This is a genomic window from Sphingobium fuliginis (assembly GCF_004152845.1).
Lineage (GTDB): Bacteria > Pseudomonadota > Alphaproteobacteria > Sphingomonadales > Sphingomonadaceae > Sphingobium > Sphingobium fuliginis.
On sequence record NZ_SEON01000004.1, the window covers coordinates 171,181 to 226,694 of the forward strand.

54 protein-coding genes (2 of these 54 only partly in view) are annotated in these 55,514 nt (G+C 64.0%); 17 read left to right on the plus strand and 37 right to left on the minus strand.

All coding sequences use genetic code 11. The features are described from left to right. The 6 genes from EWH10_RS11815 to EWH10_RS11840 all read right to left on the minus strand — a co-directional run. On the minus strand, positions 1–37 hold the 5' end (the start) of the coding sequence (locus EWH10_RS11815; RefSeq protein WP_025550532.1) for a TonB-dependent receptor. It extends 2,312 nt beyond the left edge of the window; the window shows 37 of its 2,349 coding nt (coding positions 1–37); it begins with the start codon at positions 35–37; its stop codon lies beyond the left edge, outside the window. A gap of 318 nt (positions 38–355) precedes the next feature. Continuing rightward, a complete protein-coding gene (locus EWH10_RS11820) occupies positions 356–1,600 on the minus strand; it encodes a hypothetical protein (RefSeq protein WP_025550530.1) in 1,245 nt (414 codons plus the stop codon). Positions 1,601–1,640: 40 nt separating this feature from the next. Continuing rightward, on the minus strand, positions 1,641–2,849 hold the full coding sequence (locus EWH10_RS11825) for a sulfotransferase family protein (protein WP_025550528.1): 1,209 nt from the start codon (positions 2,847–2,849) through the stop codon (positions 1,641–1,643). A 78-nt stretch (positions 2,850–2,927) separates the two neighbouring features. Then, complete coding sequence (locus EWH10_RS11830; protein WP_226870402.1) at positions 2,928–3,878, minus strand: MarR family winged helix-turn-helix transcriptional regulator; 951 nt, start codon at positions 3,876–3,878, stop codon at positions 2,928–2,930. Positions 3,879–3,934: 56 nt separating this feature from the next. After that, positions 3,935–5,062 carry an acyl-CoA dehydrogenase family protein gene (locus EWH10_RS11835; RefSeq protein WP_025550525.1) on the minus strand — a complete coding sequence of 376 codons (1,128 nt, stop codon included), beginning with the start codon at positions 5,060–5,062 and terminating at the stop codon, positions 3,935–3,937. Positions 5,063–5,078: 16 nt separating this feature from the next. Then, the gene (locus EWH10_RS11840) at positions 5,079–6,281 is read right to left on the minus strand and encodes an acyl-CoA dehydrogenase family protein (RefSeq protein ID WP_025550524.1); all 1,203 of its coding nucleotides are present in this window, start codon (positions 6,279–6,281) and stop codon (positions 5,079–5,081) included. 149 nt (positions 6,282–6,430) lie between these two features. Here EWH10_RS11840 and EWH10_RS11845 point away from each other — a divergent pair, with 149 nt between their 5' ends. Further along, complete coding sequence (locus EWH10_RS11845; RefSeq protein ID WP_025550522.1) at positions 6,431–7,204, plus strand: SDR family NAD(P)-dependent oxidoreductase; 774 nt, start codon at positions 6,431–6,433, stop codon at positions 7,202–7,204. Between the two features lie 336 nt (positions 7,205–7,540). Here the strand turns inward: EWH10_RS11845 and EWH10_RS11850 are convergent, their stop codons facing one another. Continuing rightward, entirely contained in the window at positions 7,541–9,214 is a 1,674-nt protein-coding gene (locus EWH10_RS11850) for a GMC family oxidoreductase (protein ID WP_025551345.1), read from the minus strand. A 185-nt stretch (positions 9,215–9,399) separates the two neighbouring features. On the opposite strand from EWH10_RS11850, the gene EWH10_RS11855 reads away from it, so the two are divergent. The 4 genes from EWH10_RS11855 (at position 9,400) to EWH10_RS11870 (ending at position 14,738) form a co-directional block, all read left to right on the plus strand. After that, a complete protein-coding gene (locus tag EWH10_RS11855) occupies positions 9,400–10,188 on the plus strand; it encodes an SDR family NAD(P)-dependent oxidoreductase (protein ID WP_044660673.1) in 789 nt (262 codons plus the stop codon). 42 nt (positions 10,189–10,230) lie between these two features. Further along, positions 10,231–11,706 carry an aldehyde dehydrogenase gene (locus tag EWH10_RS11860; protein WP_025551343.1) on the plus strand — a complete coding sequence of 492 codons (1,476 nt, stop codon included), beginning with the start codon at positions 10,231–10,233 and terminating at the stop codon, positions 11,704–11,706. A gap of 4 nt (positions 11,707–11,710) precedes the next feature. Beyond that, complete coding sequence (locus EWH10_RS11865; protein ID WP_025551341.1) at positions 11,711–13,054, plus strand: MFS transporter; 1,344 nt, start codon at positions 11,711–11,713, stop codon at positions 13,052–13,054. Between the two features lie 109 nt (positions 13,055–13,163). Beyond that, on the plus strand, positions 13,164–14,738 hold the full coding sequence (locus tag EWH10_RS11870; protein ID WP_025551339.1) for an AMP-binding protein: 1,575 nt from the start codon (positions 13,164–13,166) through the stop codon (positions 14,736–14,738). A 55-nt stretch (positions 14,739–14,793) separates the two neighbouring features. On the opposite strand, the gene EWH10_RS11875 is transcribed toward EWH10_RS11870, so the two are convergent. After that, positions 14,794–15,642 (minus strand): metal-dependent hydrolase, encoded by an 849-nt coding sequence (locus EWH10_RS11875; RefSeq protein ID WP_025551337.1) that lies wholly within the window; start codon positions 15,640–15,642, stop codon positions 14,794–14,796. Positions 15,643–15,813: 171 nt separating this feature from the next. Between EWH10_RS11875 and EWH10_RS11880 the strand changes: the two genes are divergently transcribed. Together EWH10_RS11880 and EWH10_RS11885 are read left to right on the plus strand one after the other, a co-directional pair. Then, entirely contained in the window at positions 15,814–16,917 is a 1,104-nt protein-coding gene (locus tag EWH10_RS11880) for an epoxide hydrolase family protein (protein WP_025551335.1), read from the plus strand. Beyond that, positions 16,914–17,660, plus strand: coding sequence for an enoyl-CoA hydratase-related protein (locus EWH10_RS11885; protein WP_025551333.1), 747 nt, complete (start codon positions 16,914–16,916; stop codon positions 17,658–17,660). The genes EWH10_RS11880 and EWH10_RS11885 overlap by 4 nt, the downstream gene beginning before the upstream one ends. Positions 17,661–17,713: 53 nt before the next feature. Here the strand turns inward: EWH10_RS11885 and EWH10_RS11890 are convergent, their stop codons facing one another. Beyond that, complete coding sequence (locus EWH10_RS11890) at positions 17,714–18,820, minus strand: amidohydrolase family protein (protein WP_025551331.1); 1,107 nt, start codon at positions 18,818–18,820, stop codon at positions 17,714–17,716. A 287-nt stretch (positions 18,821–19,107) separates the two neighbouring features. On the opposite strand from EWH10_RS11890, the gene EWH10_RS11895 reads away from it, so the two are divergent. Next, positions 19,108–20,091 (plus strand): TauD/TfdA dioxygenase family protein, encoded by a 984-nt coding sequence (locus EWH10_RS11895; RefSeq protein ID WP_025551329.1) that lies wholly within the window; start codon positions 19,108–19,110, stop codon positions 20,089–20,091. A gap of 54 nt (positions 20,092–20,145) precedes the next feature. Here EWH10_RS11895 and EWH10_RS11900 read toward each other — a convergent pair whose 3' ends face one another. Further along, positions 20,146–20,955, minus strand: a complete 810-nt coding sequence (locus EWH10_RS11900) for an enoyl-CoA hydratase/isomerase family protein (RefSeq protein WP_025551327.1) — start codon at positions 20,953–20,955, stop codon at positions 20,146–20,148. Between the two features lie 135 nt (positions 20,956–21,090). Here EWH10_RS11900 and EWH10_RS11905 point away from each other — a divergent pair, with 135 nt between their 5' ends. Beyond that, positions 21,091–22,344 (plus strand): MFS transporter, encoded by a 1,254-nt coding sequence (locus EWH10_RS11905; protein WP_037483849.1) that lies wholly within the window; start codon positions 21,091–21,093, stop codon positions 22,342–22,344. 150 nt (positions 22,345–22,494) lie between these two features. Here EWH10_RS11905 and EWH10_RS11910 read toward each other — a convergent pair whose 3' ends face one another. From EWH10_RS11910 to EWH10_RS11920, 3 genes are all read right to left on the minus strand, one after another. Then, the gene (locus tag EWH10_RS11910) at positions 22,495–23,373 is read right to left on the minus strand and encodes an acyl-CoA thioesterase (RefSeq protein WP_229742580.1); all 879 of its coding nucleotides are present in this window, start codon (positions 23,371–23,373) and stop codon (positions 22,495–22,497) included. 21 nt (positions 23,374–23,394) lie between these two features. Continuing rightward, positions 23,395–24,360 (minus strand): SDR family NAD(P)-dependent oxidoreductase, encoded by a 966-nt coding sequence (locus EWH10_RS11915; protein WP_025552033.1) that lies wholly within the window; start codon positions 24,358–24,360, stop codon positions 23,395–23,397. A 97-nt stretch (positions 24,361–24,457) separates the two neighbouring features. Then, complete coding sequence (locus EWH10_RS11920; protein WP_025552035.1) at positions 24,458–25,099, minus strand: TetR/AcrR family transcriptional regulator; 642 nt, start codon at positions 25,097–25,099, stop codon at positions 24,458–24,460. A gap of 98 nt (positions 25,100–25,197) precedes the next feature. On the opposite strand from EWH10_RS11920, the gene EWH10_RS11925 reads away from it, so the two are divergent. Further along, entirely contained in the window at positions 25,198–26,940 is a 1,743-nt protein-coding gene (locus EWH10_RS11925; RefSeq protein ID WP_044660676.1) for an N-acyl-D-amino-acid deacylase family protein, read from the plus strand. Positions 26,941–26,996: 56 nt separating this feature from the next. Here EWH10_RS11925 and EWH10_RS11930 read toward each other — a convergent pair whose 3' ends face one another. Beyond that, positions 26,997–27,638, minus strand: coding sequence for a TetR/AcrR family transcriptional regulator (locus EWH10_RS11930; RefSeq protein WP_025552037.1), 642 nt, complete (start codon positions 27,636–27,638; stop codon positions 26,997–26,999). Between the two features lie 84 nt (positions 27,639–27,722). Between EWH10_RS11930 and EWH10_RS11935 the strand changes: the two genes are divergently transcribed. Together EWH10_RS11935 and EWH10_RS11940 are read left to right on the plus strand one after the other, a co-directional pair. Beyond that, a complete protein-coding gene (locus EWH10_RS11935; RefSeq protein WP_025552039.1) occupies positions 27,723–28,874 on the plus strand; it encodes a Gfo/Idh/MocA family protein in 1,152 nt (383 codons plus the stop codon). A gap of 135 nt (positions 28,875–29,009) precedes the next feature. Then, on the plus strand, positions 29,010–29,945 hold the full coding sequence (locus EWH10_RS11940) for an alpha/beta fold hydrolase domain-containing protein (RefSeq protein ID WP_229742578.1): 936 nt from the start codon (positions 29,010–29,012) through the stop codon (positions 29,943–29,945). Positions 29,946–29,998: 53 nt separating this feature from the next. Here EWH10_RS11940 and EWH10_RS11945 read toward each other — a convergent pair whose 3' ends face one another. Genes EWH10_RS11945 through EWH10_RS11965 form a run of 5 tightly spaced genes read right to left on the minus strand, consistent with a single transcriptional unit; the run spans position 29,999 to position 34,648 of the window. Continuing rightward, a complete protein-coding gene (locus tag EWH10_RS11945) occupies positions 29,999–31,309 on the minus strand; it encodes a DUF1214 domain-containing protein (RefSeq protein ID WP_229742576.1) in 1,311 nt (436 codons plus the stop codon). A 58-nt stretch (positions 31,310–31,367) separates the two neighbouring features. Then, entirely contained in the window at positions 31,368–32,135 is a 768-nt protein-coding gene (locus tag EWH10_RS11950) for an SDR family NAD(P)-dependent oxidoreductase (protein WP_044660677.1), read from the minus strand. Between the two features lie 28 nt (positions 32,136–32,163). Next, positions 32,164–32,718 (minus strand): nuclear transport factor 2 family protein, encoded by a 555-nt coding sequence (locus EWH10_RS11955; RefSeq protein ID WP_025548373.1) that lies wholly within the window; start codon positions 32,716–32,718, stop codon positions 32,164–32,166. Further along, a complete protein-coding gene (locus EWH10_RS11960; RefSeq protein ID WP_025548375.1) occupies positions 32,715–33,845 on the minus strand; it encodes an NADH:flavin oxidoreductase in 1,131 nt (376 codons plus the stop codon). The genes EWH10_RS11955 and EWH10_RS11960 overlap by 4 nt, the downstream gene beginning before the upstream one ends. After that, positions 33,845–34,648: an enoyl-CoA hydratase/isomerase family protein gene (locus EWH10_RS11965; RefSeq protein WP_025548377.1), complete on the minus strand. Its 804-nt coding sequence runs from the start codon at positions 34,646–34,648 to the stop codon at positions 33,845–33,847. Before EWH10_RS11965 ends, EWH10_RS11960 begins: the two co-directional genes overlap by 1 nt. Before the next feature lie 183 nt (positions 34,649–34,831). Between EWH10_RS11965 and EWH10_RS11970 the strand changes: the two genes are divergently transcribed. After that, on the plus strand, positions 34,832–36,061 hold the full coding sequence (locus tag EWH10_RS11970; protein ID WP_025548378.1) for a CaiB/BaiF CoA transferase family protein: 1,230 nt from the start codon (positions 34,832–34,834) through the stop codon (positions 36,059–36,061). A gap of 65 nt (positions 36,062–36,126) precedes the next feature. Here EWH10_RS11970 and EWH10_RS11975 read toward each other — a convergent pair whose 3' ends face one another. Together EWH10_RS11975 and EWH10_RS11980 are read right to left on the minus strand one after the other, a co-directional pair. Beyond that, entirely contained in the window at positions 36,127–37,293 is a 1,167-nt protein-coding gene (locus tag EWH10_RS11975) for a sulfotransferase family protein (protein WP_044662880.1), read from the minus strand. Then, complete coding sequence (locus EWH10_RS11980; protein WP_025548381.1) at positions 37,293–38,306, minus strand: alcohol dehydrogenase catalytic domain-containing protein; 1,014 nt, start codon at positions 38,304–38,306, stop codon at positions 37,293–37,295. Before EWH10_RS11980 ends, EWH10_RS11975 begins: the two co-directional genes overlap by 1 nt. 214 nt (positions 38,307–38,520) lie before the next feature. Between EWH10_RS11980 and EWH10_RS11985 the strand changes: the two genes are divergently transcribed. Further along, the gene (locus EWH10_RS11985; protein ID WP_044662881.1) at positions 38,521–38,841 is read left to right on the plus strand and encodes a 2Fe-2S iron-sulfur cluster-binding protein; all 321 of its coding nucleotides are present in this window, start codon (positions 38,521–38,523) and stop codon (positions 38,839–38,841) included. A gap of 28 nt (positions 38,842–38,869) precedes the next feature. Here EWH10_RS11985 and EWH10_RS11990 read toward each other — a convergent pair whose 3' ends face one another. The 8 genes from EWH10_RS11990 to EWH10_RS12025 form a co-directional block, all read right to left on the minus strand. Continuing rightward, positions 38,870–39,667, minus strand: a complete 798-nt coding sequence (locus EWH10_RS11990; protein ID WP_025548384.1) for a sugar phosphate isomerase/epimerase family protein — start codon at positions 39,665–39,667, stop codon at positions 38,870–38,872. 11 nt (positions 39,668–39,678) lie between these two features. Then, positions 39,679–40,770 (minus strand): CaiB/BaiF CoA transferase family protein, encoded by a 1,092-nt coding sequence (locus EWH10_RS11995; RefSeq protein ID WP_025548385.1) that lies wholly within the window; start codon positions 40,768–40,770, stop codon positions 39,679–39,681. Between the two features lie 3 nt (positions 40,771–40,773). After that, on the minus strand, positions 40,774–42,255 hold the full coding sequence (locus EWH10_RS12000; RefSeq protein ID WP_044660678.1) for an AMP-binding protein: 1,482 nt from the start codon (positions 42,253–42,255) through the stop codon (positions 40,774–40,776). Further along, on the minus strand, positions 42,252–43,352 hold the full coding sequence (locus EWH10_RS12005) for a hypothetical protein (RefSeq protein WP_226870233.1): 1,101 nt from the start codon (positions 43,350–43,352) through the stop codon (positions 42,252–42,254). Before EWH10_RS12005 ends, EWH10_RS12000 begins: the two co-directional genes overlap by 4 nt. Beyond that, positions 43,270–43,827, minus strand: coding sequence for a UGSC family (seleno)protein (locus EWH10_RS12010; RefSeq protein ID WP_025548390.1), 558 nt, complete (start codon positions 43,825–43,827; stop codon positions 43,270–43,272). Before EWH10_RS12010 ends, EWH10_RS12005 begins: the two co-directional genes overlap by 83 nt. A 56-nt stretch (positions 43,828–43,883) precedes the next feature. Further along, positions 43,884–44,783 carry an SMP-30/gluconolactonase/LRE family protein gene (locus tag EWH10_RS12015; RefSeq protein WP_037482046.1) on the minus strand — a complete coding sequence of 300 codons (900 nt, stop codon included), beginning with the start codon at positions 44,781–44,783 and terminating at the stop codon, positions 43,884–43,886. A 111-nt stretch (positions 44,784–44,894) separates the two neighbouring features. Then, the gene (locus tag EWH10_RS12020) at positions 44,895–45,821 is read right to left on the minus strand and encodes an SDR family NAD(P)-dependent oxidoreductase (protein WP_025548394.1); all 927 of its coding nucleotides are present in this window, start codon (positions 45,819–45,821) and stop codon (positions 44,895–44,897) included. 194 nt (positions 45,822–46,015) lie between these two features. Then, entirely contained in the window at positions 46,016–46,726 is a 711-nt protein-coding gene (locus EWH10_RS12025; protein WP_082718674.1) for a GntR family transcriptional regulator, read from the minus strand. A gap of 184 nt (positions 46,727–46,910) precedes the next feature. Between EWH10_RS12025 and EWH10_RS12030 the strand changes: the two genes are divergently transcribed. After that, a complete protein-coding gene (locus tag EWH10_RS12030; protein ID WP_065846175.1) occupies positions 46,911–47,186 on the plus strand; it encodes a hypothetical protein in 276 nt (91 codons plus the stop codon). 157 nt (positions 47,187–47,343) lie between these two features. Here EWH10_RS12030 and EWH10_RS12035 read toward each other — a convergent pair whose 3' ends face one another. The 4 genes from EWH10_RS12035 to EWH10_RS12050 all read right to left on the minus strand — a co-directional run bounded on the left by EWH10_RS12035 (position 47,344) and on the right by EWH10_RS12050 (position 50,447). Continuing rightward, positions 47,344–48,126, minus strand: a complete 783-nt coding sequence (locus EWH10_RS12035; RefSeq protein WP_025548396.1) for an SDR family NAD(P)-dependent oxidoreductase — start codon at positions 48,124–48,126, stop codon at positions 47,344–47,346. A 16-nt stretch (positions 48,127–48,142) separates the two neighbouring features. Beyond that, a complete protein-coding gene (locus EWH10_RS12040) occupies positions 48,143–48,994 on the minus strand; it encodes an SDR family NAD(P)-dependent oxidoreductase (RefSeq protein ID WP_165363359.1) in 852 nt (283 codons plus the stop codon). A gap of 11 nt (positions 48,995–49,005) precedes the next feature. After that, complete coding sequence (locus EWH10_RS12045) at positions 49,006–49,833, minus strand: SDR family NAD(P)-dependent oxidoreductase (RefSeq protein ID WP_025548400.1); 828 nt, start codon at positions 49,831–49,833, stop codon at positions 49,006–49,008. Positions 49,834–49,961: 128 nt separating this feature from the next. Beyond that, complete coding sequence (locus tag EWH10_RS12050) at positions 49,962–50,447, minus strand: VOC family protein (protein ID WP_025548402.1); 486 nt, start codon at positions 50,445–50,447, stop codon at positions 49,962–49,964. Between the two features lie 214 nt (positions 50,448–50,661). On the opposite strand from EWH10_RS12050, the gene EWH10_RS12055 reads away from it, so the two are divergent. After that, positions 50,662–51,420, plus strand: coding sequence for a ZIP family metal transporter (locus EWH10_RS12055; protein WP_025548404.1), 759 nt, complete (start codon positions 50,662–50,664; stop codon positions 51,418–51,420). A 204-nt stretch (positions 51,421–51,624) separates the two neighbouring features. Here the strand turns inward: EWH10_RS12055 and EWH10_RS12060 are convergent, their stop codons facing one another. Together EWH10_RS12060 and EWH10_RS12065 are read right to left on the minus strand one after the other, a co-directional pair. Continuing rightward, entirely contained in the window at positions 51,625–51,921 is a 297-nt protein-coding gene (locus tag EWH10_RS12060; RefSeq protein ID WP_226870466.1) for a hypothetical protein, read from the minus strand. A 57-nt stretch (positions 51,922–51,978) separates the two neighbouring features. Next, entirely contained in the window at positions 51,979–52,863 is an 885-nt protein-coding gene (locus tag EWH10_RS12065; RefSeq protein ID WP_052816673.1) for a DUF1206 domain-containing protein, read from the minus strand. A 149-nt stretch (positions 52,864–53,012) separates the two neighbouring features. Here EWH10_RS12065 and EWH10_RS12070 point away from each other — a divergent pair, with 149 nt between their 5' ends. Next, positions 53,013–53,336, plus strand: a complete 324-nt coding sequence (locus tag EWH10_RS12070; protein ID WP_025548408.1) for a hypothetical protein — start codon at positions 53,013–53,015, stop codon at positions 53,334–53,336. Positions 53,337–53,653: 317 nt separating this feature from the next. On the opposite strand, the gene EWH10_RS12075 is transcribed toward EWH10_RS12070, so the two are convergent. Then, positions 53,654–54,226 (minus strand): lytic transglycosylase domain-containing protein, encoded by a 573-nt coding sequence (locus EWH10_RS12075; RefSeq protein WP_025548409.1) that lies wholly within the window; start codon positions 54,224–54,226, stop codon positions 53,654–53,656. After that, positions 54,223–55,514, minus strand: the 3' portion of a protein-coding gene (locus EWH10_RS12080; RefSeq protein ID WP_083198951.1) for an AAA family ATPase. Its footprint extends 43 nt past the window's final position; the window shows 1,292 of its 1,335 coding nt (coding positions 44–1,335); its start codon lies off the right edge, out of view — the gene reads right to left on this strand; the stop codon is at positions 54,223–54,225. The genes EWH10_RS12075 and EWH10_RS12080 overlap by 4 nt, the downstream gene beginning before the upstream one ends.

Below are 55,514 nucleotides of genomic sequence, written 5' to 3' on the forward strand. Positions count from 1 at the left end.
CCGCACAGGTCGCGGCAAGATAGCGTCGATAGGTCATTGCATCCTCTCAAGGACTGGATGGAACCGGCCAATAGGCTCTGCTCTGAAGCCGGCGAACGGATGAAAGCCAGCTAGCCTCATTTCCGGCCATGCCAAACCCTTGATTAGCGGATGTTATGCATCATCAGATACACGATCTTCTGATCGCCGGAGGAAGAGGATGAAGATTTGAGCGGATGGTTGATTCCAGGCCACAGTTCGACCGCCGGCTTTTCGCTTTCCATTCCTGGCGGTTACATGGGCATCAACATTCCGACCACAGCAAATCTCCAGATCTTCGTCGGATGCTTTTGTCCGGCCGCCCGGATATTTTCACTCAAACGCTGATCCTGCGCGACCAGGCGGCGCGCCGTGCGCGGAGTTGATCCTCGCGCTGCTGCCGGTTCGTCCGCACGATGCCGGCGGGCAAATGCGCGTCCAGCCGGTCGAAGGGCAGGATGTCGAGCCAGTGAATCGGCCCAGCGCCCTGCTGCGTTTCCGGAAGACCCTGCCAGCGGATCATCGGCAACAGGTCGCGCAATCCGTCCGTCTGCACCCAATTGGCGACGCCCGGATCGCGCGCCGAAACGACCGCGGTGATCAGCCCGTCGGCATCGCGCGCCGATTGTGCCGCGGAGAGGCCGCTCTGCAAAAGATGCGCGTCGATGGACCGGTACCACCACATCGCCAGTTGCAGGCTGCTATAGGCCGCGCCGGCGGGGTCGAAGCGGATGATCGCCGCCTGATCCTCCTCCAGACGAAGTCTTCCGATGCTGCTTGCCTGGGTGACGAGGCCGCCGACGCTGGCCGTGCGCATGGGTTGCGGCATGCTGTTGGCCCGACGTGCCGCTGACAGGCGGAAGAACCAGAAATAGAGCGGCACCTCTTCCCGCGCCCGCCGCAGCGCTTCGTCCAGCCGCCGCTCGAAGGAGAAATGCTGGGCGCCGGCCGCATCGATCCGTTCGATCTCCAGAGCCAGTGGCGTCTCTCTTTCCCAATCCATCATCGAATCGCGCACGAACAGGAATTTGACGCGTGGATTGGTCGTCATGTGGTTGCGCCGCCCATTGGCGGGCTGATCGTCTATGGTGATCGTGAAGCGACCGTCCTGCGTCACATCGATGCCGGGCAGTTCGACTGTCTGGACGGTCATCGATGTGCCCCAATTCTCGACGAGCGTGAAGGACACATGCGCCGGGCAAGCGTCGATCACCCGGCCAGCGATCCGATAACGGCCGCCATGTGCGATGCCCGCGAGGCGATAACAATTGTCGGGATTGTCGCCGCCCATCCGCGCATCGGGCACGACCGCGCCCTTCCAGCCATGGCCCGGCATGAAATTACGCACGAAGCGAGGCCGGATCGGATCGCGGGCCGCCGCCTTGAACAGGTAATTGCCCATCCACGCATCCATCGCCGCGTCGAAAAGCGGCTCGACCTCCGGCGGCACGTCGCTGCCATGACCCACGCGCCAGAGCTGCGCGCAATGGTCGCGCGCCGCCCTGGTTGCCGCATCGTCCCACATGGCGCGAACTTCCGCTTCGGCGGCGAACTGATCCGCATTGGCGATTGGATTAGTCATCAGCCCTCTCTCATGTCGGCATTCGGCATCAGGCCGAACGTCAGGCGAAGCGCCCCAGCCTGAACCGGCGCGAATAGCCCTCGAACGCCGTCTCGATCATCTCGCGGGTGAGGCCGAAAGGCTCCAGCGCATAATCGTAGCGGCCATAGCGGTTGGAGGCATTGCCGGGATCGGCCAGCCAGGCCCGCATCCGCGCTTCGAATTCCCGTGTGCAATCCAGTTGCCAATGGCCATAGGCGCGGCGGATGACGTCCACCGGATCGCGCGTCAGGTCGTGGAAATCGACATGGAAGATGCGCGGATCGTCCACCAGCGGATTTTCCATCGTTTCGGACAACGATGCGGCGATGCTTTCGACAAAGGCGGGGCCAAGAGCCTGGAAATCCATCTGCCAGTTGGTGATGCCGCCATAGAGCACGGCCGTGATCGCCATGATCGACGGATGAACCTGAACCGGGTCCCGGTGCGGCCAGATGCACAGCGCATCGGGATAGGCTTCGAACAGCGCGTCCAGAGCGAACTGGTGATAGATGCCCTTGACCACCCAATGACTGGTGGGCTGCCGCCATTGCAACTGCTGGAGGAACTGGCGATGGAAGCGGTAGGCATCGGCAATATTGCTGGCGTCGAGGATCATCGCCAGCGCAGGCAGCTTGTACAGCAGCGAAGGATAGGCGTTCTGGAAGTCGAGGGTGAAGATTTCCTCGCATTCGATCGGGCAATGTCCGCGCTTGTCCCAATAGGGGTGCAGGGTCAGCAGACCGGGCGAGCGCATCAGCATCTCGTCCAGTTCCCTGGCGGCCAGTTCGATCCGTTCCGGCGTCGCCGGCACCTCGCCCGGCGGCGGACTGGGCGAATGGCTATGCCACCAGAGCGGTGCGCGGGCGCCAATATCCTCGGCCAGCAGCGAATGGATGAGCGTGGTGCCGGTACGGCCGAAGCCGATGACGAAAATGGGTCGCTCGATCTTCTCCTCGGCAATGGCGGGAATGCGCTTGCGATCGGCGGCAAGGCGCAGGCGCGTCGATAACAGCTTGCGCAGTTGCAGTTCGACGTCGGCCTTCTGCTCCGCGCGCAGAGGGGGCTGGTCGTTCAGCCAGGCTATGAACCGCTTGACCCGTCCGACCAGCGCGGGATCGGGCGTATCGAAATGGCCGGCGATCATCTGCGAGCTACGAATGAGAGCCGAAGCGTCTATGCCGGTCGAAAGGGCAGCGACATTTCCAACCTTTTCCGACCTGCTCCGCATCATCCGCTCCTATTTAGTTTACCAAGATATGGAAACTGGATCGGATTGGTGCTGAAAAGTCAATGAACCGGCAGAACATCACATATCTGGAGGAGGAAATTCGGAACGATCGTTCTTATCGGCAGCGGCCACGACCGCTTCCGCGACCGTCAGGGATTCTATCATGGCCTGATATTGCCGATCGCTGAGCATCGTTGGCCAAAGGATGTGCGGAGCGGTGCGATCGACCGCCACCAGCCTGGTGAGCGCGGCTCGACCTGCATGGGTCAATTCGATGAACAGGCCGCGCCGATCGTCGGGATTGGGAACGCGGCGAATGAAGCCGAGCGCCTCCAGCCGGTCGACCCGCTTGGCGACGCCCGCCAGCGACATGAGGAAATAATGTTTGAGCGCGGTCGGCGCGATGCGATGGGGCGGCCCCACGCGGTACAACGCATCGAGCAGGAGCACGTCGCCCGAGGTCAGCCCCTCCCTTGCGGCGGACTGCGTCATATGCCGCTCCATGCTGCGGGCGAGGCGCAGCAGGCGCGTGGTGACGGAATAGGCGCGGACCAGCACGGGATCATAGTCGGTCGCCCAGGCTGCCAGCGCGGCCTGAAGCGGATCGGGATTGTGCCGGCCATTATCGTTCGGACCCATATCGTTCAGGTACGGAGCATCGCTGACCTGCGCCTGCGGGTCGGGCAGGATGCGAAAGGCCGAGCCGGGCGCCAGCCGCCGGTCGGTCGACCAGAGCAGCACGCCCGCCTCGATCAGTTGATCGACCAGCCGGGATGCCGAGGATTTGCTGGCATAGTCCCACAGCCGGGCAAGGCCCGCCATGGATGGAATGGTGCGATGCACCGCATAATGCGCCTCCAGCGCGGCGCGGCATGCCTCAAGGTCCCGCCGCCCTTCCCCAGTCCTGGCCCTTCCCGTCATCGCGCCACAAAGCCATAGGCCGATACGATCCGCAAGGGGCGGGCGCGATCCGCCTGCCCGGCCAAGGACCGAAATTCCCGCCCAGGCGAATTTTCCTGCTTCGGTCAAACCCGTTCCTGCCTGCGCGGGAACAGCTTGTGCCTCGGCCCTGATCGGGACAGGCTTTAGCCGAAGATGCTGTTCCCGAACCGCTCGCCATGCTGGATCAGGTCGCCATATTGCTTTTCGATGCACATCAGGCGCCGGAAATAATGGCCGATCGCATATTCATCGGTCAGGCCATAGCCGCCATGCACCTGAATGCCGTTGCGCGAGACGGTCTGCCCGGCCTCCCCGACGACGAGCCGCGCAGCGGAGAGCGCGGCGGACCGCCTCGCCTCATCCTGATCGGCATTGGCCAAGGCATGATAGAGCATGGATCGCGCCTGATGGGCCGCGACGAAATTATCGGCCATGATATGCTGGATCGCCTGGAAGGAACCGATCGCGGCACCGAATTGCTTCCGCTCCTGAACATAGGCGCCGCAGATTTTGTTCGCTGCCTCCATCGCGCCCACCGCCTGGGCCATCAGCGCGATCGAAGCGCGGTCGATCGCCTCGCGCAGTACCGCCGAGCCGCGATTGCCGCCGATCAGCAGAGCCGCGGACGGCAGCTTTACATCGGCAAGGACGATGTCGGACGCGCGGGTGCCGTCGATCAACGCATAGGACCGGGCGGAAAGGCCGGATGCATCGGCGGGCACGAGGAACAGGCCGATGCCCTCCTCTCCCTCGATGCGAGCCGAGACGATCAACTGCCCCGCGCCCGGTGCATCGAGCGCCATGATTTTAGCACCCGACAGAATATAACCGTCGCCCGAAGGACGAGCCTGTGTGCCCGTCACTTCGACATCGAGCGGATGAGCGCCATTTTCCTGATGCGCGAGCGCGACGCGCAGCGTGCCGCCCGCGATCTCCCCCAGCAATTCCAATGCGCGCGCTTCGTCCGCCGCCTGCTTGAACACATGATCGGCCAGGACGACCGTGCTGACATAGGGTTCGGTCGCCAGCGCCTTGCCAAGCGCGATGTTGAGCAGCGCAATATCCTCCATCGTGCCGTCCAGACCGCCCGCTGCCTCCGGCACCGGCAGGGCGAGCCAGCCCAGTTCCGCGAACTGCGCCCAGCGCGCCTCGTCAAAGCCCAGCGCGCTCGATCGCTGATGCCGCCAATATTCGACGTCGGCATTTTCGGACAGCAGCCGATCGGCGCTGTCCAGAAGCATCGCCTGAATGTCCGACTTCGCGAAATCCATTGTCCCTGTCTTCCCCTCAAAGGCCGAAGGCGAGCCTGGCCAGAATATTCTTTTGGATCTGCTTCGAGCCGCCATAGATGGTCGCCGCCCGGTTGATCAGCGCCACGGTGGTCCGGCCGGGCGCATAGTCGGGCCACACGTCGGTGGGCGCCGGCGGCGGGACGGGCGCGGCGTCGAAGAAGCGCAGCGACTTGGCGCCCATGGCGTCGACCTGCAACATGGTGATTTCCTGCTGGAGTTCCGAGCCCCTGATCTTCAGCACGGAGGCGGCGGCAGCCTCCGGCTCGTCCAACTCCTCATGCGCCAGCACGCGCAGCACGGACCATTCCAGCGCGAGCAGATCCGCCTCCGCCTTCGCGAAACGGGCCCGGAAGGCGGGATCGTCCGCGACGCGGCGGCCGCCCACGCTTTCGCCAAGCGCGATGTCCTTCGCGCGGGCAAGCTCACGCTTGCTCCAGTAAATGAAACTGGACGTGGTACGCTCATGCTCCAGCAGGAACTTGGCATAGGTCCAGCCCATGCCCGGTTCCCCGATCAACTGGTCGGCGGGCACTTCGACATTGTCCAGGAACACCTCGCACAGATGCGCCTCGCCATTGATCTGCGGAATCTGGCGCACGGTGATGCCCGGCGTGTCCATCTTGATGATCAGGAAACTGATGCCGCGCTGCGGCTTTACAGTCTTGTCGGTGCGGACCAGGAAAAAGCCCCAGTCCGCATGCGCGGCGCCGCTGGTCCAGATCTTCTGCCCGTTGACGATATATTTGTCGCCGACCAGTTCGGCGCTGGTGCGCAGCGAGGCGAGATCGGAGCCCGACCCCGGTTCGGAAAAGCCCTGCGCCCACATCGTCGCGCCTTCGCGGATCATGGGCAGGAACCTGTCCTTCAGATAATCGGAACCATAGGTGTAGAGCACCGGCCCCAGCATATGCGTGCCGCCCCAGTCGAATTCGGGCGCGTCGGCCTTGTACAATTCCTCATTGAAGATGAAGAGCTGCATCGGAGTCCAGCCGCAGCCGCCAAACTCCACCGGCCAGTGCGGCACGGATCGGCCATGGGCGTTGAGGATGCGCATCCATTCCAGCAAGTCGGGCACGGCGGCGTTGTTGGCGACCTTCCGACGCTGGCGCTCCTTCATGTCGGCGGGCAAGACGCTGTCGATAAAGGCGCGCACTTCCGTCCGGAAGGTTTGAAGATCGGGATCGAGGCGCAATTCCATCGGATCGGCTCCGGCTGACTATAGGGTGATACCCGATTTCCATGGCCTGCACTCCCCAGGGGTGCAAGCAGGGCGGGGAGCAGCATCATCCATGCGATGGTGCGGCGGCACGATTTGACAGTAGATAGTCGTCATGATGAAAATCATACATGCAAAATGCAGATAAAGAAGATGCGGATGCGGAACGCGGCAGTCTGATATGGATTTCGGGCGCGACCGAGGGCATCGGCCTGGGCCTGGCGCGCAACGTTCCCTATGGCGATGCGCGCATCATCAATTTGTCGCGGCGGCCGCATCCCCATCATGAGAGCATCTTCCTCGACCTGGCCGATCCCGAGAGTTGGGACAATGTCGGCGCGCATTTTGCCGATAGCCTCGCCAATTTTCGGGGTGCCCGCGCGATATTCATCCAGAACGCGCATATGAAGGGGATGACGGGCTTTGTCGGAGAGGTGCCGCCGGACGATTATGCCCGCGACATCACCGCGAATGTCGCCGCGCCGCTTCGGTTGGGAGAGATGTTCCTGCGCGCGGTCGGAGAGAGCGGTTTTGCCGGAGAGGCGGGGCTGGTCATGATGTCCTCTTCCTCCGCCCGCTCTCCCACCATCGGACAAAGCGTCTATTGCGCCGGCAAGGCCGCCCTGGAAATGTGGGTGCGGGTGGCGCGCCGGGAACTGGCGATGCGGGATAGACGCAACGTCTGGGTCACGGCGGTGCGGCCCGGCTTCGTCGACACCCCCCTCACCCGGCATGTCGCGGCGATGGCCGACGACCATTATCCGATCGCTTCGCAGATGCGCAGGCAGATGGAACAGGGCATCGGCGTCATGGACATAGACAGCGCGGCGCGCCAGATCTGGGCCGCATTGCCGACGGACCAGTCGCTGCTGCTGTTCGGTGAGCAGGTGCGGCGGGAAGCCTAGAGTTTGTCCTGCCCAGGCGGGGTGGATAATTCCAGACTCGCCGGACTGAGTGATTTGGGTGGAATCAGGACATTCCCCCTCCCGCAGGCGGGAGGGGGCTAGGGGGTGGGCTGGCGCGGCATCTGCGCTGTTTTGCAACGGCTAAGTCAGAAGCTCGCTGCGCTCGCACCCACCCCTAACCCCTCCCGTTTACGGGAGGGGAATGTCTTGGATTGGCCATTTCCCGCCATTCCGAATTGTCCACGCGGCCTAGTTTGAACCGCGTTCCTGTGCAGGAGCAAGTCGCGCTTCAATCCAAAGCATCGCTGACTGAGACAGGCGGCGGCGCCACTCCCATCAGCTTTCTGCAAGGATCAGGTCGGAACCCTTCTCCGCGATCATCATCGTCGCTGCGTTGGTGTTGCCCGACACGACGGCGGGCATGACCGAGGCGTCGACGACCCGCAGGCCTTTCACGCCATTGACCTTCAGCGTGCCGGATACGACCGCATCCGGGCCGACGCCCATGGCGCAGGTGGAGGTGTGATGATAACCGGTCGACCCGCTAGCCCGCGCAAAGGCCAGCAATTCCTCATCGCTTTGCAGCGCTGCCCCCGGCGTCAGTTCATGGTCGAAATAGGGCGCGAGCGCGGGGCTTTCCATCACGCGGCGCGCCCAACGCAGCCCGCCGACCTGAGCGCGGCAGTCCGCCTCCGCCGACAGGAAGTTGGGCTTGATCGAGGGCGCATCATGGAAGTCGCCGCTCTTCACATGGATGGAGCCCTTCGACTGCGGCCGCATCACATAACCGCCCACCGTCATCCCCGGCAGCTTTTCCATCGTCATGGCGCCGTTTTTGGCCAGCGCCTCGAAATCCACCGTGGCGGGGCTGGCGAAGAATTGCAGGTCGGGCAGATCGAGCGCCGGATCGGACTTGAGGAAGGCCGTCAGGTTCGACCCACCCAGCGCCAGCAGTCCGGTACGGCTCGCGGCGAAACGGATCATCTGCCCCACCAGCGGCAGGCCGCGCGACATGGCGTTGAAGCTGGAAGCGCCCGGCTTGAGGCGAGCGCGGACCATCGATGCATAATGGTCCTGCAAATTCTCACCGACGTTCGGGCTGTCCACCAGCGTCGTGATGCCCAGCGCCCGCAGACGTTCGCCCTGGCCGATGCCGGACAGTTCCAGCAATTGGGGCGAATTGATCGTTCCGCCCGAAAGGATGACCTCGCGGCGCGCGCGCACCTGCCGCAGCCGGCCGCCCTTCCAATATTCGACGCCGACGGCCTTCCTGCCTTCGAACAGGATGCGCGTGACGTGGGCATGGATGATGACCTGCAGATTGGGCCGCTTCATCGCCGGGTGCAGATAGGCGACCGCCGCCGATACGCGCAGGCCCTTATGGGCGTTGAGCCGGACCCGCGCGACGCCCTCCCGCGTGGTGCCGTTCAGGTCTTTGGCCACCGGGGCGCCCGCTTCCTCGAACGCCTTCGTCATGATGTCCAGCATCGGGTGCCGCATCGGCACGTCGCTGATCTTGAGCGGGCCTTCCTGCTGGTCGCGGCTGGCGCCTTCGCCCTGCTGGTTCTCGATCCGGCGGAAATAGGTTTCCGCTTCGTCCCAGCCCCAGCCGGTCAGGCCCCTTTGCCGCCAGCCGTCATAATCTTCCGGCAAGCCGCGCACCCAGAGGATGCCGTTGATGGAGGAGGAACCGCCCAGAACCTTGCCGCGCGGGAAGAAATGCTGCCGGCCGTCCGAACCCGGATCGGGATCGGTCATGTAATTCCAGTTTATGCGCGGGTCCTTCAGCATCCTGGTGAAACCGGCGGGCACATGAATGTTCATCGTGCTCATCGCCTGCGCGGGATTGAAGAGATTCTGCAACGGCCGGTCGTCGCCGCCCGCCTCCAGCAGCGCGACCTTGTGGCGGCCGTTGGCGCTCAGCCGGTTGGCGAGCACGCAGCCGGCCGATCCCGCGCCGACGATGACATAATCGGCTTCCGCCTCCACGCTGCTCTGCGCCTCGACCATGCTGCCTTTCTCCTTATCCTCAGCACCGTGCATAGCGGGGAGGGATGAAGGGTGCGCAAGCCTTATGTCGGACTTTACCGACGAACATCGCCCTTATGATGGCTTGGCGGATGCCATCGAAATCCGGGGGTCGCCAGCGCTATGACTGCATCGGGACGTAGTCTTGGCCAAGGATGAGGATAAGAATGACGGGGCTTTTCTCGCTCGCGGGACGCACGGCGATGGTCACGGGAGCCTCCCGCGGCCTGGGCAGGGCGATCGCGCTGGGGCTGGCGGACGCGGGAGCATCGCTGATCCTCGCGGCGCGGGACGGCGCGAAGCTGGAGGAAACCGCCGAAGAAATACGGGCGGCTGGCGGGCGGGCGCAAACGATCGCGTTCGACCTGGCCGATCTGGACGCGGTGCAGGCGACGACCGACAGGCTGAACGCCGAAGGCGCGGCCATCGACATATTGGTCAATAACGGCGCCATCGGCGGATGGGGACCGCTCCACGAGTCCACCCTCGCCCATTGGGAGAATATGTTCGATGTGAACGTATCGTCCATGTATCTGCTGTGCCGCGACCTGTCGAAAGGCATGGCGGCGCGCAAATGGGGGCGGATCATCAACTTCGCCTCCTACGTCTCCGACACCGGGCGGCCGAACCTGTCCGCCTATGTCGCCAGCAAACATGCGGTGCTGGGCCTGACGCGATCCATCGCGGCCGACCTGGCGCCCCATGGCGTCACCTGCAACGCCATCGCGCCCGGGTTCTTCGACACGGACATGGCAGCGCCCACCGTCGGCCATCCGGAGCGGGCGAAAATCTTCCGCAGCGCCATAGCGCTCGACCGCTTTGGCGATCCGAAGGAGATGGTCGGCCCCGTCCAGTTCCTGGCGTCCGACGCATCGGCCTATATCACGGGCCACATGCTGCCGGTCGATGGCGGCGTCGCCAATATCCTGTCGCTGCCTGTCGTGGTCGAGACCTAAGCAGCCGCCCTTTCTTTGCCGAATCCAGAAGGAAAATCGCGCATGACCGATACGCTTCTCCACCTCGCGAACCCCGAAAAGCTGTTCATCGGCGGCGACTGGTCCCCTTCTTCGGGATCGGACGGTATCGAGATCATCTCGCCCGCCACCGAGGAGAAAGTGGGCCGCGTCGCCAAGGCGACCACCGCCGACATGGACCGCGCCATCGCGGCGGCGCGCAATGCCTTCGACAACGGCCCCTGGCCCCGCATGACCGGGCCGGAGCGCGCCGTCTATCTGCGCCGCATCGCTGAGGAAATGGCCAGGCGCAACGACGATTTCGCCCGCGCCTGGTCGCTGCAGGTGGGCATGCCCTATTCGCAATCGTCGATGACGGCCCCCTTCATGGGCGGCTATTACACCTATGCCGCGGACCTTGCCGAAAAGGGGTTTGAGGAGGTGCGCCCCGCCCTGGCCGGCGGGCATGCCATCGTCGTGCGCGAGCCGGTGGGCGTCGTCGCCGCCGTGGTGCCGTGGAACGCGCCGCTGGCCACGCTCTCCTTGAAGGTCGCCTTCGCGCTGGCGGCAGGCTGCACGATCATCGCCAAGCCTTCGCCCGAAACGCCTCTGGAAGCGCTGATCCTGGCCGAATGCATCGCGGCGGCGGGCGTGCCCGACGGCGTCTTTTCCGTCCTGACGGCGGATCGCGAAGTGTCCGATTATCTGATCCGCCATGAAGGGGTGGACAAGGTCAGCTTCACCGGTTCGACCGCCGCCGGCCTGCACATCGCCTCGGTCGTCAGCGCCCGGTCGGGACGCATCACGACGGAACTGGGCGGCAAGTCCGCCGCCATCATCCTGGACGATGCCGACATCGGCAAGGTCGTGGAAGGGATCATGCCGAACCTGGTCGGGCTGTGCGGCCAGCAATGCGCCGCCTTCAGCCGCATATTAGTGCCCGCCTCATTGAAGGGCGCGGTGGAGGAAGCGCTCGCCGCCGCCATGCAATATGTGCAGGTGGGCGATCCTTTCACTGAAACGACGCAGATGGGCCCGCTCGTCACCCAGCGCCAGCATGGCCGCGTCTTCGACTATATCCAGCAGGGGAAGGCGCAGGGCGCCCGCATCGTCACTGGCGGCAACCGCCCGGCTCATCTCGACAAGGGCTGGTTCGTGGAGCCGACCCTGTTCACCGACGCCAGCAACAACATGACCATCGCCCGCGAGGAGATTTTCGGACCCGTCGGCACGATCATCGCCTATGGCAGCGAGGAAGAGGCGATCGCCATCGCCAACGACAATATCTACGGCCTGTCGGGCGGGGTGTTCACGCAGGATGTCGAGCGCGCCTACAAGGTCGCCCGCCGCATCCGTACCGGCAATTTCGGCCATAATGGCCGCGTCATCGACTACACCATTCCCTATGGCGGCTTCAAACAGTCCGGCGTGGGCCGCGAGGGCGGTGAGGAAGGGTTGCACGGCTTCACCGAGATCAAGGCCGTCTTCATGCAGGATCTGCCTGCCCATCTGAAGGGCTGACCCCTTGCACGCGCGCGTGGATGGCCCCGCCGACGCCCCCGCCCAGACCAGTCACTGGCCGGACAATTATGGTCCGGCCAGCGCCTGGTGGACCGTCTTCATCCTGATGATCTTCCAGATCGTGTCGATGATCGACCGGCAAGTCATATCGGTGCTGATCCCGGAGATGCGGGCCGACCTTGGCCTCAACGATTTCCAGATCAGCCTGGTGCAAGGCCTGTCCTTCGCCCTCTTCTACGGGCTGATGGGGCTGGTGATCGGCGGGCTGGTCGACCGTTATTCGCGGCGCGCGATCATGTTCACCGGCATCGTGGTCTGGTCGCTGGCGGCGGCGGGCACAGGGCTGGCGCGCAGCTACAGCCAGCTCTTCGCCGGCCGGCTGCTGGTGGGCGCGGGCGAGGCGGCGGTATCCCCCGCTGGGCAGTCGCTCCTTGCCTCCATCTTCCCCCGTCATCGGCTGACGACGCCGATCGCCTGCCTTTCCGTGTCCGGCGTCATCGGCATATCGCTGTCCTACGCGCTGGGCGGCAACCTGCTCGCGCTGTTCAGCGCGGAGCCGTTGAGCGGTCCGTTCGCGGGGCTTGCCCCTTGGCGGCAAGTGCTGGTGGTGACGGGCCTGCCCGGCGTGGCGGTCGCCTTCCTCGCTTTCGCCTTTCGCGAGCCGAAGCGCCGCAGCCAGCCTCCGCCCGACCGGCAGGCGGCAAGCTGGGGCGCCTTCTTCCGCCATATCGGCGCGCATCCCCGGCTGATGCTGGGGCTGATCCTGGGATCGGCGGTGATGGCCGTCGCCATTCAGGGGACGATGGTATGGACGCCGACCTATGCCCGCCGCGTGCTGGGCGTCAGCGCGGCGGAGGTGGGAACGATGATGTCGGTCGCGGTCGCGCTGGGCGGCATCGTCGGCGGGCTGTCGCTGGGCGTGCTGATCGACCATCGCTTCGCGCGCGGCACCCGCGACATGGCGCTGCGGTTGCTGTGCGGCTTCTGCATCGCGATTCCCCCGGTTCTGGCGGCGGCCTTCGCAGCCGGCAATTTCGCCCTGCTGTTCGGCGCGATCACGCTGATGATGATGACCATGGGGTCGAGCTATGGGCCGACCATGGCCGCCGTGCAGATGATCGCGCCCATCGAGATGCGCGGACGCTTCGCCGCGCTGATGGTTTTGGCGTCCAATCTGTGCGGCTATGCGCTGGGACCGATGCTGATCGGTTTCCTGACGGATTATGTCTATGGCGATCCCATGAAGCTGGGCTGGGCGATCATCACCGGCCTGCTGACCGCCGGACCGCTCGCGGCCTGGATGGTCTGGTCGGCGCGGGGCGATTTCCTGCGCCATCTGGATCGATGAAGCCAGCCATCACAACCACGGTGATGCCAAGCTTGTCCTTCCTTCGAAGGCGAGTTCGGCCCATGCTGCAACATGGCATCGGCACCAGAATCCTGACGAAAAGGCCATCATGACGACGACTATTCCCGCCCTCATGCGCAGCGCCGCCGCGCGTCACGGGGACCGCCCGGCCCTGGTTTCGCAGACTGACGGGGCGATCAGCTATCGCGAACTCGACCGCCAGGCCGATCTGGTCGCCAAGGCCCTGATCGCGGACGGCGCCCGGCCGGGCGACCGGGCCGCCATCTGGGCGCCCAATATGTGGGAATGGGTCGCCATCGCCATCGGCATCCAGCGCGCCGCGGGCGTGATGGTGCCGCTCAACACACGCCTGAAGGGCGGCGAGGTGTCGGACATCGTGCGGCGGGGACAGATTGTCCGCCTGTTTTCCATCGGCAGTTTCCTGGGCCGCTATTATCCGGCCATGCTGAAGGACGAAGCGATGCCCGGCCTGCGCCGCCGCATCGTGTTGCGCGCCGAACCGCAGGAACTGGGCGAAGGCGAAATCGGTTTCGAGGATTTCGTCGCGCTGGCCGCAAACAGCAGCGACGCGCAGCTTGCCGAGCGCGAGGCGATGGTGAAGCCCGACACGCTGGCGGACCTCATGTTCACGTCCGGCACGACGGGAGCGCCCAAGGGCGCGCTTTTCGATCATCGCCGGTCGCTGGGCGGCGGTCAGGCATGGGTCGACATCGCCCGGCAGACGGCGGACGACCGCTATGCCGCCTTCGGTCCCTTCTCGCACAACGCATCCTACAAGGCGGGCTGGGTCGCATCGCTGATCGCGGGCAGCACGCTCTATTGGCCCGAAGCCTATGATCCGGCAAGCGTGCTCGACCTGGTGGCGAAGAACCGGATCACCGTTATGCCCGCGCCGCCGACCGTGTTCCAGGAAATGCTCGCCTTTCCCAACTGGCGCGATTGGGACATTTCGAGCTGGCGCTTCATGTCGACGGGATCGACCGTCGTGCCGATCGAACTGATGAAACGGCTCCAGGCCGAAACCCCGATCCAGGAGATCAGCACCGGCTATGGCATGACCGAATGCTGCGGCTCCGCGACGCACACCCGGCCGGGCGATCCCATGGAACGCATCGCCTATACGGTCGGCACGGCGATCCCCGGCACCGAAATCCGCGTCGCCGGGCCGGATGGCCGCTCGCTGGGGGTGGGAGAGCCGGGCGAAGTGCTGATCCGCGACGACAAGCTGCTGATCGAATATCTCGACAATCCGGAGGCGACCCGCGCCACGCTCGACGCCGATGGCTGGCTGCATTCGGGCGATGTCGGCTGTCTGGATGCGGACGGGTATCTGAAGCTCACCGACCGGCTGAAGGACATGTATATCGTCGGCGGATTCAACGTCTATCCGGCGGAGATCGAGAAGCAGATGACGGGCCTGCCGGGCATCCACCAGTCCGCCATCATCGGCGTGCCCGACCAGCGGCTGGGCGAAGTGGGCCATGCCTTCATCGTCCGGGCCGCCGGTTCCTCCATCACGGCGGAGGAGGTGATCGGCTGGGCGAAGGCCAATCTCGCCAATTACAAGATTCCTCGCGGCGTCACCTTCCTCGACGCGCTGCCGATGAATTCGACGGGGAAAGTGATCAAGTTCGCGCTGAAGGAACTGTATAAAAGCGCGTGACCGGGAAGAAGGGCGTCAGCGCCGCGCGCCCCGTCATTTCTGGCGAACCGTCAGCTCAGGCCTCCGCCGGTCCCGATTTTTCGAACTGGCGGAGAAAATCGAACAGCCCGGGCGGGGTTGGCTTTTTCCCCGGATCGTACCAGGGCAGCAAGTTCTTGAGCAGTTGTGGGAAAAATACCCTGAGCTGGAAATTGTTGAGCGCCTTGATGTCGCGATCAAGCGCGGCTTGTTCGGCAGGCGTCATGCTTTTCTTGTCCTGTTCGATCAGGTAGGAAAACATGCGGTCCATGAAACCCCGCAAATGAACCATGGCATAGAGGCAGCCATAGACACGGTAGAAATAGCCGTTCCAGATCCTGCCCCACAGGCCGCGGCTGTAAATCCGGTGATAGATCTGGAAGCAGACCTCCCGATGTTCGAACTCTTCGGCCATATGCCATTTCCAGAATGCCACGGCATTGGGGTCGGCGCCTTCGATCAGCGCATCCATCCGCTCGAACCAGATGCCGCCCTGCACCGCGCCCAGCGATTCGAAGCCGTCGGCATAGGCGAGCATGAATTTGAGCGAGCGGTTCTTCAGGAAAGCGTCCAGATCGTCGGCCAGCTTCTTCTCGAACTCGGCCAGCCGGGGATAGCCTTGCGCCGCGATCACCTTGTTGAACTTCTGATGCTGGCGGTAATGCTGCGATTCCTGGCCGATGAAGGCGGCCATGTCCTCGCGCAGTTGCTCCGAACCGGCGGGCAGGCGCTCCATCGCGATGTTCAGCACCTTGATCAGCCAGGGTTCGACCGGGGCGGGAATGATCGAGGTCGCGTTCTGAAACTGGGCGAAGGCGATATTGGGTGCCCAATGCGCGCGCACCTTTGAAAAATCGATACGTGGATAGCGTATGACGATGCCCACTGGCTCCCCCTCCATCTTTCGTTGTCATCAAGGATACGCCATCGTACCACCGGCCCGTTCTCCCGTCATGACTGCCCGGGAGTCCGATCATGACTGTGATGCATCCGCCCATGGATATTCGGCCAGGGGATGGAAGCATTATGAATCGGCCGATCATTGAGGAGAGGCCCTTTGACCCCCACCCCCTTCCGCATCGACGTGCCGCAGTCTGTGCTCGATCATATCCGGCACCGGCTGGCGGACAGTCGCATCGGCTATATGCCCGACGATCCCGACCAGTGGAAATATGGCATGGATGCGCGCTATCTGGCCGAGCTGGTCGATTATTGGCGTTCGGCATATGACTGGCGCGCGGAGGAGGAGAAGCTCAACCGCTGGCCGCAGTTCATGGTCGAGATCGACGGCATCCCCATTCATTTCTATCATGTGCGGGACAGTGACACGCACAGGCCGCCGATCCTGCTGACGCATGGATGGCCGGGATCGGTGGTGGAGTTCCAGGAGGCGATCCCGCTGCTGGTGGAGGCGGGCTTTTCCGTCGTCGTGCCGTCGCTGCCCGGCTATGGCTGGTCGGGCCGGCCGCCGCGGCCGATCGGTCCCGCCCGCGTCGCCGCCTTGTGGCGCGCCTTGATGGTGAACGTGCTGGGCTATCCGCGCTTCTTCGCGCAGGGGGGCGACTGGGGATCGGCGGTGACGACGCAGTTGGGCATCAGCCACGCCGATGTCGTGGCGGCGATCCATCTCAATTTCTTCATGGCGCCGCCGCCGCATGCCGATGCCGATGCGGAACTGCTCGACTATTGGGCGCAGGTCCGCACGGTGATGGAGGCGGAAAGCGGCTATCATCACGAACAGGCCACCAAACCGCAGACCATCGGCTTGGCGCTGCATGACAATCCAGTCGGCTGGGCGGCCTGGGTGGTCGAGAAATTCTGGCGCTGGGGCGACACCAAGGGCAATATAGAGAGCCGGTTCAGCAAGGACCATCTGATCACGAACCTCATGTCCTATCTGGTCACCGACAATGTGATGTCGTCGATCTGGATGTATTACGGCCTGAACGGCGACGCGCTGGCGGCCGGGCCGGTGACAGTGCCCACCGCGCTCGCCCATTTTCCCGGCGAATTCTATCCCATGCCCAGCCGCGCCCTGGCCGAGCGGCAATATCATGTGGTCCGCATGACGAAGATGGACGCGGGCGGGCATTTCGCCGCGATGGAGGAACCCCAGGCGTTCGCCCGCGACGTCATCGCATTTTTCGAGAGCCAGATATGACGCTGGAACCGAATGGCGTGCTGCTGGCCGAGGAAGCCGGCGAAGGCATAATGTTGCTGACGATGAACCGGCCGGCGCAACGCAATGCGATCGATCCCGCGCTGCTTGACGCCATGAACGCGGCATTCGATGCTTTCGTGCAGGACGACCGCTGGCGGGTGGGCGTGTTGACGGGCGCGCCGCCGGCCTTCTGCGCCGGGCTGGACCTTAAGACCTTCTCTGCTCCTGATGCGCCGCGCCAGAGCGTGACGGCGCTGATCCAGCGCGTACCGCGCCTGGGCAAGCCCATGATCGCCGCGGTCGGCGGTGCGGCCTATACTGGCGGGCTTGAGCTGGCGCTGGGTTGCGACTTCATTCTGGCCAGCGAGAATGCCCGGTTTGCCGATACGCATGCGAAGATCGGCGCATTGTCCGGCAGCGGCATGGGGTCGCGCCTGCCCCACGCCGTGGGCGCGCGCTTCGCCCGCCAGATGATATTGAGTTGCCAGCCGGTCGATGCCGCCACGGCCTTGCGCGTGGGCCTGGCCAATGAGCTTCTGCCGGCTGAGCAATTGCTGCCCAGAGCCATCGAGATCGCCGGGGCGATCGCCGCGCACGATCCCGGCCTGATCCGCATGTCCAAGAGCGTGATCGATCGCGGAACGGAAGGCACGCTGGCCGACGCGCTGGCGATCGAGACGGAAGCGCTGCAAAAGCGCAAGGCCATGGGCGCCATGGCGTGGAGCAGCGCGACGCCCGGCTGAAAGAAAGGGGAGCGAACCTCAGGTCCGCTCCCCTTCCCTTACCCCTTATCCGATCAGATGCCCCAGAGTTGGGCCGCCGTTTCGCCCAGCACCTTGCGCGCGGCGGGCTCGCCCACCGTATCGAAGATGCGCTTCATGATGGCGTCGCTGCTGCCCATCACGCCTTCCGGATGCGGATAGTCGGTCGACCACATCACCCGGCCATCCCCGATGCGCGTGATATTCTCCATCGCGACATCGTCTTCCATGAAGGTGGTGTAGCAGTGGTTATGCCAGTACCAGCTCGGCTTCTGCGCCAGCTTGGGCCGCAATTCGGTCGCATAGTCGCGTGCGACCTTGTCGGCATTTTCCAGCGTGCCGGGCACCCAGCTCGCGCCGCCTTCGGTGAAGACGACGCGCAGGCCGGGGAAACGGTCGAACAGGCCGGAGAAAACCAGCTGTCCGAACAGCCCGGTGAAGGGCATCAGATTGGCGTTCAGGTTCGCGCCCAATGAGCCCCGGCCGCTATATTGGAGATAGGCGCCGATATGGAAGGAGACGGGAAAGCCGCTTTCCTGGATCGCTTCCCAGAACGGGTCCATATCCTTGCTGTTGTAGCGCACGCCCTTGGGACTGACGGGAATGTCGATCGCCTTGTAGCCGAGCTGCTTCAGCTTCTGGAGATAATCCTTCGTTCGTTCCGGCCACAGGAAGGTGGGCAGCAGCGCGACGGGGAACAGCCGGTCGGGCGCCGCTTCCTTCCATTCCGCGGCCCATTCATTGCAGACATCGACGCAGCGATACCAGAATTCCTTGTCCGGCATGCGGATCAGGCTGTTGAGGCGGCCATGATAGATGATGGCGGCGTCAATGCCCTCCGCGTCCATGTCCGCCAGGCGCTTGTCGACATCCCAAAAGCCCTCGCGCCCTTCGGGGAAGGTCGGCGGCAGGCCGGGGACGTCATAATTCTGCCCGTCGACTTCGAGATGGAAGCCCGTCTCGTCCTTCCAATATTTAGGCGCGCGATCTTTGTCCGCGCCCTTCAGCCGGTTTTCCCACAGCCCCGGTTCCTCGATCAGATGATCGTCGCTGGAAATGACGCGCATGCCGGCGGGCCTCTCCCACGATCGGGCCGGCATGACGCGGTCCTTGGGCCACGGGGTCGCGGTGAAACTATTCATCCTTTTCCATTCCTTCTTGGGGATCTCGTCCGACACGGGGCTGCCGTCCGCCACCCCCGTCTTGCTCGCCCTTATAGCATGGCCGAAGCAATAGGCGCCGTTATGGGCGGGTTCCGGGCGATGTCATCAGACTTCTGATGAGTTGTCGAAAGTCCATTCAAGATCATTGTTCAATGATATTGAATAGTTTTTTCGAAAATTGCCCGATTATAGGGGCAATGGGTAAGGTTTAACATGAGCGCACTGGTCCGCCGTTATGGCCCGGCCGCATGCGCGAGGAGAGAATGATGCTGAAAGAAGACGAGGTTCAGGAAAGGGCCGGGCTCAAGGTCCGCGCGCTCAGCCCCGGTTTCGGTGCGGAGATCATCGGCGTCGATCTGTCGCGCCCGCTGGACGACAACATGGCAAACGCAATCCGCGACATATGGATCGAGGCCGGACTGCTGCTGTTCCGCGATCCCGATGCCGATGACGAAGCGCAGATGCGGCTGAGCCGTCTGTTCGGGGAGATGGAGCCGGCTGCGACCGCCGATATGAACGATCCCAATAACCAGTTCATGATGACGCTGAAATATGACCCGGCGGACGACAAGCCCCGCTTCCAGACCGATTATCATTTCGGCGGGCATGACCGGGCGGGCTATATCCCGTGGCATTGGGACCAGAGCTTCATGCCGACGATCGTGCGCGGCGCGGTGCTCCGCATGGAGAAGCCGGCGACGCAGCTTGGCCGAACCGGGTTCATCGATGCGATCGAAGCCTATGAGCGGCTGTCGCCCGGAATGAAGGAGAAGATCGACGGCATGGAGGTCGTCTATCATTTCGTGACGGACTTCATGCAGTGCAAATATGGCGTCCCGGCCGATCTCCGTGCCTTGGCGCGCGACACGCCTTCTGGCGGAACGAAATATGATTTCCCGCCCGTCGTCCACCCGATGGTCATCACCCAGCGGGAGACCGGGCGCAAGGCGCTGAAGATTTCACCGCTGCAGGCGCAGTATATTCTGGGCATGGATCGGGCCGAAAGCGATTCGCTGCTCGCCGAACTGGCGGCGCATCTGACCGACGAGCGACATGCCTATTTCCACGACTGGCAGAAGAACGACATGCTGGTGTGGGATAATTGGCGGATGATTCACCATGCGGAGGGCGTGCCGTTGAACGTCCCACGCAGCGCCCGACGCACCACGATCATGGGCGACTATGCGGTGGGCCGCTATCTCGATCCCACGCTCGACCGCAACCGGGCCGTCAAGCGGATCGTGGATTGACAATCAGGGAAGCGCCTTGTCACCGCCTTCGGGCCGTGACGGGGCGCCTTTGGCCTATCGTCCCGAAAAATGCGGCGGCCGCTTTTCCATGAAAGCGGCGGTCGCCTCGCTATAATCCTCGGTCATCGTGCCCAGTATCTGCGCCCGGTTTTCTGCCTGGATCGCGGCTTCATAGCTGTTGGCATCCAGATTGGCCCACATCAGCGCCTTGGTATGGGCGACCGAATAGGGGCTGTTTGCCAGAACGGAGCGCGCATAGGCGATGGCGTCGTCGATCAACGACCGCGGATCGGACAGCGATCGCACAAGGCCGATGCGCTCGGCTTCCTCCGCCTCGATCGCGCGGCCGGTCAGCAATATGTCGAAGGCTCGCGCCGCGCCGATCATGCGCGGCAGCAGATAGGAGATGCCGCTTTCGCCGCCGGTCAGCCCGATCCGCACCGCCGCCACCAGAAATTTCGCTGCGGGGGTCGCGATCCGTACATCGGCGCTGAGCGCGATCGCCATGCCCGCACCCACAGCCGGGCCATTGACCGCCGCGATCACCAGTTTCGGCATGGACCGGATGCGTCCGCCCATGCCGGCGAACTGTTGTTGCCAGTGAAGTTTCTCGATGACGCCGCTGCTGCCCGTCTGGTTACGCTGGTTGGTCGCCGCGAGATCCTGCCCTGAACAGAAGCCTCGCCCCGCGCCGGTGACGATGACGGCCCGGCAGGCGGCGTCGGCCGCCAGTTCGTCCATCAGCCCGTTGAAGCGGGCGACCGTCTCCCGAAGCAGGGCGTTCATGCGCGCGGGCCGATTGAGCGTTACGAGCGCGATTCCCTGGCCGTCCGTCAGCCGTTCGACGACAATATCCTCGGCCATCATCCTCTCCCCAACATGGCCATGACGGTGCCGCCGCCGTCGACCCGCTGGCAAGCCATGGCCATGGTCTCTACACATATGCGTAGAAATGGGATGCGGCTGTTCCCATCGCCCGCTTTCGCGCAGGAATGGGGCATGAGCCCGCACCCGCCCCCTGACGCCGCCGGTACATCCCAATTGCATCTGATCGCGCAAGAATGGAGGCGCGCCTGGCGTCCCGGCGTTGCGGCGCTGTTCGCAGGATCGCTGGGCTATTCCCTCTATTCTGCGGTTTCCAGCCTGTTCGTGGAACCCTTGCAGCAGCAGTTCGGCTGGTCGCGCGGGGACATCGCCTTCGTCCACAGCTTCGGCCTGATCATCGCTTTCATCGCGCCGGTCATCGGCCGGATGACGGATCGTCACGGCGTCAGACCGATATTGTCGGCGGGCCTGCTGCTGACCGCCATCGGTTATGGGCTGCTCGCTTCCATGGGCGGATCGCTCGGCTATTTCTACGCGGTGCATTTCGGCTTTGCGCTCGTCGGCATGGCGACGACCGGCATCACCGTCACGCGCATCCTGAGCGGCGCGTTCGAGCGGACGCGGGGGACCGCGCTCGCCATAGGCCGGTCGGGGCTGGCGGTCGCGGGTGCGTTGATGCCGATGGCGCTATATCCGATGATCCTGCGCTTCGGATCGTCGGGCGGCTATCTGCTGCTTGCCGCCTTCATCCTGTTGATCGCGCTGCCTCTCATCTGGTTCTGGGTGCCCTCACGCACTGCGGAGCTGCGGTCCGGACGCACCGCGCTGCCCCGTGCTGACAGCGCGCTGTCGCTGCTGGCCAATGGCAAGGTCCGCATCCTCATCGCGGCGTCCGTTCTCAACTATGTGCCGGTGGTGGCGTTGCTCTCCCAGATGAAGCCGCTTGGCGTGGAAAAGGGGCTCGATGCCGTCGCCGCCGTGGGCGCGGTATCGATGATGGGCGCGGCTGCCGCCATGGGCGCATTGCTCAGCGGTGTCCTGGTCGATCGCTTCTGGGCGCCCGCAATTGCCTTCATCCTGAATTTCGCGCCTGCGGTCGGTTGCCTGCTGCTGCTCCAGCACGATGTACCGCCCGCGCTTTTCTATGGCGCGGTGCTGATGATCGGCCTTGGCCAGGGGGCGGAGATCGATATCGTCGCCTTCATGATCGCGCGCTATTTCGGGCTGCGCAGCTATGCCACCATCTACAGCCTGTCGACGCTGGGCATCGCGCTTGGCGTCGCGGTAGGCGCCAGCCTGATCGGCATGGCCTATGATCGTTTCGGCAGTTACGACATTGCCCTGCTGGCTTGTTCAAGCAGCTTCTTTCTCGCCGCCTTGTTCTACCTGATGATGGGGCGTTATCCGAAGGGCGGCCAACCGGACTAGAGCCATCGACATTCAGAAGATGACGAGCCGAAAATGGTGGTTTTCCGTGACCCGGCGCGCAGCGTACTCAAAGTACGTGAGCACCGGAAGCACGGAAAAGCGTCATTCGCAGGCCGTCAGGGCTGAATGTCGATTGGCTCTAAGCTCGCCTCAAGTCCGGAGGCGGCGCATCAGGCATTCCTGGGCGGTCGACGCGATCAGACGGCCATCGCGGTCGAAAATCCGCCCCGTCGTGAGGCCCAGGCCATCACCTGCCGACGGGCTGGACGTATGATGCAGCATCCATGCCTCGCAGCGGGCAGGGCGGTGGAACCACATCGCATGATCCATGCTGGTGATCAGGAATTCGCCGCTGTTGGTGGGCAGGAAATGCGGAATCGCCGCGGCGCCGCCCAGCCAGTAATCGCTGGCGAAGGCGAGCAGACACTGCTGCAACCGGCTGTCCTCCACAGTGGCGGCGCCGGACTGGCTGAACCAGAATGATCGCGCCGCTTCGGTCGGCCGTGCGAGGAAATAGTCTTCCGGCGCGATCGGGCGCATCTCTATCGCCAGGGCGGCGGCGAAGTTGTGCGTCACCGCCTGTTCCAACTCCGCCGCCCGTTCGCGCACGAAATGCTGGATCGGCGCGACCCGCTCGGGCGGCGGCACGACAGGCATCGCTGCGTTCTGATGGACGAATCCCTCCTCTGGCGCATGGAATTCGGCCATCATCGTGAAGATCGCCCGCCCATCCTGACAGGCGGTGATCTGACGGTTCGCGAAGCGACGGCTGTCGCGCAGGCGCGCAACCTGATAGTCGAGCCGCCGATCCGTGCGCCCGGCGGCCAGGAAATAGGCGTGGAAAGAGCTTGCGGGCAGCGCTTCCACCGTCTTCATCCCTGCCAGCAAGGCCTGGGCCAGCAATCGCCCGCCGAACACCGACCCGATGTGATTGTGCGCTCCGGCCGATCCGGTGAACCGGTCCGGTCCCGTTTGCGTGACATCGAGGATGTCGGATAGCATCCCGCGTCGGCAGGGGTCTATCGTCATGGAACGGCCCATCCGCCGCGATCATGCATCGAGTCCCAGAGCGCGCCGCACCGACAGGACCGTATCCATCTCGTCCAGACCGCTCAACGGCAGGTCATATTCCGAGCGGTCGTCGATCTCGCTGATATGGGCCGCGATGTCGTCGCAGCTCGGCGCGTCCGGGCCGGGGCTGTACCAGCCCCGCGTCAGGCCGACGAACAGCCGCGAATATTTGCCGCCCAGCACCGAATACATATGCTGGGAGGAGGTGCAGTCCCGGCTGGCCATATAGCAGGCCAGGGCGGCGACGAATTCCGGCTTCATCCCTTCGATGAAATGACGGGTCCGGGCGCCTGCGGCCTTGAGGAAAGCGATGTCCGGGCGCTGCTCGACAGGGGTGCCGCCCAGCCGCCCGCCCTGCGCATTGGGGAAGAGCGTATTGACGACGATCCCTGCGGGAGCCTCCTGCGCGATGACGTTCATCAGGCCGATCAGCGCCGTCTTGGCAGCCCCATAATTGGCGCGATAGGGGTTGCCGAATACGCCCGATTGCGAACTGACCAGCACGATCCGGCCATAGCCCTGCTCCATCATGGCGCGATAGGCGGGCTGGCATATGTTGAACGCGCCCTTCACATGAACGGCCAGCACGGATTCGATGTCCTCCCCGGTCAGTGCGCCGAAAGCTCCGTTCCGCTGATTGCCGGCATTGGAGATGACGATGTCGACCCGGCCGAAGGCGGCCATCGCGGCATCGACGACGGCCTGTCCTCCCGTCTCGGTCGCCACCGTGTCGTAATTGGCGATGGCGCGGGCGCCCAGATTCCTGAGTTCTTCCACGACGGCATCGGCATAGCCGGTCGATCCGCCCTGCCCCGTCGGATCTCCACCCAGGTCATTGGCGACCACAGCCGCACCTCTGCGCGCCAGTTCCCGGCAGAAGGCCGAACCAAGCGCGCCGCCCGCACCCGTCACCACAGCCACTTGCCCGTTGAAATCGATCGCCATCCGCGCCTCCATCAGGCGCCGACCATGGCGGCAGCCCGGCCGGCCGCCAAGCCGGGCGATGGAATTTCGGCCATGTGATGAATGGCGGCGCCGTAACTCAAAGCTGTTTGGGTTCGCTCGCCTTGAAAAGCATGCGCGCCAGAACGCTTTCCTCGACGTCCGGGTCCGGTCCGCCCTCGGGAAAGAACCAGTCGCCCAGCAGGACCGATCCGGCCAGCATGCCGAATCCATAGCGGACCATCAGTTCCGGCGGCACGTCGAATTCCAGCCCCGCCTGCTCATATTGCGATCGCATGCGGGCGACGGCGCGCGTGAAATAGTCGTCCAGACCATGAATGGCCGCCGCATCCACGTCCCCCCTGGACTTGACCATCGCCAGCAACAGATCGGCATGGTCGCGCAGAAAGGGATACAGCGCCTGGACGAAGCGCATGCTGCGTTCCTCACGGTCGGGCGGCAGCGTGTCGCTGTAGTCCAGGAATTCGCGGAAACGGGCATTGAACGGCTCGGTCACCGCTTCGGTGAACAAAGCCTCCTTGCTGCCGAAATTGTTGAAGATCAAAGGCTCCGCCACCTCCGCGCGGGCAGCGATATGGCGCGTCGTCGCGCCGGCAAAGCCCCGCTCCGCGAAGACCGCGCGGGCAGCGTCGAGAATGAGCGCCCGAATTTCCGCCGTCGACCGCCGGGCGCGGCGACGAGGAACGGCAACGTCCTGGGGGCGATCGGAAATATCATGCATGCGTCACTAGGCCATTGTCCTGTCTTCATCGATGCTATAAATAGCACATACTATTTATCTACGCGACTCCATTGCGTGGCGATTCTGAAAGGAGAGGCATGAGCAGTCAATTCGACGTGGTGATCCGCGGTGGCACGATCGTGGACGGCACCGGCGCCCAGCCCTATGTCGCGGATGTCGGCGTGAAGGACGGCGTGATCGCTGAAATCGGCAGGATCGAGGCTTCGGCTCCGGAGGAAATCGATGCGCGCGGCCTGACGGTGACGCCCGGCTTCGTCGATGTCCACACCCATTATGACGGCCAGATCACCTGGGAAAACCGCATGGCTCCTTCGTCCAATCACGGCGTCACCACCGTCGTCATGGGCAATTGCGGCGTCGGCTTCGCGCCGGTGCGGGACGGCGATCATCAATTGATGATCAAGCTGATGGAGGGGGTCGAGGATATTCCCGAAGTCGTCATGGCCGAAGGCGTGCCGTTCAACTGGAACAGCTTCCCCGACTATCTCGACGCGCTGGACCAGCGCGTGTCCGACGTCGATTTCGCCGCGCAAATCCCCCACAGCCCCTTGCGCGTCTTCGTCATGGGTGAGCGTGGCGCCAATCTGGAGCCTCCAACGCTGGAGGATCTGGTCGAAATGCGCCGCTGCGTCAGCGAGGCAGTGAAGGCCGGTGCGCTGGGCGTCGCCAGTTCGCGCAATCTGTTCCACCGTTTCCGTTCCGGCGAACTCGCGCCTTCGGTCACGACGGAACTGGACGAGGTATTGGCCCTGGCCGAGGGCCTGAAGGATGCGGGCGCTGGCACGTTCCAGTGCAACCCCAATCTCGACAATGATGCCGAGGTGGAACTGAAGATTTTCCGCACCATCGCCCAGCAGGCGGGCGTTCCCGTGACATTCAGCCTGATCGCCATGCCGACGCGGCCGGACAATTGGGGCCGCTATGTCGAAGGCGTGCGCCAGGCGGCGGCTGATGGCCTGACCATCCGTTGCCAGTTCATGCCGCGTCCGATGGGCGTCATGTACGGGCTGGAGCTCAGCTACCACCCCTTCTCGCTCAACCCCAGCTTCCGCCCGCTCGCCCAACTGCCGCTGGAGGAAAAGGTGGCGCAGATGCGCGATCCGGAACTGCGCGCGCGCCTGATCGCGGAGGAGCCGGACGATCCGAACCCCGCCTTCGTCGGGCTGATCAAGTCGATCAAAGCGCTGTTCCGCATCAGCGATCCGGCCGATTACAATTTCGCGGCCGAGGACAGCATCCAGGCGGAAGCGGCGCGTCGCGGCGTCGATCCGCGCGAAATGATCTACGACGCGCTGCTGGAGGATGACGGCCGGGCGATCCTCTGTTCCTATTCGTCCGACGTGCCTGAATATCTCGCCCAGAGCCGCGACCTCATCGGGCAGGACAATATGATCGTCGCGCTGGGCGATGGCGGGGCGCATTACGGCATGATCTGCGACGCGGCCTATACCACCTATCTGCTGACCGGGCGGCTGGGCCGGGACGGTCTGGACCTGCCGACCGCGATCAAGGCGTTGACCAGCCAGCCCGCAAACTCCGTGGGCCTGTGCGATCGCGGCGTGCTGGGCGTGGGTTATAAGGCGGACATCAATGTCCTCGACATCCCCAACATGATCCTGCACCGGCCGCAGGTGATCGCGGACCTGCCGGCGGGCGGCAAGCGCCTGTCGCAAAAGTCGAAGGGCTATGTCGCGACCCTCGTCAGCGGCGCCGTGACCTACCGCAATGGCGAAGCGACCGACGCGCTTCCGGGCCGGCTGGTGCGCGGCGTCCGTGGCGCTCCGGCAGCCGCGCAGGTGAGGCAGCATGAAGTCGCCTGATAGGGCGTGTCCGCGCGGATAAGGGGCGCGCGGGCCTCCTGAAGACCGGCACGGTCCTATCCGTGCCGGTCTTTTTCATGGCGGAACAGCGGCCGCAGCAATGCGACCGCTGAGGCGATCCGTTTTCCCGTCTCCTGTTCGGAGCATTGCAGCAGACCGTCATGGCCGCCGGTCACGAGCGCGCCGAATTGCCGCGCCAGCAAAGCCGGATCATGGCTGGCAAGTCGCCCCTCCCGCGCCAGCCCCTCCAGCCAGACGACGAGCGGCGCGGCCACGTCGCGGCTCTCGAGCAATATCTGCTCCGCCAGTTCGGGAAATCGAGGCGCTTCGAAAATGACCAGGCGAAGGAAGCGGTCGGCGGCAGGGTCGGCGGTCGCTTCGGCAATCGCGACGGCAAAATCGGCCAGCACATCGTCCGGCTCACGCCCCTCTGTCGCGACCGCCGCGAAACGATAGGCCGGGACGCGGCAGGCATAGCTGCATATCGCACGGAACAACGTCGGCTTGTCGGGGTAGCGGGCGTAGAGCGTCGTCTTGCTGATGCGGGCGCGGCGCGCCACCTCCGCCATCGTTACGCCGGCAAAGCCATGCTGTTCGAACAGTGCCGCAGCGACCTCCATGACGGCCTGCTCGCGCGCCTGGGTCTCGTCCGCCGTGGGACGCCCCCGCCGCCGTCGGGCCTGGTGCCCAATCATCATATTCCTGATCCCCTTCCCGCTTGCGCGGGCTGCTTTTTAATTGGACACATAGGTTCAATTAAATCAAGGCGAAGGGGCAAGGCAATGGCGGATACGCTCAAGGTGGGGATCATCAGCGCCAACTGGAGCCTCAAGGTCCACGGCGCGGCCTGGCGGCGGATCGAGGGCGTGGAAGTCGCCGCCATCTGCACCTCTCGCCAGGAAACGGCGGAAAGGGCGGCGCGGGAATATGACATTCCCAAAGCCTATTGGAACCATGAGGAGATGTCGGCCGATCCGGACCTGCACATCATCGATGTCGGCACACGGCCATCCTTCCGTTTTCCTATGGTCATGGCGGCGCTGAAGAACGGCAAGCATGTCTATGACGCCCTGCCCTTCGCGGTCAGCCTTTCCGATGCCGAAGCGATGCGCGACGCGCAGCGGGCCGCTGGCGTCGTCGGCGTCGTGGACGCGCAATTCCGCTGGTCGCCGCATGCGCAGAAGATGAAGCGCATGATCGATGAAGGCTTCATCGGCCGCCCGCTGGGCTTCAATGTCCAGCTCATGCTGCCGCTGATCGTCGCCAACGACAAGGCCTATGCCTATTGCGCCTATTCGGAACATACCGACCCCTATTATTGGCTGGCGGAAAAGAGCAGCGGCGGCAGCGCGTGGCGGAATTTCGCCACCCATTCGCTGCTGTTCCTGACGCATCTGATCGGCCCGGTGGCGGAGGCGACCGGCATGTTGACGACCGGCGTGCCCGAATGGTTCCTGCCCAATGGCGAAGTGCTCCGGCCGGAGACGCACGATCTGGGCAGCGCGGTGCTGCGCATGGAGAATGGCGCCATCGGCAGCCTGCAGGCGGGCTGGTGCGTGCCCGACACCGAAGGCTGGCGGGTGGAGGTCTGGGGCGACAGGGGCCGGCTGCTGCTGGTCGACGACAGCTTCGGCAATTTCCCCTCGGCAAAGCTCTATGCCGGCGATGCGCGGTTGTTGACCTATGGCCAGCGCACCTGCGAAGAGGTGACGGTGGACGACTATTATGCCGTTCCCGGCGTCGCGGGCGCCACGGCGGAGCCTCGTCCCTTCGCCGCGATGGACTGGATGTTCCGGCATATGGTCGATGCCATCCGCAACGGGACGGAAGGATCGCCCAGCTTCACCGAGGCGGCAGCCGTGCATCGGGTGGTCGAGGCGGTCGAGCGCGCCAATGCTGAGAGGCGCTGGATCGCCATGATGGACATGGGCTGAACCGGCGCGATCCAATAAACGAAACGATCCGCCTGCCCGGCCAGGGGATATTTGCAGGGAGAGAAGCATATGCTGAGAGTGCATAAGCGCATTGATGTCACTACGGCCGCCCCAAAATTGGGAGACGGGATCGAAATGGCCGTCACGCTGACATTGCCCGATCCGTCCGCGATGCCGGACCGGCCCGTCGCGATCTTCGCCTGTCCGGGCGGCGGATATTCGCGCCATTATTTCATGATGCGCTTCGAGGGTCATGAAGGCTATGACGAGGCGGAATGGCAAGCGCGGCACGGCCTGATCCATGTCGCCATTGACCATGTGGGCGTCGGGGAAAGCAGCATCCCGGACCTCTCCAGCATCGATTTCCAGACGATGGCGGCGACCCATGACGCCTGCGTACGGCAGGTTGCCGCTTCCCTGCGCGACGGCACGGCGGCGGAGGGTTTTCCCGGCTTGCCGTCGCTCTTTCTGGTGGGCATGGGGCAGTCCATGGGCGGCGGTGTCAGCATATTGACGCAGGGCCGCTTCGCCACCTTCGACGCGATTGCGCCTTTCGGCGTCAGCGCGATCCACACCGCCTTGCCCCAGCGCGACAAGGCCGCTTTCGAACATGGCATGCGCCGCTTCGACAAGGTGGCGAGTGGGGAAGTCACAAGCCATCTGGACCACGACCATGAGGGGGTCGATTATGTCTACCCCTTCCACTGGGAAGATGTGCCCGCCGACATATTGGAAGAGGATATGAAGGGCGGATACCCGATCCGGCAGACCGCTCCGATATTCGGCAGCCTCACCATCCCGCATTGCGCGGTGCGGATGATGCTGCCCGGCGTCTTCGCGGAAGATGCGGCGCGTGTCGCGGTGCCGGTGCTGGTCGGGGATGGCGAGCGGGATACCTGCCCCGAGCCTTATCGCGAGCCGTCGGCCTATTCCACTTCCCGCGACGTCTCCCTCTTCATCGTGCCGCGCATGGCGCACATGCACAATTTCGCTTCCACCCGCGCCATATTGTGGCAGCGCCTCAATGACTGGTCGCGCATGGTCGCCGCTGCGGAAGACGGCCTGCACTGAAACATGCGATAGGCCCCGGCATCCCCCTGCGCCGGGGATGCCGGAAGAATATCCTACCAGCGCCTGCGCATCTGGAGCCCCAGATTGCGCTTGCGCAGGGCAGCCTCCCGCTCGTCCGGCGTCACCTTCGGCGTGTCGGCGGGCAGGTGGCTGGCGATTTCGGAAAGCGGCACTTTCCTGATCGTCGGCATCGGATAGCTGTCCGCGCCATGCCAGCGCCCCACCAGCATGCCCCGCCTGTGACCGCCGCTGTCGAGCCAATTGGCGACGCCCGGGTCTTCCAACGCGATCACGGCGCGGAACTTGCCGTCGCGGTCCAGCTTCGCCTGCATCGCGTTCAGGCTGCTCTGGCGATAGCCGAACTCTATCTGGTTCCAGAGTTCGTCGTTAAGCTGCACATTCCAATATTTGCAGTTCTCCGGCAATTCCGTCTCGATGATCAGCGCCTCGCCCGGCTGATAGTCATAGATGCACCGGAAATATTTTTGCGGCCATTCGCCGCTGTTTCCCAGATCTTCGAAGCCCGACAATTCCATGACGTTCAGGCCAAGATCATGGATGACCTTGTTCTGATAGCCGATGCAGATGCGCGAGAAACGCTCGACGAAACCGCCCATGATCGCGTCGAGCCGCGCCGCGATCTGTTCCTGCGTCAGACGGGGTTTCAGCGGCGGTTTGTCCAGCCGTTCGATGGCGAAGCGCGCATCCACGTCGACGCCCCAGTCATAGGCGAACTGGCGGATCATGATGTCGCCCGCCTGAGGATCGAGATAACGCCAGTCGCCAGTCCAGTCCTTTGGCCTTTCCGCGCTGAATATCACCTCGAAATAGCCGTCCTTGCCCAGCGTCAGGCCATCGGCATCATAATTGTTGAAGCCGGGTTTGGGGTCTTGCGTGCCGAACATGCCGCCGCCGACGGCGAAACCCATCACCTTGTTGGTGCCGCGATAGCCGCTGATCTTGTAGACGCCGTCGCCGCTGACCGGCGCGATATGATAAATGGCGTCAGGATTGGGTTGCAGCAGGAAGATGCTGTTTTCGAACGGCATCCAGTCGGGATGTTCAGGCGTGGACTGGAAATACCAGACATAGGATTGCGCGATGTTCATCACCAGTTGGCGATAAAGCTCGGCGCGGATCTGGCCATCCTCGGGAAAGCCGGTCATGGCGTTGAGCGCCCCTGCCGGTTTCAACAGGTCGGCATAGGCGCTCCAGTCCCTGAGCGCGGCGGCAGGCGCGGCGCTGCTGTTCATGGCCGCGCCCGATGCGGATGCCGGCAGCAGGCCGCCGACTGTTGTGCAGAGCGCGGCGCCCAGAAGGCCCCGGCGTGACAGTGCAAAGTCCTTCGCGTCCTCATCCGGCACTCTCCTTCTCCATATCGTCATTTCCTCGGGCGGCCGGGCGCCGCCCGACGGGCTGATGTCAGCTTCCGTGCCTGCGTCCGCCCGACACTTCGATCCCGCGCCCGGTGATCATCGATGCCTCATCGCTCGACAGGAAGAGCACCGCATTGGCGATTTCGCGGGGATCGACCGCGCGGCGGATCACCTGATTCTCGCCCGCAATCTCCGCCTGCTCCTCGGCGGTGAACATGGATGCGATCTGCGGCGTCGCGGTCAACCCCGGAAGCACGCTGTTCACGCGGATATTGTCGTCCGCATAGGCGCAGCTCGCATGATGGCTGAGATGGATGACCCCCGCCTTGGCCGCGGCATAGGAACAGGGCGCGGACGGCGTGTAGAGCCGCGCCGCCATGGACGCGGTATTGACGATGGTGCCGCCACCATTGGCCTTCATCATCGGGATTTCATATTTCATCGCCAGGAAGGTGCTGGTCAGCGAAATGCTGATCGTCCAGTTCCAATCCTCCAGGCTCATCTCCTCGATGCTGCCGGGGCGCGACATGCCGATATTGTTGAAGGCGTGGGCGATAGGACCATGCGCCTCGTTGGCGGCGGCGATCGCGGCCTTCACCGACGCCTCGTCCGTGGCGTCGGTGGCGACGAACAGGGCGGTGCCGCCCTTGGCCCGGATGGCGTCGCGCACGGCTTCGCCCCTGGCCGGGTCCAGTTCGGCAATCGCCACCTTCGCGCCTTCCTCGGCAAAGGCATGCGCCGTCGCTTCACCGATGCCCGATCCGGCGCCGGTGATGAAAACCGATCGCCCCTCGAAACGCCGCCTGTCGCCCATCCTGAATCTCCTGCCGATTGTTTATCCGTCAATGTGCCGGCCGGTCGGTCAGGCGGTCGATGTCCTGCCCGTCCATGTCCGCCCAGAAACGCGCCCAACTGTCGAAATCCTGGGGAAGATCAGGCGGATTGTCATGCCCGGCCCAACCGGTGAAGGGGGCCGCCGGTCGTTCCTGCCAATCGGCCGAATACCAGTGCTTTTCCCGTCGCCGGACGAAAAACCACTCGCCATCCCGCCGTTCATAGCTGTCGAAATAGGCGATCGCCATGACCACCCATTTGCCCTGGTCCTCATGCTCGGCGCGGCAATAGACCACGCCATGCGCATGATCGGCATCGTCAAATTCGACCCGGTGCCCGCAAATCTGGTGGACGGACCGATAGAAAGTCCTGACCGCGGGCGTGATGATGGATTTGAGCACATCGCGCCCGCTGCCGCGCGCCCCACAATAGACATCAGGGATGAACAGATCGACCCAGGCGTCCATATCCCGGCTGTCCACCGCAATCGCGTAACGGATCGGAAGCTGCTGGATCGCCGCCAGCGATTCCAGCCGGTCGATCCGCGCCTCCAGTTCGTTCATGCCAGCCGCTCCAGATTGGCGGGGTCGAATGGCAGGAAGGGTTCGTCCCGCTTCGCCTTGCCGAACCAGTCCGGGTCGTTGAGGATCGCCCGGCCGACACCGACCAGATCGAACTCGCCCTTTTCGAACCGTTCGATCAGCAGCGGCAGATTGTTCACCGACTGCTGGCTGTCGTCGATATGCCTGGCCTTGCCCTTGGCCTTGTCCAGCGCGACGCCGCCCACGGTCATGGACGCCTTGCCGGTCAGCTTCTTCGCCCAGCCCGCCAGATTGAGCGGCGATCCGTCGAAAATCGGCGTGTCGAAATAGCGCTGGCTGGCATCGAACAGGTCGACCCCCGCATCGGCCAGCGGCCCGAGCAACGCGCCAAGGCCATCCGGCGTATCCGCCAGCATGGCGCGGTAATCCTGCATCTTGAATTGGGAAAAGCGCAGCACGATCGGCATATCCTCGCCAATCTCCGCCCGGATCGCCTTCACCACCGCCACGCCGAAGGCGGCGCGTTCGCCCCATCGGTCTTCGCGCCGGTTGGTATAGTCCCACAGGAAGCTGTCGATCAGATAGCCATGCGCGCCATGGATGGCGATGCCGTCCACGCCCAGCGCCACCGCATTGCGCGCCGCCTGGCGGTAGGCGGCGATGATGTCGGCAATATCGCTTTCGCTCATCGGCGGCACAGGCGCCAAGCTCTCCACCCGTCCCTCCTCGCGGAAGGAGATGATGCCGTCCGGCGGACCCCAGATGCCCGACGGCCGCATCGGATTGCCGGTGCCGGTGCCGGCATATTCGACATTCCACATCGGCCCCTGATGCCAGAGCTGGGGAATGATCCGCCCGCCCGCATCATGCACGACATCGACCAGCTTGCGCCAGCCGGCCAGGGCCTCGACCCCGTCGATGCGCGGTATGTCCGGATGATCGGCCGCCGCATAATGGGGCAACGCAACTCCCTCGGTCAGGATCGCGCCCAGGCCCGTTGCGGCGCGGCGGCCATAATAGCTCGCCACGTCATCGGTCGGCACGCCCAGCGGCGAGCGGTAACGGGTCATTGGCGCCATCACCACCCGGTTCGGCAGGGTCAGGCCACGCAGAGTTAGAGGGCTGAGCAGAGGATCGATCAGGCTCATCATTCCCCCCTGAACAGGGGTTTGCGCTTCTCGATGAAGGCGGCCCGCTTTTCGGCGGTGTCGGCGGTCGACTGACTCATGAAGATGGCGCGGTTCTCCATTTCGATCGCCGCTTCCAGGCTGGGCGCGTCGGCGTTGAACTGGAGCGAGCTTTTGGTGAGGGCGATGCCGATCGGGCTGTTGACCATCACCGCCTCCGCCAGCTTGAGCGCCTCCTCCATCAGCGCATCGTCGTCGACGCAGCGCAGGATGAGGCCGATCCGTTCGGCTTCCTCGGCCATCACGGCGCGGCCCGTCAACACCAGCTCGGCGGCGCGCTGCAATCCGACCAGGCGCGGCAGCAGGTAGGAAAAGCCCATTTCATGGCCCGTCCCCGCATTGTGGAAGGCGTTGACGAACTTGGCGGAGCGCGCCGCGATAGTCATGTCGGCGGCGATTGCGATCGGATAGCCTGCGCCCGCCGTCACGCCGTTCACCGCGCAGATCACAGGCTGCGGCAGGGCGCGCATCAGCAGCGGAATCTGGCCCAGCTTGGCCATGACGCGCTGCTGGAACTGCGCCCTGCCCAACCCTTCGGCCACCCAATCGGGCTTGCCCGCGCCGCGAATGTCATGACCCGCGCAGAAGCCGCGCCCCGCGCCCGTCAGCAGAACGACCCGCACGTCATGATCATAGCGCACGGCCTCCAGATGGCCGATCAGTTCGGCATACATGGCATAGGTCAGTGAATTGAGCGCATCGGGCCGGTTCAGCGTCAGTCGGCAGACGCCCTCTACCGGCATGTCGCGCAAGATGTCGCCCATCTGGCTCCCGTCCTTTTCTTTCATTCCGCGTGGCTGTGGACCATAGTCGACCAAAAGACGGGGGTCGCGGAACCCCTGACAGCCTTCCGCGCAGAGCATATCATGGTTGTGAACAGGCGTGCCCCGATCTTGTCATCATGCCTGCCGATGGCATGGGAAAAGGGTATTTCAGCAAGGTGATCCATGGCCAGACTGCCCCTTGAAAAGATCCGCGTGCTTGACCTGACCCGCGTGCTGGCGGGGCCGTTCGGATCGCAGGTGCTGGCTGACATGGGCGCCGACGTGATCAAGATCGAACGGCCGGTCGTGGGCGACGACGCCCGCATCTTCGGGGAGCCTTATCTGCGCGATGCGGAAGGCAGGCCGACGCGGGAAAACGCCTTCTACATGTCGGTCAACCGCAACAAGCGGTCGGTCGCGCTCAACATCGCCAGCGCCAGGGGGCAGGAACTGGTCCGCGAACTGGTCAAGTCCTGCGACGTGGTGATGGAGAATTACAAGGTCGGCGATCTCAAGCGCTACGGTCTCGACTATGAAAGCCTGAAGGCCGTCAATCCCCGCATCATCTATTGCTCGGTCACCGGCTATGGCCAGGACGGCCCGCTGGCGACCAAGCCCGGCTATGACGCGGTGTTTCAGGGCGAATGCGGCCTGATGAGCGTGACCGGCGTGCCGGAGGGCAAGCCGGGCGCCGGACCGATGAAGGTCGGCCCCAGCATCATCGACCTGTTCACCGGGCTGAACGTCGCCAATGCCATATTGGCCGCCCTCTATCATCGCGACGCGGCGGGCGGCGAGGGTCAGTATATCGACATCGCCCTGCTCGATTGCGGCGTGTCGGCGCTGTCCCATTATGCGCAAATCTACCTGACGTCAGGCGAAGTGCCGGTCCGGCGGGGCACGCAGGGCAATGGCGGCATGCCGACCAGCATGTTCCCGTGCAGCGACGGCGCGATCATGATCACGTCGGGCAACGACAAGCAATATATCGCGCTGTGCGACGCGGTCGGCCATCCTGAATTGAAGAACGATCCGCGCTTCTATACCAATGTCGAGCGGGTGAAGAATCGCGACGAGATCACCGAGGTGTTCAACGCGATCTTCCAGACGAACAGCGTCGATTACTGGCTGGAGAAGCTCGGGGCCGCCGGCATCCCCAGCGGGCCGATCAACGATCTGGAGCAGGTGTTCGCCTATCCGCAGGCGTTGCATCGGGGCCTGCGCGTGCGCGCTCCGCATCCGCTGAAGCCCGATCTGGACGTGATCCGCAGCCCGCTGAACTTCTCGGAAACGCCGATCACCGACTATCGCGCCCCGCCGATGCTGGGGGAACATACGCGCGACGTGCTGGCGCAGGAACTGGGGCTGGACGCGGCGGCGCTTGACGGGCTGGCCGAAGACGGGATCATCTGAAACAGATCGCGCGCGGGCCCATTTTTGAACGGGCCCCCCGCCCAGATCCCTCAGATGCAAATCCGTCAGATATAGCCGCGCCGGGCGCGATAGGCGGCGAAGCGTTCCTCCAGCCCTTCCCGCGTCAGGCCGAAATCCTCCGGCCTGTGCTTGGGCCCCTTGCTCGGCTTGTGAGGATGCGCGTCCAGCCAGGCTTGCATCGCGCCCTCCGTCTCGGCCGTCAGCGTCAGGCCTAGCTGGTCGTAGATGGAGCGGATTGACGCCATCTGATCGCGGGTGAAGTCGCGGAACTCGACGTCGATGAACGTCGCGTCGCTCTTTTCGCGCACCGACTCGGCGCGTTCCAATGCCTGCGCCCACATCTCCGCCTCGCGCCGCCCGACATCGGCGCGATCCGCCTTGTCGCCGCAAAAGGCCCGGCGCGCCGAGAAGATGAGATTGCTGACCGATGGCGTCGAATCCACCGGGTCGCGATGGGTCTGGATGATCTTCGCATCGGGAAAGACGTTCAGCACCTCCTGCAAGGAAAAGAGGTCCGTCGGGTTCTTGAGCAGCCAGCGGCGATCGTCCCCCGCGCCGATCAGACGCAGCACATCGGCCAGCCAGCGATAGCTGTCGGTGTCGTCGCGCCCGCGATACCAGCGGTCATAGCGGGGGGCGTCCCACATGGACGGCCACATGTTGCTGGCAAAGCTGGCGCCCAGGATGAACAGGGATTCCTCAATCCCCTCTGCCGTCATCATATGGTCGTCGGCCGATTCCGGCGACGCCGCCAGATAGGCGTCCAGCGACGCCTTCTCCGTCCGATATTCGGCAATACCGTCCCACGTCTCCCGCGGCGGGCGCGGCATGGGATAGACGGTCAGCCAATGTTCCGGCCCCTGGAACTGAGGGTCCAGCGACATCAGCAGGTGCAGCGCCGTCGTGCCCGAACGGACGAGACCGGCGATGATGATCGGCTCCCGGATCGGCTGCTCCAGCGCCTCCGGCCGTTCCCTCAACCCCTTGACCGCCAGGGCGCGGGTATCGAGCGACTGGCCGATGCGCCATGCGGTCGCCTGCACGCACGCGGGATCAAGGTCGAGCGCGCGGATGTCGGACAGCAGCAGGCCCAGCCCCTCGCGAAAGCCGGCGTCGCCAAAATCGTCAAGGCCCGTGCGCGCCGTCGAGGCAGCCAGCAGGGCGTCGAGGGTCAATATCCGCTGGTCCTGGACAATGGTTTCTGTGTTCATCAGGCCGCGCTCCACGGATCGACATGAATCTTGGTTTCGTTGGCCCCGGCGCGCAGTTGCTCGAACAGGTCGGGGAAGGCGTCCAGGCCGACCGTCCGCGACACCATCAGGCGCGGCTCGACGTGTCCGGCGTCCAGCGCATTGGCGCTATGTTCGAATTCCCTGAGATCATAGGCGAACGAGAATTTGATCGTGACCTGCTTCCATGTGGCGAGCGAAGGCAGGATCGGGTCGGGCGAGGTGCAGAAACCCAGCGAGACGACCGTTCCGCCGGGCGCGACCAGTTCGACCGCTTTCTGCGTCATGCCGACCGCGCCGACGCATTCCAGCACGATGTCGGGCATGCCGCCCAGCGCGGCCGAAACGCGTTCCGCTTCGCCTTCGCCCAGCGCCTCGAAGCTGTTCGCGCCCATCTGCAGCGCAAGATCGGCGCGCCGTGACGAACGGGAAATGGCCACGATCTTCCCCGCCCCCAGCAACCGCGCCCAATAGATGGCAGCGAGGCCGATGGACCCAGCGCCCAGCACCGCGACCTTCGCGCCCGGCGGCATCTGCGCGAGCCGTATGCCGCGCAGACCCACGGCGAGAGGCTCGATCAGAGCACCGTCAGCAGGCGTCAGCGTGTCGGGCAGCACGATAGAACTCGTCGCCGCGATCCGCATATATTCGCTAAAGCCGCCGACAAGACCCTGCATCTGCGCGCAAGCCATGGGATAACCGGCCAGGCAGGGGGCGCAGCGGCCGCAGCCCGCCACCGGCATGGCGGTGACGAACTGACCGACCTTGAGATTGTCTACGCCTTTGCCCAGTGCGACGACTTCCCCGCAATATTCATGGCCGATCACGCTGTCGACGGGGAAATCATTGCCATGGCCGGAGGTCATGTGGAGGTCCGTGCCGCATACGCCGCAGCGCGTGACCTTGATGACCGCTTCGCCCTCGCCGGGCTGGGGATCGTCTATGGTCTCCACGACCAGCGGTGTGCCCGCGCCCTTGAATAACGCTGCCCTCATCTCTCTCCTCCTTCTCCTACCGTGCCATTAAAGCTACTATTCAGTACCTAAAATGACAAAGCGGCGGCACTGGACCGGTCGGCCTGCGGCCGAACCTGCCCGTAGCGGCAAGAGGTGTGAAGATCGGCGGTGAGTGATCGCAAACATGATGTCCGGAACGGCCGGCGGCATAAGCGCTTTCCGATCGCGCCAAGCCGGTTCAAAGGGTATCACCATGGTCCATGTCACCTTCATCACCCCTGCCGGGATCGCGACCACGCTGGACGGCGATGTCGGCCAGTCGGTGATGGACATCGGCAAGCGGGCGGGCGTCGAGAATATCATCGGGGAATGCGGCGGCAGCGCCGCCTGCGCGACCTGCCATGTTCATGTCGATCCCGCGTGGATCGATCGGGTCGGTCCTCCATCCGCCGACGAATGGGACATGCTCGACTTCGCCCATGGCAAGCGGGCGGATTCGCGCCTTTCCTGTCAGATCCGTCTGCGCGCGGCGCTGGATGGCCTTATCGTGCATACGCCGGAACGGCAGGGCTGAGGCGCAACGGCGCGCCCGGCAAGAAACGTCAACCCAGCGTCCTGAGCGCGGCGATGGCCGCCGCCTCCCCATCGATGTCCCGCAGCTTCGGCATCAGCTCCGCCTCGACAAGGCCGCCCCAGCCGATTGTCCGCAGCGCCGCCATGATCGGCGCAAAGTCGATCACGCCCGCACCGGGTTGAACGCGGCCTGGCATGTCAGCGATCTGCACAGCGGCGAGAATATCCGCCTGCGCCACAATCGCCGCCGCCATGTCCTCGCCGGCGCAATGGCAATGGCAGCTATCGAGGATCAGCCCCACGCCTGCCGACCGGGCGATAGCGCCGATGTCGGCCAGGCGCTCGACCAGGGCCAGGGGTACACGCTCCCGGCTGACCATCTCCACCGCCAGCGCCACGCCCCGCTCCGCCGCCAGCTTCGTGGCGGCAGCGAAATTCTCCGTCGCCCGCGCTAGCTGTTCCGCCAACGGTGCGCCGCAATCCAGCAGGACCGCGTTGATGCAGCCACCGCCCACATGCTCCGCTGCCGTGAGGCTGGACGCCATGGCCGCTTCCATATCGGTGATCGGCGCGCCCCAGAAGAAGGGCGGCTCCATCCCCAGAACATTATGGGTGAAGCTGCCCATCTCCATCCCATGATCCCGCAACGCCACACCCATGCGCCGCTGAACCTCCGGCGTGCGGGCTTTCAGACCATTGTCGGTGATGCCGGCAAAGCCCAGCCGAGCGGCGCAATTTATCTGAGCGACCGGATCGACCGAGCCGGCCGTTGCGGCCAGCAACGGCGCGTCGGGATCGGCTATGCCAAGATGCGCCGCATACCGCATGAGCTGCGCCGTCAGCTTCCGGCCCAGCGCTCAAGCGCGGCATCCGCATCCGTACCCAGGGGCGGGTTTACATCGCCAATCCTGCCCGGCGTCTCCGATAGGCGCGGCGCGGGCGCGGCCAATGCCAGATCGCCCAACGCTTCATCCGCCACATGGATCAGGCTCCCGCGAGCGCGCATATGAGGATCGGCCAGCATATCGTCCAGGCTGTTGACCGGCGTCACCGGAATACGCCGGGCGACGAGCTGCTCCACCAGCGCAGCCTGCGGCACGGTGGCGATCCAGGCGGCGACGCAGGCATCCTGGTCGTCCCCCTGCCCGCCCGCCAGCGCCAGCAGATCGGCGGCATGCCGAGCGGTGCTGGCGGAGATAGCGACGTATCTTTCGTCGGAGGTTCGATAGACGTTGCGCAGTACGCCGGGCAGTCGCGACCCGCAACGTTCGGGCGAGCGGCCGGGCTCCCATCTTTGCGCCGCATGGGCGACGATCTGCAATATCGGTTCGTAGAGGCTGGCGTCCACCTGTTGCCCCCGTCCGCTACGGTCGCGCCAATAAAGGGCAGAGAGCGTGCCGATCACCGCGCTCATCGCGCCCACGGCGTCACCCAAGGCTACGGAAGGGAGCATCGGCGGACCGTCTTCCGTCCCCGTCAGGAAGGTCAGGCCGCCAAAGCCTTCACCGATCGTGCCCGATCCCGGCCGGCCCCGATAAGGACCGGTGGCGCCGAAGCAGGACACGGAAAGCATGACAAGCCGGGGATTGACCGCCGACAGGACTTTCCAGCCGATGCCCCGCCTCTCCAGCACGGCGGCGGGATAATTTTCCACCAGCACGTCGGCTTGCGCCGCCAGCGCCTTGAGCCGGTCGATCCCCTCTTCCGAACGCAAGTCCAGCGCCAGGCAACGCTTCCCCCGCGCGACCAGCGGCCACATCTTGCTGTCGCGGAACAGGTCGCCCTCCGGCGGCTCGATCTTCAGCACATCGGCGCCGAAATCGGCCATGATCGTCGCCGCAAGCGGCGCGGCATAGAGCGACGCCATGTCGATGACCTTCAGCCCCGCCAGCGCGCCGGGCGGGATGGCGCCTTTCCCCGGTTCCTCCATCCGTCAATATGCTCCCGTTTCCCGCGCTTCGCCGGCCAGGAAACTTTCCCGCAGCCTGCGCTTCAAGATCTTTCCCGTTTCCTCGCGCGGCAAGCTGGCGCCGACGACCAGATGACGCGGAATCTTGTAGCCCGCGATGCGCCCGCGCAGGAACGCTGTCACCTCATCGGGGATCAGCGCCTCGTCGCTCTGGAGATACGCGACCAGCACTTCACCATATTCGGAGTCCGGCACGCCGAAGACAGCGCAATCGGATACCGCGGGATGCTCCAGCAAGGCAGCCTCCACCTCTGCCGGATAGATGTTGACCCCGCCGGACAACACCATGTCCGCGCGCCGGTCGCACAGAAACAGATAGCCTTCTTCGTCCAGCCAGCCCATGTCGCCGCAGGTAATAAGGCCGTCATATTCGACGGCGGCGCGCTTTTCCGGATCGCCGTGAAAAGTGAAATCGGGCGTGCCGTGGATGCGCAGGTAGACGTCGCCCGTCCGCCCCGCCTCTGTCCATTGGCCGTCTTCGCCACGAATACGGACTTCACCAGTCAGGACAGGTCGGCCGACGCTGCCGGGTCGAGCCAGCCATTCCCGAGGACTGATCTTCGTGACGACGCCGGTTTCGGTCGATCCATAGGTTTCATACAGGACCGGCCCCCACCAGTTCAGCATCGCCCTTTTTACTTCCGGCGCGCAGGGCGCGCCCGAATGGACGACGTGACGAAGGGTGGAGAGATCATATCGGCCCTTCACCTCTTCGGGGAGGCGCAGCAGCCTGACGAAAAGCGTGGGCACCAGCGCGCCATGGGTCACATGATGCTGCTCGATGAGCCGCAGGCAATCCTCCGGATCGAAGCGCTCCATCACCACCACCGTGCCCCCGGCGGCGAAAGTCGCCATCAGGATCGCCTGGCTGAAGAGATGATAGAGCGGTCCCGTCACCAGCGCGACATTGCCGGGCGCCGTGTCATGGATGACCGCCAGCACACGGGCGCGCTGCGCCGATTCCTCGCCTGTCGCGGGCAGGCGCCTGACCGCCTTGGGCTTGCCCGTGGTGCCCGACGTGTAGACCATGGAGGAACCGAGACCGTTGCCATGGCCCTCATGGGGTTCATGGGCAGCGATCCAGTCGTCATAATCCGGCTGCTCGCCCGAACCGCCGACGGCGATCACGCGCAGGCCTTCGGGAATATGGGCGCCCAGCCCGTCCAGCAGGTCGGCATGGCCGATCAGCAGCCGGGGCGTCGCGTCGCGCAGCACATAGCCGATCTCCGTCGGGTGCCAGTGCCAGTTGATCGGCACGCCATAGGCGTCGAGCCTGCGCACGGCCAGATTGGCTTCCAGCACGGCAAAGTCGTTGCGCAGCAACAGCGCCACCGCATCGCCCGCGCCGACGCCTGCCGCCGCCATCGCGCTCGCCAGCCGCGCCGCCCGGTCGAGCAGTTCGGCGCGTCCGCGAATGCGATCGCCGACGATCACATCGCCGCTCATGCCGTCTCGACGGGCCGGGTCACGGTGAGGCAGGTGCCCCAGCTATGCAGCATCGCGGCGTGCAGGCCGCCTTCCCCTCCCGCGACCATGACCAGCACATCATCGGGCGTCGGCACCAGATGCACGCGCCCGTCGGGCTTGATCCGACCCAAATTGCCGATGGGATCGCGATATTCGGGTCGGAACCAGTCGATCGGCAATGCGCATCTGTCCCAGATATAGGCCTGCACATCCTCGATCCTGGGATAGGCCTTCGCAATCACCTCCGCCCAGATCGGGTTGATGACGCACAAAGTCTCCGCAAAGGCCGAGGACGGCAGGAAGCCGTTTGCGCCCGGATAGGCCATGGATTTGGCGATCATGTCGAGGAAACCGTCGGCACTGTTCGCCACCACGTCGCAGATATTGGCCGTGCCCATCGCGCCGTAAACGGTGACGGCATCGCCTCCTACGCCGCGACGTTCAGCCAGCGGCGCCCAGGGAGAGCGCTCCTCCCATTCGCCAAAGACGATGCCGGCGACACGCCCCGGTGTGCCATAGACGCTTTGCGACGTCGAACCGATCGACTGGCCCGCCACATTGCGCATGATCAGACGGATCGCCCGGCCGATGGCCACCGCTCGACCGGCCACTCCGCCCAGGCAACCGGCCTGACAGGGAATGTCCAGCCGGTTGCGGATCGACCCGTTCACGATCATGGCGGGCACCACCGACCCGGTCGTGGCATTGAGGCCGGCCAGGTCGAACCTGGGGTCCGCCATCGCTTCTATCGCCGCGCACAGCAGCGGCATCGCGTCGCCCGTGCAGCCGGCCATAACCGCGTTGATCGCGATCTTCTCCACCGTGCATTCGGCGCGCAGCGGCGGCAGCACGGCGATCAACTCGTCCGGAAAGCGTCCGCCCGCGATCAGGAAGTCCTGCACCCGCTGCTGCGTCGGCGGGATCAGCGGCAGTCCGTCACCCCAGCCCTGAGCCATGGCGAAATCGTTGAAGGCGACGATGTCATCCTCGACCTCATGCCGCCGACTGCTCAGCCAGTCTGCTTCGCACCCCGAAATTCCGCAGGAACGATCGATAGTGGTTTCGTGCAATGTCATGGACCTGTTCTTTTGGAAGAATGTCGAGAGGATAGGGAAGGATGTGAAAGCGCAGGCCCGACCGGCCGCCCCGTTTCGCCAGATTATGGGCCAGCCCTTCGAAATGCGCGGTCGCCACCGCGATGGTCGGGATGCCGGCGGCTGCCGCGGTCAGTGCGTCCGCGATGGTCCAACTGGTGCAGGACCCGCAATTGCCCAGTCCGACGATGGCCATGTCGCTTTGCGCCAGTAGCGCGCCATAGTCGCGTTCGGCTTGCTCGCCCTCCCGGCCCGTGCGGCCGCAACTGCGCCAGAAGGTCACCTCGGCGCCTTCGGCCCGCAAGCCTTCGGCCCAGATCTCGCTGACCCAGTCCCAGCTACGCCACAGCATATCGATGCGGATGGCGATCTTCTTGCCCCTCAGGACGCCGGCATCCGGACCCGGCTCAGCCAGATCGTGCACCAGCGATGCAGTGGGATCGAGAATGATGGTCATGTCGTTACCTCCACCATCTTTTTGCATGTTGCATGCAAATTGTCAAATTGGGCATTTCAGAAGCGGTATTTTGGCTCCTCAATGCCCCGAACGCCCGTTTCGATCGCGAAGAGGCCACCGGCATGCCTGCCCAGGGGCTGATCGCCGGGAAGATGGCGGTGAGCGGCGGACGTCAGATAAAGCGTGGCCAGTTCCGGCCCGCCAAAGGCCACCTTGGTCGGTTGCAGAACCGGCACAGCAATCTCCCGGTCCAGCCGTCCGTCCGGCATATAGCGCGCCACCGCGCCCTTCATCAGCAGGCAGACCCAATAGCCGCCCTCCGCATCCACTTCCGCCCCGTCGAAAATCCCGTCGCCGCGATCCCGCTCCGTGAAGACACGGCGGTTGGACGGCGTGCCGGTCACGATGTCATAGTCGAAGGCATAGACCCGCCCGGCGGGGGAATCCGCCAGATACATGATCCGCCCGTCGGGACTGAAGGCCATGCCGTTGCTGCACGTGATGTCTCCGATCACCTCGGCCAACCCGCCGCCGTCCAGCCGATAGACGGCGGCGCGGCCGGCCACCCCGGTCTGGAAATAGGAAAGGTCGACCGAACCGATCAGATAGCGACCCTGCCGGTCGCACCGGCCGTCATTGAAACGGTGGGTTTCGACGGGATAGGGCGGCGGCGCGGCGACCGGCGCCAACGTGCCGCTGGCCCGGTCGAAATCGAACAGGCCGGTACGCAGCGCCACGACAATCGGCTCGCCCGCGCCGCGCAGCGCAAAGCTGCTGACATGGGCGGGCATCTGCCAGCTTTCATTGCTCCCGCAGGCCGGATCGAAGGCATTGAGCCGGTGCGCCTCCTGATCCACCCAGAACAGCTTCCGCTCCGCCACCGACCAGACCGGGGTTTCGCCCGATTCCGCCCTGATGTCCAGCACGCAGCGCGCCGGGGCGTTACCCTCCTGCATCTTCTTCTCCTTCATCCGGCGCCTGTCAGCTCATGGTGGTTATGCCGAACCCGCTTCCGTTGATGGCTGCGGCCTTTCTGCCAGGCAGCCATATCCTGTCGTTTCACCGCTTCAGAACAGGCCGGCCTTGCCGCCAGTCCAGGGAATGCGCGCAAAATAGCGCTCGGTCTGCGCCCAGAGCGTGGGAATCATGGTGGGTTTGCTCATGTCACGAATCAGGTCGATATTGGCGGCTATGCTTTCAGGGGTGATCGCCGGATCGAACGATCCGTCATTGTCGAAGATCGCCAGCCGCGCGACGCGCCCACCCCCGACGTTGAAGACTTCTCCGCCGAAGTCCAACTGCTCGCTACTGAGATAGGCGATCAGCGCCGACACCTTTTCCGGCTGGAAATGGGTGCGATACCAGCGCGCCAGATCTTCGTGCGACGTTTCCGTAAGGCGGGAGGCGCCCGTGGGGAAGATGCCGTTCACCAATATATTATGCGGCCGCCCGTCAAAGGCCGCATCATGGGTCAGCCCCAGCAGCCCGGCCTTGCCCGCTGCATAGGGCCCCAGATGTCCCGCGCCCAGAACCGCCGACGACATGACGTTGACGATGCGTCCGAAACCCTGACCGCGCATCAGCGGCCAGACCCGACGCAGCAGCATATAGGGACCGATGAAATTGGTCCGCAGCACGCCCTCTATCTCTTCATCGGTGAAGGCATCGGGATCACCGATCAGCGATCCGCCGGCATTATTGATCAGAATGTCGACCCGGCCGAAGGCGTCCAGCGCATGTTCGACGATGAGCCGGGCGGACTCGCCGGTGCCGACCATCTCGCCGTCCGCTTCCGCCTCACCTCCCGCAGCGCGGATTTCATCCACAACCGCTTGGGCATGGGAAATGGTGCCGGGCGTCAATGTGGACTGCGCGCCGCCATAGTCGTTGACGATCACCCTCGCCCCCCGCGCGGCGAGCAGAAGGGCATGAGCCCGGCCCATGCCCCGCCCCGCCCCCGTGACGATCGCGACCCGCCCGTCCAACCGAATCATCCCGCTTCCTCTCGCCTGTCCATATACATGCAACATGCAGAGGGGCGGCGTCGCCATATCCGCGTCCAAAACATCGCCTATCCATTATATGGCGGCGTCCCTTCGGCGGAGCGGTGGCAATAGTCCACATAGGGCGGCCCAGCGCCACGAGCGGAGCCACAACCGGGATCGGCCAATACGGAGGGGTCGCAGCCTCAGTCCTGGCCGGCGGATTGCAACTGGAATGCGCGGGTGCGCTCAATATGCGCCCGCATATGCCGTTCGGCAGCGTCGGGATTGCCGGCTTCGATCGCGTCGATGATCGCCTTGTGATCCCGCAGCACGGCCCGCCCGCTCCAGCCACGGGCGCGAGAGAGCCGGCTGTTGAGTACCCGCAATTGCTGGTCGATCTGCACCAGTTGCCGCGCCAGCCGCATATTGCCCGCACCCTCGCGGATCATGCCGTGAAAGGCGGCGTCGAGTTCGACATGAGCAGCCAGGTCGCTTTTCTCCACCACGATCTCATGCTGCGCGAACAACGCCCTGAGCCGGGCAACGCCTTCCGCATCCATGCGCTCGGCCGCACGGCGCACGGTCATGATCTCCAACCCTTCCCGAATGTCGAGCAGATCGAGAATGTCGGGCGTGCCGCCTGCGATCACCGCTACGCCGGTCCTGGCGCGGGGTTCGACCAGCCCTTCCCGCTCCAGCGCGATCAGTCCTTCGCGCGCAGGCGTACGGCTAACCCCCAATTGCCGCGCGATCTCCGGCACGCTCAAATGAGTGCCGGGGGCCAGTGCGCCTGAAAGTATGGCATTGCGCAGGCGCTCGGCAACCATTTCCGTCAGCGCCTCCGGCCGGGTCAGCGGTTCGAAATGCCCAGACGCCTCCAGCTCCCCGTCGGCATATTCATGTTCCTTCTGCATGCAAAGCTCCATGCTCCCAATCGCGGCTGGTTTCAACGCAAACCGGGCCGCCGTGCCAATTGCAGGCATGAGGATATGACCACGGCAATCTTCAGATAGGCGATGGCATGCTGAACGGATCGGATTCATTTTGTTTGCTGCCGGCCGGCATGATAGCGCGCGGGCAAACGATCATGAGGCATATATGAAGTATATTTTTGCTCTTGCGGCTGCCCTGTCCCTTTCCAGCCCGGTGGCCGCGCAGGACGCGCCCGTCATCAAGGCGCGCACGATGGTCAAGACGGCCGATGGCGTCCGCGTCGGCTTCATCGATCGCGTCAATGCGAATGCCGAGGGCGCCCCGACCTCGGTACAGATCATCTACAAGGGCCGCTTCGTGTCGATACCGGCGGCAACCCTGTCCAATGGGGAAAAGGGACTGGTCACCAGCCTGACCGCAGCCGACCTCAACAAGCTCTGACCGGGCCGGAAAATGGCATGGCGCATCATGCGCGTCATGCCATTGCGTTCGGCATCTTATCCCGGCCCGGAAAAGCGCAACCCCTCGTCGGGCGCCAGATGGCGGAGCTGGACGAACTTGCCCGGCTGCCTGCTTGGGATGCCGGCCCCGCCTTCGCTCACCGCTGCGCACCGGGTTCGAAGACCGCGGCGGTCAGATGCTGGCCGCCGTCCGCCAGCGCGCGATGGCCCAGGATGAAGCAGGCCTCGTCCGAAACCAGGAACATCGCCGCCCCGCCCACATCCTCCACCGGGTCGGCAAGGCGCGGCATCGCCATATTGGCGATCAGCGTATCGACGCTCTTGCCCTTCTTCGCGCGATAATCCGCAAAGATCGCAATGTCCGGCACCGCCGGCTGGAGGAAATTGACGAGAATGCCATCCTTCCCCCATTCGACGCCTGCCGACCGCGTAAGGCCCGTCAGCGCGAAGTCCATGGTGACGGCATCCGTCACGCCCTCATTCGCCGTCGGACCGTAGATCGAACCCAGGTTGACGATGCGCCCGCCGCCCGCCGCTTTCATGTGCGGATAGACCGCCTGCATCATGTTGATCGCGCTCAGCAGCACGTCATTGAACGCTGCGGTGAAGTCGGGCGCCCCCTGCCTGTCCGCCAGCCGGTCCCATTTCAGCGCCGCGTGCGCGCCATTCAGCATTATGTCGATCCGGCCATGCGCCCCCACTACCGCATCGGCCAGCGCCCGTGCGGCTTCGGGGTCGGAAAGGTCGGCGCTGCGCGCCTCCGCGCCGGGAATAGGGCGGGCGGCCGCTTGTGCCGCTTCGTCATCCTTGTCGACCAGCACCACCTTTGCGCCTTCACGGGCGAAACGGAGGGCGATGCCCCGCGTCACTTCATTGGCCGCGCCGGTAACGATCGCGACCTGCCCTTCGATCAATCCCATCCTGTCCTCCCCGCGCTCAGGCCGTCAGTTCGACGGCCGCCTGGCTGTGCTCCTTGTGGATGTCGGTGCCTTCCTCATGCATCTGGAGCGGCGCGGTCGCCCATGCGCCGCCGTCGACGCAGAAGACCTGCCCGGTGATGAAGCGGCCATTGTCGCTGCAAAGCCCCAGCACCGCGCCGGCAATGTCGATCTCGCAATCGCCCATGCGACGCATCGGGAATTGGCGCACGCTGGCTTCGGCCATTTCCCTGTTCTGGTCGGCCCAGCTTTTATAGGCCCAACTGTCGCCAGCCGGCGTGATGCAGTTGACAGTGATATTGTCCTTGCCGAATTCTCGTGCGGCGCTGCGCGTCAGTGCTTCATTGGCGGATTTGGTGATGTTGTAATCGCTGGCATAGGGCTGACCCCAGATGTTCCAGTGGCTGGAAAAATAGATCAGCCGCCCGCCGCCAACCTTGCGCATGTGCGGAACCGCCGCGCGGCTGGTCCAGAGCGACTGGTAGAAGCCGGTCATCAGCGTCATCCTGTAATCGGCGTCGGGCTTGTTTTCGATCGACCGAACAGGCGCGATCCCCTGCGCATTGTTGACGACGATGTCGAGCCGCCCGAATCGTTCGGCCGCATTATTGACCAGATCTTCCATCTGTTGCCGGTTGCCGACATCGGCGGCGACGAACTGCGCCCGTTCCGCAGCGCCGGAAAGCTGCGCGATCAGCGCTTCATTCTCCCGATTATTTTCCGGGCTGCGCGAGCAATAGACCACTGCGGCGCCTTCCTTCAGGAAACGCAGCACGATGCCCTGGCCAATGCCTTTCGTGCCGCCCGTGACGACCGCCACCTTGCCGCTCAGGCGCCCATGCGTCTGCATCATTTCCCTCCTCAAGCTGTTTCGATCAGCGGCTTGCCCGCCGTCATGCGCCACATGTCCGCCACTACCGGCAGGTGGATGGTCTGTCCGCCGTCCACCGCCAGCAACTGGCCCGTGATGTAACGGGCCGCGTCTGACAGCAGGAACAGCGCGGCCTGCGCAATATCGTCCGGCCGACCAAGATAAGGCAGCACATTATTGTCCAGTGTCATCTGGAAGAACCGGTCGCCCATATTGCGCGTCGTGGGCGTGTCGATGAAGCCCGGCGCTATCGTGTTGCAGCGGATTCCCCGCTTGCCATAGGCGGTGGCGATCGATTGGCTCAGACTGTGCACCGCCGCCTTCGAAGCCGCATAGGCGGGAACGGTGCCAAGCGACAATATGCCGGCGGTGGACGAAATATTGACGATCGCCCCGCCGCCGCGCTTCAACATCTGCGGGATACAATATTTGGCGGCCAGCATCGGCCCGCGCAGATTGACCTCCAGCGCGCGGTTCCAGATGGCGACGTCCATCTCATGAATCTCGCCATCGGCACCGGTCTGATCGGGCGCGTTGTACGACACGGTGTTGTCGAGCAGATCGACACCCCCAAAGCGCGCCACGGTCTCATCGACCATCATCCGGACCTGCGCTTCGTCGCGCATGTCGACCCGTAGCGCCAACGCCTGTCCGCCGGCCGCTGCAATGGCCCCCGCCGCGGAGCGTGCATTGCCCTCGTCCAGATCGGCAATCACCACCGCCGCGCCTTGCGTAGCGAGCAACTCGGCTGTCGCCTTGCCGATGCCCGATGCGCCGCCCGTCACGACAGCCACCTTGTCCGCCAATATGGGCTGCACGGCTCTCTCCACTCGATGATATTTCACCAAGTTTATTATATGGCCATGAAGATGATCAATATTACCGGGGATTCCATCATGGATATGAAGGTGAACGGAAATTCGCCAGATATATAGAACGATCGTTCTTATGAATTGCCTGTTATCGTGCGCGGAACTGCGTCGAAAAAGGCCTTGCCGGCCTCCTCCAGACGGATGAATTCCGACCATAGGCCCAGATCGCGGCGCGTATCGGCATAGCTATAGTCCAGCACCCCCGGCATGGAACCCGCCATCGGTACATCATAGCCCATGCCCCGAAGCCGGTGGAGCATCGCCTGATGATCGTCGATCAGATAACCGAAATGATGCAGCCGTATCGGCCCCGCCAAAGCGGGTACATGATCGTCATAGATTGTCCTCTGCATCGGATCGGGTTCGATGATCTCGGTCATCACCTCGTCGATCCATGCAAGCGCAATCCGCCGCGTCGGCGCCGGTCGGCCGTCGATCGCCGGCGGTTCGTTCACCATGAACTCGACCGGGCCGAACTTCGCGCGGAACGCGGCAACAGCGGCGTCCGCGTCGCGGGTGACATAGCCGAACTGGAAAAAGCCCTTGAAGAAATTCTGCACCCTGTCCTCCGCCGCTGCGTACCTTATGCCAAGATAGGTACTATCAAGAACCTATGCTGGCAAGCGAGCCGGTCTTGGGCGGTTTCGGCAGCGCGACGCCCTGGCCCAGCGGTCGTCCAGCAAGCGCGCATGGACGACATAGGCGCGCCGTGAAATGGGGCGGCCCCAGCATCCTTTATCGCCCCTTGCCGTTTCAGAATGAGGGAGAGCATCGATGCATGGAGCCTTGGAAGCGGGATTTTGGGGCCTGGTGGGCGGATCGGCGCTGTTGATAGGCGCGTGCATCGCCTATGTGGCAGATCTTCCGCAACGGCTGATCGCCGCGATCATGGCGATTGGATCGGGCGTGCTGATTTCGGCCGTGGCCTTCGACCTGATGGACGATGCCTATGCTCGCGGCGGCTTCGATTCCACCGCCTTCGGATTTCTGGCCGGGGCGGTCGTCTACACGATTGCGAATGTGGCCGTGTCGCGGGCCGGTGCCCGGCATCGTAAACGGTCGGGTTCGAACCCGCACGAGAGCCAGGCGCCGGCTGCCGGGAATTCCGGGCTGTCGATTGCCGTCGGCGCCTTGCTGGACGGCATTCCGGAGTCCGTGGTCATAGGGGTGAGTCTGCTGCATGGCGGCGGCGTCAGCATGGTCACGGTCATCGCCGTGTTCCTTTCCAACGTTCCCGAAGGCCTTTCCAGCGCCGCGGGAATGAAGAAGGCGGGTCGGGGCCCCGCCTATATCTTTGGCGTCTGGGGAGCTATCGCTTTGGCTTCCGGTCTGGCCGCGCTGATCGGCTACATCACTCTGGCGGGCGCGGACCCGGATCTGATCGCAGCCACCACCGCCGTGGCAGCAGGAGCCATTCTCGCCATGCTGGTGGACACGATGATTCCGGAAGCGACGGAGGAAGCGCATGAATTTTCCGGCCTCATCGCCGTCGCGGGATTCCTGATTGCCTTCATATTGACGAAGCTGGAGTGAGCGTGGCCACAGATGAACGGGAAAATGCCAGCCTCGTTCATCTCCGGTTACACATGCAGGACCGACGCCCATGCACGACACGGCGTCCAACCCTCATGCTTGCGGGTAGCCGACGACTTCGCAAGGGAAGGCAGGCCCCCTGCCATAACAAAACGCCCCGTCCCTTTCGGGACAGGGCGCCGGTGCTGAATTTACAATCGGCCTTTATTCTTCGCCATTATCCTTCACGCCCACCGTCGGCACATCGATGGTTTCCTTCTTTGTGCCGACGACGACCGCCTTGGAATCGACGTCCACCTTGGGAAGTTCGCCGCCCTTCACACTGACCTCCGGAACATCTCCACCGGAAACATCGGCTTTCCAGAAGCCGGTTGCGAACAATATTCCGACAATCGCCAGAACGATGATCAAGGCAATCGCAACGGTCCGCCCGCCGCGATGTTTATGAACCACGACACGGTCATCCGTATAGCGATCCCTGTGAACTTCTACCATCTCCATCCTCCTCCTTAAGAGACTGGGGAAACAATCAGGCCTTAATTCTTGTTCCCTTTCCATTCATTGTCTGGCCGTCCGGGCAATTTCCCGAAGCTGCGAACCGTCGATCCTGACATGGCGATATAGCGCTTCAACAATGCTGAACAGGCCGAACAGCGCGAGCCCGCTCGCCACGATGAAGAGCAGCAGCGGCCCATGCTCCTGATCGCGGAGCTGCCTGAGGGCCGCGCCCAACCCGCCTGCCTCGTCGGGATCGGCATGCAAGGCAGCGTTGATCACGAACCAGCCGATCATGGCGAAGACGATGGCGCGGGCCGCATAGCCGATCCGTCCGGCCCAGCGCACGGCTTCCGGCACCGGCACATCGGCCGCAAGTTCGTCGAAACGGCCCCGGCAGGCCTTTACCGCCTGTGCGAGCGCAATGAAGAAGAATATGACCCCGCAAATGACGAGCACGGCCTGACCGCCCGGCTGATCGAGCAGCCAGGCGGACCAGCCTTGCGCCGTCCGGTCGCCGGGACTTCCTTCGGCTGCCGGCGCCTTGCGAAGCACCAGGTTGACCGCCGCCAGGGCGAGTGCCCCGTACACGATTCCACTCATGGCATAGCCTGCACGTTCCAGCCTTCCCTTCAGGCTGCGGCTGCGATGTTCGGGGTCGAGAGCGGCTTCGATCAAGCGCCAGAGCGCATAGCCCGCGAAACCTGCCGCGCAGAGCAGGAGCAGGAACGACCCCAGGCTGCTTTGGGAAAGGGAGCCGAGAACGCCCTGATTGTCGCTTGGTTGGCCGCCGTGGCGCGCGACGTCTATGGCGAACAGTCCGATGAGAAGATACACCATCCCGCGCGCCGCGAACCCTATGCGCGCCAGTATCGTCAGACGTTCGCCATAACTCTCCGTGCCGTTCATCATCTTCACCATCGCATTGGAAGCAGGGTAACGCGGCATCGCCCGTGAAGTTGCCTCAGCCGCATTTGCCAGGCTGCACATGCGGAAGCAGGTCGGAAACCTGCTGGGCGCCCTCCATTTATCGCAAATCGATTGCCTTGCGCCCTCTCCCGCGCGAAGGAAGGCGACTGATAAAGAGGGGCGCATTCATGAAGCTTGGATCCTGTGCGTTGGCGCTTGCGATAGGTGCGGCCCTTCTGCCCGTGACGGCGCATGCGGACGACCCCAATGATCCGACGATGCGCAGCGCCGCAGCACGCGCACGCGACAGCGCGATCATCAGAAGGATGAATCAGCAGCAGCTCGCCTATGTCCGTCAGCGCGACGCCAGGATCATGCGTAACTACCGCCAGGCACAAGGCGATCGCGACAGCTATGCCGACGCCCGCGGCGAATATGCGCAGAGAATGGCGGAATGGCGCCGGGCCGTCGCGGCCTGCAATGCCGGGCGCTGGGAATATTGCACCGACTAACCCAATTGCCCGGTACAACATTGAAAAATAAGCTATTTTTCTGCCGCCCCTGTCGTAGTTTCCAACAAAATTCCAACAGTTGCGGCAAGCGACACTCTGGAACGCTATGGAACGAATGTCAAACGGGCGTGGATGGGGCAATCCACGTCCGATCTGAAAGCAACGCGCATCGCCTTTTACAGGGAGGCTCCAATCTGCCGCGAGGAAGCCGTGGGAGGCTGTTATCTACGCGAAGAGTACACAAACCAAAGTCACCTATAAGCTCTGTAAATGTCACTCTCGCTGTCGGCCGTGCCGAACCGTTCGAAGTGCGAACGCTAGCGAGGTCCGAAAATAACCAAATGTGACTTCCTGAATTTTCGTTCCCGCAATGGCGAGGCGACGAACGCCTGTCGCTGGGTCAACATGATCGAGGCGATGCTTCGCGAATATCGCATTTGTCGCCAGCGGGTAGGGCTGTGATAAATGCCCACTGCCCGCCAGAAATCCTTTACGTCGTGGAGCGCTGAGAGAAATATCCAGCGGGCCGCATCGACATTGAAGCACGGATCATCCCGCAGCCACGACTTGATCTGCGATTCGCTCCGCCCGATCATTCGGGCGATTCGAGGAACCCACCAACTGTTGACCTGCATCGGCCCCAGGTCGACGGAACCATCCCTATTCCTGACTTCTGCACCAATCCATCCCCCCTCCCGCTTCCTCAAGGCCCGCAGGGTTTGGGCAAGCCATGGCCGGCCGGAAGCTGCCCGATGGATGCATTGATTGATCGCCTTCTCCGCCGCCAGCATGTCCAGGTCCCTCGCCTCACCATAAGCTGGCGCTGCCTGAACGATCAGCGTGGAAGCGAAGCCGCCGGCCAGAAGCGTTGCACAACACCGCCCGATCATCGGTCGCGCCCTCGGTCCCTGCGCACCTCGGTCGTCCGATCCGGCTGTTTGGGCTGGGAGATTTCCGGCTGCGGCTGGTTCCGAAGCATGCGCTCGATGAGCGCCGTGAGGGTTTCCGTTGCGCGAAGCCCTGCGCCGGCCAGACCCTTGGGCTCGCTCCCTCGATTACGGTTTCTGCGTTCGGTGCGCAGAAGGGCCAGTTCACGCCGCTGCACGTCATAGAGGTCGTGTTCTTTCTGAATGCGGGCGGCTTCCCTTTCGAGCCGTGCTTCCGTTCCGCTTCGCTTGATCAGGTCCAGCCCTTCCAGGGACGAGGTCTTCTGGCCGGAATTGCGCTTCAATTTCTCCGCGAGGTCCGCCCGGTTCTCGGTCCAGAGCGTCACGCTAAATTCGGCACGAGTGATCGCGGTGTAGAAATTTTGCCCCGTCACCAGCGGGGAGTCGACGGGAGCGAGAACAAAGACCCGCGGGTAGGTTTTCGACTGCGAGGAGTAGACCGTCTCCGCATAGCCGTGATCCCAGGTCTTGTATTTCGAGAAGTCGATCTCCTGTCGTTCGCCCGTTCGATCCCATCGGATCGTGGCCCGCTCGTTCTCTATGCGCTCGACCGTGCCCCGCTCGGCATTTTTCAGTCCCAGCTCCTTCGTCGCCAGGCGCCATTGGATTCGATCACCCTTTGCGAGGCCCCGGTCCTGTACGTTGAAGACGCTGACCATGGAAGCGCGCGTTCGGCGGGGGTCCCAAAGGATGATTCGGCCCTGCTGATCTTCCAGCCTGACGACCTCGCGTCCACTCTCCTGTCGCCCGAAACCGACGACCGCATATTCCGCCTGCCGGGCGATCCCCAACTGATCAACATCACGGTTGAACATGACGACCTGGCCCTTGGAATAGAGGCGTGCCATTCGACGCTCCTCACTCGTCAGACCCGCCGGCGCGAGGATTTTCAACGACACTTCCTGAATGGCGATGACACCTTCCTTCTGGAGCCCGCGCCGGACATTTGCGTTGACCGTGATCCGGGTCGCATTGTCGAGAACAAGGATGTTCGTCGCGGCGCGCGTTTCGGGGGCCAGTTGCATCCATTGATCGACGAGATTTTTCGCAAGCTTGCTCGCTTTGTCCCCGCTCACGACGCCGTCCAGAAAGCCGATCGCCCGCGCATATTCTCCAAGGCGCGCCTTCATGACCGCCTTCATCATCTTCTGATTGTTTTGCTGCCGCAGCGATTCGGAGAGCTCCGCCTTTGGCAATCCAAGCTGCTGAAGAAGCCAGAATGCCTTCCCTT

Coding starts and splice junctions, on each gene's coding strand:
- EWH10_RS12060 (WP_226870466.1), bottom strand. CDS start 51,921: ATGGAGATGGTAGAAGTTCACAGGGATCGCTATACGGATGACCGTGTC.
- EWH10_RS11915 (WP_025552033.1), bottom strand. CDS start 24,360: ATGGCGATCGATTTCAACGGGCAAGTGGCTGTGGTGACGGGTGCGGGC.
- EWH10_RS11885 (WP_025551333.1), top strand. CDS start 16,914: ATGACGCTGGAACCGAATGGCGTGCTGCTGGCCGAGGAAGCCGGCGAA.
- EWH10_RS11835 (WP_025550525.1), bottom strand. CDS start 5,062: ATGGATTTCGCGAAGTCGGACATTCAGGCGATGCTTCTGGACAGCGCC.
- EWH10_RS11980 (WP_025548381.1), bottom strand. CDS start 38,306: ATGAGGGCAGCGTTATTCAAGGGCGCGGGCACACCGCTGGTCGTGGAG.
- EWH10_RS12025 (WP_082718674.1), bottom strand. CDS start 46,726: ATGCAGAAGGAACATGAATATGCCGACGGGGAGCTGGAGGCGTCTGGG.
- EWH10_RS11825 (WP_025550528.1), bottom strand. CDS start 2,849: ATGCGGAGCAGGTCGGAAAAGGTTGGAAATGTCGCTGCCCTTTCGACC.
- EWH10_RS11925 (WP_044660676.1), top strand. CDS start 25,198: ATGAGCAGTCAATTCGACGTGGTGATCCGCGGTGGCACGATCGTGGAC.
- EWH10_RS11845 (WP_025550522.1), top strand. CDS start 6,431: ATGCAAAATGCAGATAAAGAAGATGCGGATGCGGAACGCGGCAGTCTG.
- EWH10_RS11900 (WP_025551327.1), bottom strand. CDS start 20,955: ATGGCCGAGGATATTGTCGTCGAACGGCTGACGGACGGCCAGGGAATC.
- EWH10_RS11930 (WP_025552037.1), bottom strand. CDS start 27,638: ATGATGATTGGGCACCAGGCCCGACGGCGGCGGGGGCGTCCCACGGCG.
- EWH10_RS11940 (WP_229742578.1), top strand. CDS start 29,010: ATGGCCGTCACGCTGACATTGCCCGATCCGTCCGCGATGCCGGACCGG.
- EWH10_RS11985 (WP_044662881.1), top strand. CDS start 38,521: ATGGTCCATGTCACCTTCATCACCCCTGCCGGGATCGCGACCACGCTG.
- EWH10_RS11935 (WP_025552039.1), top strand. CDS start 27,723: ATGGCGGATACGCTCAAGGTGGGGATCATCAGCGCCAACTGGAGCCTC.
- EWH10_RS11860 (WP_025551343.1), top strand. CDS start 10,231: ATGACCGATACGCTTCTCCACCTCGCGAACCCCGAAAAGCTGTTCATC.
- EWH10_RS11910 (WP_229742580.1), bottom strand. CDS start 23,373: ATGACGATAGACCCCTGCCGACGCGGGATGCTATCCGACATCCTCGAT.
- EWH10_RS12020 (WP_025548394.1), bottom strand. CDS start 45,821: ATGATTCGGTTGGACGGGCGGGTCGCGATCGTCACGGGGGCGGGGCGG.
- EWH10_RS12030 (WP_065846175.1), top strand. CDS start 46,911: ATGAAGTATATTTTTGCTCTTGCGGCTGCCCTGTCCCTTTCCAGCCCG.
- EWH10_RS11920 (WP_025552035.1), bottom strand. CDS start 25,099: ATGCATGATATTTCCGATCGCCCCCAGGACGTTGCCGTTCCTCGTCGC.
- EWH10_RS12035 (WP_025548396.1), bottom strand. CDS start 48,126: ATGGGATTGATCGAAGGGCAGGTCGCGATCGTTACCGGCGCGGCCAAT.
- EWH10_RS11820 (WP_025550530.1), bottom strand. CDS start 1,600: ATGACTAATCCAATCGCCAATGCGGATCAGTTCGCCGCCGAAGCGGAA.
- EWH10_RS12040 (WP_165363359.1), bottom strand. CDS start 48,994: ATGCAGACGCATGGGCGCCTGAGCGGCAAGGTGGCGGTCGTCACGGGC.
- EWH10_RS12055 (WP_025548404.1), top strand. CDS start 50,662: ATGCATGGAGCCTTGGAAGCGGGATTTTGGGGCCTGGTGGGCGGATCG.
- EWH10_RS11970 (WP_025548378.1), top strand. CDS start 34,832: ATGGCCAGACTGCCCCTTGAAAAGATCCGCGTGCTTGACCTGACCCGC.
- EWH10_RS11975 (WP_044662880.1), bottom strand. CDS start 37,293: ATGAACACAGAAACCATTGTCCAGGACCAGCGGATATTGACCCTCGAC.
- EWH10_RS11965 (WP_025548377.1), bottom strand. CDS start 34,648: ATGGGCGACATCTTGCGCGACATGCCGGTAGAGGGCGTCTGCCGACTG.
- EWH10_RS11895 (WP_025551329.1), top strand. CDS start 19,108: ATGCTGAAAGAAGACGAGGTTCAGGAAAGGGCCGGGCTCAAGGTCCGC.
- EWH10_RS11990 (WP_025548384.1), bottom strand. CDS start 39,667: ATGCGGTATGCGGCGCATCTTGGCATAGCCGATCCCGACGCGCCGTTG.
- EWH10_RS11870 (WP_025551339.1), top strand. CDS start 13,164: ATGACGACGACTATTCCCGCCCTCATGCGCAGCGCCGCCGCGCGTCAC.
- EWH10_RS12070 (WP_025548408.1), top strand. CDS start 53,013: ATGAAGCTTGGATCCTGTGCGTTGGCGCTTGCGATAGGTGCGGCCCTT.
- EWH10_RS12015 (WP_037482046.1), bottom strand. CDS start 44,783: ATGCAGGAGGGTAACGCCCCGGCGCGCTGCGTGCTGGACATCAGGGCG.
- EWH10_RS12065 (WP_052816673.1), bottom strand. CDS start 52,863: ATGCCGCGTTACCCTGCTTCCAATGCGATGGTGAAGATGATGAACGGC.
- EWH10_RS11955 (WP_025548373.1), bottom strand. CDS start 32,718: ATGAACGAACTGGAGGCGCGGATCGACCGGCTGGAATCGCTGGCGGCG.
- EWH10_RS12005 (WP_226870233.1), bottom strand. CDS start 43,352: ATGACATTGCACGAAACCACTATCGATCGTTCCTGCGGAATTTCGGGG.
- EWH10_RS11850 (WP_025551345.1), bottom strand. CDS start 9,214: ATGGTCGAGGCGCAGAGCAGCGTGGAGGCGGAAGCCGATTATGTCATC.
- EWH10_RS12075 (WP_025548409.1), bottom strand. CDS start 54,226: ATGATCGGGCGGTGTTGTGCAACGCTTCTGGCCGGCGGCTTCGCTTCC.
- EWH10_RS11855 (WP_044660673.1), top strand. CDS start 9,400: ATGACGGGGCTTTTCTCGCTCGCGGGACGCACGGCGATGGTCACGGGA.
- EWH10_RS11840 (WP_025550524.1), bottom strand. CDS start 6,281: ATGGAATTGCGCCTCGATCCCGATCTTCAAACCTTCCGGACGGAAGTG.
- EWH10_RS11905 (WP_037483849.1), top strand. CDS start 21,091: ATGAGCCCGCACCCGCCCCCTGACGCCGCCGGTACATCCCAATTGCAT.
- EWH10_RS11890 (WP_025551331.1), bottom strand. CDS start 18,820: ATGAATAGTTTCACCGCGACCCCGTGGCCCAAGGACCGCGTCATGCCG.
- EWH10_RS11995 (WP_025548385.1), bottom strand. CDS start 40,770: ATGGAGGAACCGGGGAAAGGCGCCATCCCGCCCGGCGCGCTGGCGGGG.
- EWH10_RS11960 (WP_025548375.1), bottom strand. CDS start 33,845: ATGAGCCTGATCGATCCTCTGCTCAGCCCTCTAACTCTGCGTGGCCTG.
- EWH10_RS11950 (WP_044660677.1), bottom strand. CDS start 32,135: ATGGGCGACAGGCGGCGTTTCGAGGGGCGATCGGTTTTCATCACCGGC.
- EWH10_RS12000 (WP_044660678.1), bottom strand. CDS start 42,255: ATGAGCGGCGATGTGATCGTCGGCGATCGCATTCGCGGACGCGCCGAA.
- EWH10_RS12010 (WP_025548390.1), bottom strand. CDS start 43,827: ATGACCATCATTCTCGATCCCACTGCATCGCTGGTGCACGATCTGGCT.